The sequence below is a fragment of the Spirillospora sp. CA-128828 genome (assembly GCF_050945415.1).
Classification (GTDB): domain Bacteria; phylum Actinomycetota; class Actinomycetes; order Streptosporangiales; family Streptosporangiaceae; genus Spirillospora.
The window spans coordinates 5,933,947-5,990,653 of record NZ_CP191986.1 but is presented as its reverse complement, the minus strand read 5'-3'; the positions used below and the strand labels follow the sequence as shown (position 1 = coordinate 5,990,653).

48 protein-coding genes (2 of these 48 running past the window's edge) are annotated in these 56,707 nt (G+C 72.5%); 21 read left to right on the top strand and 27 right to left on the bottom strand.

The window, feature by feature from the left end; all coding sequences use genetic code 11:
• A protein-coding gene (locus ACQPXG_RS29115) for an LVIVD repeat-containing protein (protein ID WP_433462311.1) crosses the window boundary here: on the top strand, positions 1 to 1,404 show its 3' portion. The gene continues 39 nt to the left of window position 1, outside the view; the window shows 1,404 of its 1,443 coding nt (coding positions 40-1,443); its start codon lies beyond the left edge, outside the window; the stop codon is at positions 1,402 to 1,404.
• A gap of 55 nt (positions 1,405 to 1,459) precedes the next feature.
• Here the strand turns inward: ACQPXG_RS29115 and ACQPXG_RS29110 are convergent, their stop codons facing one another.
• Positions 1,460 to 2,785 (bottom strand): FUSC family protein, encoded by a 1,326-nt coding sequence (locus ACQPXG_RS29110; RefSeq protein ID WP_433462310.1) that lies wholly within the window; start codon positions 2,783 to 2,785, stop codon positions 1,460 to 1,462.
• 78 nt (positions 2,786 to 2,863) lie between these two features.
• Positions 2,864 to 3,397, bottom strand: a complete 534-nt coding sequence (locus ACQPXG_RS29105; RefSeq protein ID WP_433462309.1) for a CGNR zinc finger domain-containing protein — start codon at positions 3,395 to 3,397, stop codon at positions 2,864 to 2,866.
• A gap of 119 nt (positions 3,398 to 3,516) precedes the next feature.
• Here ACQPXG_RS29105 and ACQPXG_RS29100 point away from each other — a divergent pair, with 119 nt between their 5' ends.
• A complete protein-coding gene (locus tag ACQPXG_RS29100; RefSeq protein ID WP_433462308.1) occupies positions 3,517 to 3,675 on the top strand; it encodes a hypothetical protein in 159 nt (52 codons plus the stop codon).
• Here the strand turns inward: ACQPXG_RS29100 and ACQPXG_RS29095 are convergent.
• Positions 3,672 to 5,117 (bottom strand): hypothetical protein, encoded by a 1,446-nt coding sequence (locus tag ACQPXG_RS29095; protein ID WP_433462307.1) that lies wholly within the window; start codon positions 5,115 to 5,117, stop codon positions 3,672 to 3,674. The genes ACQPXG_RS29100 and ACQPXG_RS29095 overlap by 4 nt on opposite strands.
• A gap of 100 nt (positions 5,118 to 5,217) precedes the next feature.
• Between ACQPXG_RS29095 and ACQPXG_RS29090 the strand changes: the two genes are divergently transcribed.
• Genes ACQPXG_RS29090 through ACQPXG_RS29075 form a run of 4 tightly spaced genes read left to right on the top strand, consistent with a single transcriptional unit; the run spans position 5,218 to position 13,286 of the window.
• The gene (locus tag ACQPXG_RS29090; RefSeq protein ID WP_433462306.1) at positions 5,218 to 6,330 is read left to right on the top strand and encodes an amidohydrolase family protein; all 1,113 of its coding nucleotides are present in this window, start codon (positions 5,218 to 5,220) and stop codon (positions 6,328 to 6,330) included.
• A 25-nt stretch (positions 6,331 to 6,355) separates the two neighbouring features.
• Positions 6,356 to 7,744, top strand: a complete 1,389-nt coding sequence (locus ACQPXG_RS29085; RefSeq protein ID WP_433462305.1) for an FAD-dependent oxidoreductase — start codon at positions 6,356 to 6,358, stop codon at positions 7,742 to 7,744.
• 37 nt (positions 7,745 to 7,781) lie between these two features.
• Entirely contained in the window at positions 7,782 to 11,120 is a 3,339-nt protein-coding gene (locus tag ACQPXG_RS29080; RefSeq protein WP_433462304.1) for a DUF4132 domain-containing protein, read from the top strand.
• Positions 11,121 to 11,132: 12 nt separating this feature from the next.
• A complete protein-coding gene (locus ACQPXG_RS29075; RefSeq protein WP_433462303.1) occupies positions 11,133 to 13,286 on the top strand; it encodes a DUF4132 domain-containing protein in 2,154 nt (717 codons plus the stop codon).
• Here the strand turns inward: ACQPXG_RS29075 and ACQPXG_RS29070 are convergent.
• Positions 13,283 to 14,539 carry a tetratricopeptide repeat protein gene (locus ACQPXG_RS29070; protein ID WP_433462302.1) on the bottom strand — a complete coding sequence of 419 codons (1,257 nt, stop codon included), beginning with the start codon at positions 14,537 to 14,539 and terminating at the stop codon, positions 13,283 to 13,285. The two genes, ACQPXG_RS29075 and ACQPXG_RS29070, sit on opposite strands and share 4 nt — an antisense overlap.
• A 34-nt stretch (positions 14,540 to 14,573) precedes the next feature.
• Positions 14,574 to 15,293, bottom strand: a complete 720-nt coding sequence (locus tag ACQPXG_RS29065; RefSeq protein WP_433462301.1) for a PLP-dependent transferase — start codon at positions 15,291 to 15,293, stop codon at positions 14,574 to 14,576.
• Between the two features lie 63 nt (positions 15,294 to 15,356).
• On the opposite strand from ACQPXG_RS29065, the gene ACQPXG_RS29060 reads away from it, so the two are divergent.
• From ACQPXG_RS29060 to ACQPXG_RS29040, 5 genes are read left to right on the top strand one after another with little or no spacing between them, the layout of a single operon-like run.
• On the top strand, positions 15,357 to 18,659 hold the full coding sequence (locus ACQPXG_RS29060; protein ID WP_433462300.1) for a DUF4132 domain-containing protein: 3,303 nt from the start codon (positions 15,357 to 15,359) through the stop codon (positions 18,657 to 18,659).
• The gene (locus ACQPXG_RS29055; RefSeq protein WP_433462299.1) at positions 18,656 to 19,780 is read left to right on the top strand and encodes an ATP-binding protein; all 1,125 of its coding nucleotides are present in this window, start codon (positions 18,656 to 18,658) and stop codon (positions 19,778 to 19,780) included. The genes ACQPXG_RS29060 and ACQPXG_RS29055 overlap by 4 nt, the downstream gene beginning before the upstream one ends.
• A complete protein-coding gene (locus ACQPXG_RS29050; RefSeq protein ID WP_433462298.1) occupies positions 19,738 to 22,083 on the top strand; it encodes a DUF5682 family protein in 2,346 nt (781 codons plus the stop codon). The genes ACQPXG_RS29055 and ACQPXG_RS29050 overlap by 43 nt, the downstream gene beginning before the upstream one ends.
• On the top strand, positions 22,080 to 23,240 hold the full coding sequence (locus ACQPXG_RS29045; protein WP_433462297.1) for a VWA domain-containing protein: 1,161 nt from the start codon (positions 22,080 to 22,082) through the stop codon (positions 23,238 to 23,240). Before ACQPXG_RS29050 ends, ACQPXG_RS29045 begins: the two co-directional genes overlap by 4 nt.
• Positions 23,237 to 25,210: a hypothetical protein gene (locus ACQPXG_RS29040; protein ID WP_433462296.1), complete on the top strand. Its 1,974-nt coding sequence runs from the start codon at positions 23,237 to 23,239 to the stop codon at positions 25,208 to 25,210. The genes ACQPXG_RS29045 and ACQPXG_RS29040 overlap by 4 nt, the downstream gene beginning before the upstream one ends.
• Positions 25,211 to 25,229: 19 nt before the next feature.
• On the opposite strand, the gene ACQPXG_RS29035 is transcribed toward ACQPXG_RS29040, so the two are convergent.
• The 7 genes from ACQPXG_RS29035 to ACQPXG_RS29005 form a co-directional block, all read right to left on the bottom strand.
• Positions 25,230 to 26,168, bottom strand: coding sequence for an MBL fold metallo-hydrolase (locus ACQPXG_RS29035; protein ID WP_433462295.1), 939 nt, complete (start codon positions 26,166 to 26,168; stop codon positions 25,230 to 25,232).
• A 30-nt stretch (positions 26,169 to 26,198) separates the two neighbouring features.
• Positions 26,199 to 27,122, bottom strand: a complete 924-nt coding sequence (locus ACQPXG_RS29030) for a DUF5954 family protein (protein WP_433462294.1) — start codon at positions 27,120 to 27,122, stop codon at positions 26,199 to 26,201.
• 91 nt (positions 27,123 to 27,213) lie between these two features.
• A complete protein-coding gene (locus ACQPXG_RS29025) occupies positions 27,214 to 28,272 on the bottom strand; it encodes a rod shape-determining protein (RefSeq protein WP_433462293.1) in 1,059 nt (352 codons plus the stop codon).
• Between the two features lie 183 nt (positions 28,273 to 28,455).
• A complete protein-coding gene (locus tag ACQPXG_RS29020) occupies positions 28,456 to 29,349 on the bottom strand; it encodes a metal ABC transporter permease (protein ID WP_433462292.1) in 894 nt (297 codons plus the stop codon).
• The gene (locus ACQPXG_RS29015) at positions 29,346 to 29,999 is read right to left on the bottom strand and encodes a metal ABC transporter ATP-binding protein (protein ID WP_433462291.1); all 654 of its coding nucleotides are present in this window, start codon (positions 29,997 to 29,999) and stop codon (positions 29,346 to 29,348) included. The genes ACQPXG_RS29020 and ACQPXG_RS29015 overlap by 4 nt, the downstream gene beginning before the upstream one ends.
• Positions 29,996 to 30,913, bottom strand: a complete 918-nt coding sequence (locus ACQPXG_RS29010; RefSeq protein WP_433462290.1) for a metal ABC transporter solute-binding protein, Zn/Mn family — start codon at positions 30,911 to 30,913, stop codon at positions 29,996 to 29,998. Before ACQPXG_RS29010 ends, ACQPXG_RS29015 begins: the two co-directional genes overlap by 4 nt.
• Before the next feature lie 148 nt (positions 30,914 to 31,061).
• Positions 31,062 to 31,913, bottom strand: coding sequence for an SAM-dependent methyltransferase (locus ACQPXG_RS29005; RefSeq protein WP_433462289.1), 852 nt, complete (start codon positions 31,911 to 31,913; stop codon positions 31,062 to 31,064).
• A 477-nt stretch (positions 31,914 to 32,390) separates the two neighbouring features.
• Between ACQPXG_RS29005 and ACQPXG_RS29000 the strand changes: the two genes are divergently transcribed.
• On the top strand, positions 32,391 to 32,594 hold the full coding sequence (locus tag ACQPXG_RS29000) for a hypothetical protein (protein WP_433462288.1): 204 nt from the start codon (positions 32,391 to 32,393) through the stop codon (positions 32,592 to 32,594).
• A gap of 112 nt (positions 32,595 to 32,706) precedes the next feature.
• Here ACQPXG_RS29000 and ACQPXG_RS28995 read toward each other — a convergent pair whose 3' ends face one another.
• From ACQPXG_RS28995 to treS, 3 genes are all read right to left on the bottom strand, one after another.
• Positions 32,707 to 33,546, bottom strand: a complete 840-nt coding sequence (locus ACQPXG_RS28995) for a C40 family peptidase (protein ID WP_433462287.1) — start codon at positions 33,544 to 33,546, stop codon at positions 32,707 to 32,709.
• A gap of 297 nt (positions 33,547 to 33,843) precedes the next feature.
• Positions 33,844 to 35,265 carry a maltokinase N-terminal cap-like domain-containing protein gene (locus ACQPXG_RS28990; RefSeq protein ID WP_433462286.1) on the bottom strand — a complete coding sequence of 474 codons (1,422 nt, stop codon included), beginning with the start codon at positions 35,263 to 35,265 and terminating at the stop codon, positions 33,844 to 33,846.
• A gap of 2 nt (positions 35,266 to 35,267) precedes the next feature.
• Positions 35,268 to 37,157 carry a maltose alpha-D-glucosyltransferase gene (gene treS / locus ACQPXG_RS28985; RefSeq protein ID WP_433462285.1) on the bottom strand — a complete coding sequence of 630 codons (1,890 nt, stop codon included), beginning with the start codon at positions 37,155 to 37,157 and terminating at the stop codon, positions 35,268 to 35,270.
• Between the two features lie 337 nt (positions 37,158 to 37,494).
• Here treS and ACQPXG_RS28980 point away from each other — a divergent pair, with 337 nt between their 5' ends.
• The gene (locus tag ACQPXG_RS28980; RefSeq protein WP_433462284.1) at positions 37,495 to 37,812 is read left to right on the top strand and encodes a hypothetical protein; all 318 of its coding nucleotides are present in this window, start codon (positions 37,495 to 37,497) and stop codon (positions 37,810 to 37,812) included.
• Positions 37,813 to 37,815: 3 nt separating this feature from the next.
• The gene (locus ACQPXG_RS28975) at positions 37,816 to 38,655 is read left to right on the top strand and encodes an STAS domain-containing protein (protein WP_433462283.1); all 840 of its coding nucleotides are present in this window, start codon (positions 37,816 to 37,818) and stop codon (positions 38,653 to 38,655) included.
• Positions 38,656 to 38,667: 12 nt separating this feature from the next.
• Here ACQPXG_RS28975 and ACQPXG_RS28970 read toward each other — a convergent pair whose 3' ends face one another.
• The 7 genes from ACQPXG_RS28970 to ACQPXG_RS28940 all read right to left on the bottom strand — a co-directional run bounded on the left by ACQPXG_RS28970 (position 38,668) and on the right by ACQPXG_RS28940 (position 46,159).
• A complete protein-coding gene (locus tag ACQPXG_RS28970) occupies positions 38,668 to 40,785 on the bottom strand; it encodes an alpha-1,4-glucan--maltose-1-phosphate maltosyltransferase (RefSeq protein WP_433462282.1) in 2,118 nt (705 codons plus the stop codon).
• Positions 40,786 to 41,256: 471 nt separating this feature from the next.
• Positions 41,257 to 42,000, bottom strand: a complete 744-nt coding sequence (locus ACQPXG_RS28965) for a copper homeostasis protein CutC (RefSeq protein ID WP_433462281.1) — start codon at positions 41,998 to 42,000, stop codon at positions 41,257 to 41,259.
• Complete coding sequence (locus tag ACQPXG_RS28960) at positions 41,997 to 42,938, bottom strand: asparaginase (protein WP_433462280.1); 942 nt, start codon at positions 42,936 to 42,938, stop codon at positions 41,997 to 41,999. The genes ACQPXG_RS28965 and ACQPXG_RS28960 overlap by 4 nt, the downstream gene beginning before the upstream one ends.
• A gap of 8 nt (positions 42,939 to 42,946) precedes the next feature.
• Complete coding sequence (locus tag ACQPXG_RS28955) at positions 42,947 to 43,789, bottom strand: amino acid ABC transporter permease (RefSeq protein WP_433462279.1); 843 nt, start codon at positions 43,787 to 43,789, stop codon at positions 42,947 to 42,949.
• Positions 43,786 to 44,430: an amino acid ABC transporter permease gene (locus ACQPXG_RS28950; RefSeq protein WP_433462278.1), complete on the bottom strand. Its 645-nt coding sequence runs from the start codon at positions 44,428 to 44,430 to the stop codon at positions 43,786 to 43,788. Before ACQPXG_RS28950 ends, ACQPXG_RS28955 begins: the two co-directional genes overlap by 4 nt.
• A 10-nt stretch (positions 44,431 to 44,440) precedes the next feature.
• Entirely contained in the window at positions 44,441 to 45,382 is a 942-nt protein-coding gene (locus ACQPXG_RS28945; RefSeq protein WP_433462277.1) for a glutamate ABC transporter substrate-binding protein, read from the bottom strand.
• Positions 45,383 to 45,430: 48 nt separating this feature from the next.
• Positions 45,431 to 46,159: an amino acid ABC transporter ATP-binding protein gene (locus ACQPXG_RS28940; RefSeq protein ID WP_433462276.1), complete on the bottom strand. Its 729-nt coding sequence runs from the start codon at positions 46,157 to 46,159 to the stop codon at positions 45,431 to 45,433.
• A 116-nt stretch (positions 46,160 to 46,275) separates the two neighbouring features.
• Here ACQPXG_RS28940 and ACQPXG_RS28935 point away from each other — a divergent pair, with 116 nt between their 5' ends.
• A complete protein-coding gene (locus tag ACQPXG_RS28935) occupies positions 46,276 to 47,433 on the top strand; it encodes an ROK family protein (protein ID WP_433462275.1) in 1,158 nt (385 codons plus the stop codon).
• Positions 47,434 to 47,436: 3 nt separating this feature from the next.
• Here the strand turns inward: ACQPXG_RS28935 and ACQPXG_RS28930 are convergent, their stop codons facing one another.
• Positions 47,437 to 47,784 (bottom strand): STAS domain-containing protein, encoded by a 348-nt coding sequence (locus ACQPXG_RS28930; protein WP_433462274.1) that lies wholly within the window; start codon positions 47,782 to 47,784, stop codon positions 47,437 to 47,439.
• Between the two features lie 380 nt (positions 47,785 to 48,164).
• On the opposite strand from ACQPXG_RS28930, the gene ACQPXG_RS28925 reads away from it, so the two are divergent.
• Positions 48,165 to 48,443, top strand: coding sequence for a sulfurtransferase TusA family protein (locus ACQPXG_RS28925; protein ID WP_433462273.1), 279 nt, complete (start codon positions 48,165 to 48,167; stop codon positions 48,441 to 48,443).
• Positions 48,444 to 48,476: 33 nt separating this feature from the next.
• Here the strand turns inward: ACQPXG_RS28925 and ACQPXG_RS28920 are convergent, their stop codons facing one another.
• A complete protein-coding gene (locus ACQPXG_RS28920) occupies positions 48,477 to 49,091 on the bottom strand; it encodes an FMN-binding negative transcriptional regulator (protein ID WP_433462272.1) in 615 nt (204 codons plus the stop codon).
• A gap of 54 nt (positions 49,092 to 49,145) precedes the next feature.
• On the opposite strand from ACQPXG_RS28920, the gene ACQPXG_RS28915 reads away from it, so the two are divergent.
• Positions 49,146 to 50,099: a DNA polymerase domain-containing protein gene (locus ACQPXG_RS28915; protein WP_433462271.1), complete on the top strand. Its 954-nt coding sequence runs from the start codon at positions 49,146 to 49,148 to the stop codon at positions 50,097 to 50,099.
• A 90-nt stretch (positions 50,100 to 50,189) separates the two neighbouring features.
• On the opposite strand, the gene ACQPXG_RS28910 is transcribed toward ACQPXG_RS28915, so the two are convergent.
• The 3 genes from ACQPXG_RS28910 to ACQPXG_RS28900 all read right to left on the bottom strand — a co-directional run bounded on the left by ACQPXG_RS28910 (position 50,190) and on the right by ACQPXG_RS28900 (position 53,765).
• Positions 50,190 to 51,404, bottom strand: coding sequence for a cytochrome P450 family protein (locus ACQPXG_RS28910; RefSeq protein ID WP_433462270.1), 1,215 nt, complete (start codon positions 51,402 to 51,404; stop codon positions 50,190 to 50,192).
• Positions 51,405 to 51,544: 140 nt separating this feature from the next.
• Positions 51,545 to 52,807: a pyridoxal phosphate-dependent aminotransferase gene (locus ACQPXG_RS28905; protein ID WP_433462269.1), complete on the bottom strand. Its 1,263-nt coding sequence runs from the start codon at positions 52,805 to 52,807 to the stop codon at positions 51,545 to 51,547.
• Positions 52,808 to 52,916: 109 nt separating this feature from the next.
• A complete protein-coding gene (locus ACQPXG_RS28900; RefSeq protein WP_433462268.1) occupies positions 52,917 to 53,765 on the bottom strand; it encodes a PaaX family transcriptional regulator in 849 nt (282 codons plus the stop codon).
• A gap of 147 nt (positions 53,766 to 53,912) precedes the next feature.
• Between ACQPXG_RS28900 and ACQPXG_RS28895 the strand changes: the two genes are divergently transcribed.
• From ACQPXG_RS28895 to ACQPXG_RS28880, 4 genes are all read left to right on the top strand, one after another.
• Positions 53,913 to 54,818 (top strand): SDR family NAD(P)-dependent oxidoreductase, encoded by a 906-nt coding sequence (locus ACQPXG_RS28895; RefSeq protein WP_433462267.1) that lies wholly within the window; start codon positions 53,913 to 53,915, stop codon positions 54,816 to 54,818.
• Positions 54,815 to 55,708 carry an amidohydrolase family protein gene (locus ACQPXG_RS28890; RefSeq protein ID WP_433462266.1) on the top strand — a complete coding sequence of 298 codons (894 nt, stop codon included), beginning with the start codon at positions 54,815 to 54,817 and terminating at the stop codon, positions 55,706 to 55,708. Before ACQPXG_RS28895 ends, ACQPXG_RS28890 begins: the two co-directional genes overlap by 4 nt.
• Positions 55,705 to 56,157, top strand: coding sequence for a MaoC family dehydratase (locus tag ACQPXG_RS28885; protein WP_433462265.1), 453 nt, complete (start codon positions 55,705 to 55,707; stop codon positions 56,155 to 56,157). The genes ACQPXG_RS28890 and ACQPXG_RS28885 overlap by 4 nt, the downstream gene beginning before the upstream one ends.
• Positions 56,158 to 56,266: 109 nt before the next feature.
• Positions 56,267 to 56,707: the 5' portion of an IclR family transcriptional regulator domain-containing protein gene (locus tag ACQPXG_RS28880; protein WP_433462264.1), read on the top strand. The gene runs 369 nt beyond the window's last position; only the first 441 of its 810 coding nucleotides appear in the window; its start codon is at positions 56,267 to 56,269; the stop codon falls past the right edge of the window.

The following is a 56,707-nucleotide window of genomic DNA, read 5'->3' as shown; positions in this document are numbered from 1 at the left end:
CAGGGCGGCGTCGCGGTCGCGGCGTCCGTGGCGCTGATGGCCGGCTCCGCCTGGGCGTGCCCGCCCGGGCCGGCGAACGAGCAGACGACCAAGGCGGCGGCCGCCGGCGGCGAGGGCACGGGCGGCGGCCACGCCGGGCACTACCACCGGGCGGACGCCGCGAGCACGAAGAAGTCCGAGGCGGTGAAGGGCGTGCGGCGCGTCGGCGGCGTGCCCGACGCCAAGGGCGCCATCTCGCTGATGTTCATGGACTACGGCCAGGGCCCGCACAAGCGGACGATCATGTACGCGACGGGCGAGTTCGGGCTGAAGGCGTACGACATCAGCGCCGACCCCCGCGTCCCCAAGCTGGTCGGGCAGCTGAACATGCCCGGCATGTGGGAGACCGAGGACACCGACTTCGACCCCAAGCGCAAGATCATCTATCTCTCCCGGGACCCGCGCGCCTTCGGCGGCAACACCCAGACCGGTGAGTCGGGCATCTACGTCGTGGACGCCTCCAAGCCGGAGAGCCTGCGCCAGATCACCTACGTGAAGGTCCCCGCGGGGCACACCACGACCTGCGTGAACGACTGCAAGTACCTGTGGACGGGCGGCCCCGCCAAGGCCGACTGGATGCCGGCGGACTGGGGCGGACGGCCCGTCTGGGTCACCGACGTTCGCAACCCGGCGAAGCCGAAGGTGCACAAGGACCCGATCGACACGGGCCGCAACGACGGCAAGACCGACTACACGCACGACATCCAGGTCGACTCCGACGGGGTCGCCTGGGCGTCCGGACGCGGCGGCGTGCGCGGCTACTACACGACCGGCCGCCACTACGACCCGGTGGAGAAGAAGCGGCGCACGGCCACCGCGGTCGACCCCGTGCCGTACGCGGGCGGCGGCCTGGACGAGGCCACCACCAACTCCACGTTCATGCACAACAGCTACCGGGCGGTCGGCCGGACGAAGAACCAGGCCGCCGACCCGCGCAGGTGGGGCAACGGCAAGCTGCTCTACGTCACCGAGGAGACGTTCAACGACGGCTGCGCCAACGACGGCCTGCTCGTCATCGCGTCGCTGAAGGGCTCCTACGGCGGTGAGGGCTGGCGGTCCACGCCGGAGCACAAGTTCCGCCTGAACACCGTCGCCACGTGGGGAGTCGCGGGCAAGGAGGGCAGCGATCCCACGAGCACGGACTGCTCGGCCCACTACTTCGACGTCCGCGACGGGGTGGTCGTCCAGTCGTTCTACTCGCAGGGCACGCGGTTCCTGGACGTCACCGACCCGACGAACCCCCGGCAGCTCGCCTACTACCGGCCGGCGGACGCCGCCTCGTGGCAGCCCTACTGGCACGGCAAGTACGTCTACGTCGCCGACAACACGCGCGGCATCGACGTCCTGGAGCCGACCTTCCGCTGACCCCCACCCACGCAGAGGCCCGTCCCCCCTCCCCCCGGGGGCGGGCCTCTGCCCCTCAGTGCCGGTCGCGGGGCTCGCCGGGCTCGCGGGGGTTCCGCTCGGCGGCGGAGGCGGCCGCCGCGGCGGCCCGGCGCAGCTGGTGCCCGGCCTGCTGGACGACCCGGACCGGCCGCGCGGGCAGGTGCCGGGACGCGCCGCCGTGCCGCCGCCAGTGCTCGCGGGCGCGGGCCCGGTGCTCGACGCGCAGGTTCTCGATGAGCCGGTCGATGTCCATGGACACCTCGCCGTACAGCGGCCACAGGTCCCCGGCGGCGGCCCGCGCGTGCAGCCTGCGGGCGAGCCGGGCACGGCGCTCGCGGGCCACGTCCACCCGCACCTCCAGCTCGTGCTCGGCGAGGAACGGCCGGGCGTCGCGGGTCAGGTCGGAGCGGGCCAGCCGGCCGTAGGAGGCGATGCTCGCGGCGATCCCCGCGAGCGCCTCGCCGAGCTCGCGGCGCAGCTCCGGGTCGGTCAGCAGCCTGCCCCGCTCGCCGAGCCGTTCGTCGTCGGCGAGGGACCGGGTCAGGCCCCGCAGCGACAGCGTGAAGTGCTCCATCGTCTCCATGGCGTTGCGCAGCGCCACGCCCGCGTCGATCAGGCGCCGCGCCCGTGTGCGCGGGTTGAGCCGGACGCTCTCCTCGGCGGCGCCGAGGTCGCGGTCGGTGCGGCCGATCTCGCGCGCGAGCCGTTCGGCCTCGTCCTGCCAGCGGGCCGCCTCGCCGCCGGTGCGCTCGCCGCGCAGCCCGTCCGCGATGTCCTCGATCAGCTCCCGCAGTTTCTCCGCGACGTCCTGGACGGCCTCCTCCGCCGGCCGGACCCGCACCGAGGGCGCCAGCAGGGTGGCCGCCAGCCCGGTGGCGGCGCCGATCAGCGTCTCCAGGACGCGGTCGGCGGCGCCCGCCTCGCTCGCCGACCCCAGCGCGAAGATCAGCATCGCGGAGATCGGCGCCTCCAGCACGTGCTCGCCCAGTCGCAGTGTGTGCCCGATGGCGAGCGCGGCGAGGATCGTCAGGCCGAGCGTCCACCAGGAGAACCCGATCGTGCTCGCGGCCAGCACCGCGACCAGGACCCCCGAGGTGACGGCGATGACCCGCAGGATGCTCGCCTTGATCGTCTCGTACACGGAGAACTGGACGACGAGCAGCGCGGTCAGCGGTGCCAGCAGCGGCCGCGGCCCGCCGGCCGGCAGCACGGCGAGCGCCAGCACGAACGACAGCACCGCCGTGATCGTCAGGCGCGCGATCCGGTAGACCGTGGACTGCACCTCGGTCGCCACGCCCAGCGGCGAGCGGTCGGCGCGATCATCCCGGCCGGAACGGCGGCGGAAGGACACGAGCGGCATGCCCCTGTCGTTCCCGCACACCGGCAAAGGTCACGTGCGGCAAGGGTCACGTGCGGCAAGGGTCACATGCGGCAAGGGTCACGTGCGGCGGCGGGCGCGGAAGGCGGCGACGTTCGTCCGGTTCGCGCAGGCCTCGGAGCAGAAGCGGCGCCGTCCCGCCCGGGACGTGTCGGCGTACACGCGGTCGCAGCCCTCCGCCGCGCAGACGCCCGTCCGGCCGAGACCGTGCTCGACGACGAGCTCGGCGAGGTTCATGAGCGTGGTCGCGCGGAAGCGGTCCGGGAGGCGGGACGAGGGCGGCGCGTAGTGCATGTGCAGACCGTGCGGCTCATGGTCGGACAGGTGCGGGTGCATGGGGATCTCCAGCATCAGCCGGTTCAGCAGCTCCGTCGCGTCCTCCAGGCGGGTGGCCTCGAAGAAGGTCCGCAGTGTGCGCGCCCAATGGCGGAAGGCGGGGGCGTCCGCGTCCTCGAACTCGTGCCAGAAGAACTCGTGGTCCCGCAGGACGCGGCGCAGCGCGTCGGGGGAGTCGTCCTCGTCGGCGCTCGTCACGGCGTTGACCAGCGCGGCGGCGGCCGCCACCCCGTGACTCTTGTATCCAGTGATGCGCATTACCCGGGCCTCCGGTCCCGCTGCCGTGCAGTAAATGATATCTTAGTTATAACCCTTACAGACGACGTCCCTGGGGATGCGCCGTGGAATGCCCACGCTGTGGCTGGCCTGAGTCCGATGTGTACGAGGTGCTCTCGCGGCACCTGACCTCCGATGGAGTGGTGACCTACACCCGCTGCGCCTGCGGCCGGCTCCAGATGCGCGTGCGGCGCTTCGAGCCGGGCGCGGCCGTCGCGGCCGCCGGACACGACGGCGCGTCCGGGCCCGACCTCCCCTAGTGCCGCCATCGCGTCGCGGCGGCCACCTGCTGCGGCGTCGCCCCGTCCAGCAGCGCGATCTCCCCGCGCCGCACCGCCGACACCGTGTCGGTGACGGCCTCGCCGAGCGCCTCCCGTAGGACGCCGTCCGCCTCGAACGCCGCGACCGCCTCCGCCAGCGACGACGGCAGCGGGGCGATGCCCCGCGCGGCGCGCTCCTCCTCCGAAAGCCCCGCGGGGTCCACCTCGACCGGCTGCGGGAGCCTCCGGTCGTCGCTGAGCCCGTCCCGTCCGGCCGCGAGCAGCGCGGCCAGCAGCAGGTGCGGATTGGCGGCCGCGTCCAGGCATTTGACCTCCAGGTTCGCGGCGGTCGCGCGCTCGCCCTCCGCCCCCGTCACGAACCGCAGCGCGGCCTCCCGGTTCTCCAGCCCCCAGCACGCGAACGCGCCCGCCCAGTGCGACGGGATCAGCCGCAGGTAGCTCGCCACCGACGGCGCGCCGACCGCGAGCAGCGCCGGCAGCCGGTGCAGGATCCCGGCGGCGAACGACTCCCCGGCCCCGGTCATCCCGTACGGGCCGGGGCCGCCCGCCATCGCGTTCACCGCGCCGTCCTCGGCGTTCTCCCGCCACAGGCTGAGGTGGACATGGGCGCCGTTGCCGACCGAGTCCGCCTCGACCTTCGGCGAGAACGACGCGGCCATGCCGTGCGCCGTCGTCATCGCGCGGATCGTCTCCCGGACCAGGACGGCGGTGTCGGCCGCGCCGGCCGGGTCCTCGGCCGCCACCGACACCTCGTACTGCCCTGCCGCGTACTCGGGGTGAAGCTGGACGACCGTCACGCCCGTCGCCTTCAGGGCCTTGAGGAGGTCCCGCAGGTACCCGGCGAGTTCGGTGACTCGTGTCATCCCGTAGGCCGGGCCCTTGCACGCGGGGGAGAACTCGTCCCCTTCGCCGTCCGACACCGCCCACTCGATCTCGAACGCGGCCTTCACCGTCCAGCCGCGCTCGGCGAGCCGTCCCATCTCGCGGCGCAGCAGGGCCCGCGCGTCCAGCGGGTGGACGGTGCCGTCCTGCGCGTACCGGAGCGCGGGCGCGTGCGCCCAGCCCGGCAGCGCCGCCATCGGGACGAGCCGGTCCAGGTCGGGATGCAGCCGCAGGTCGCCGGCCGGGCCGCCGATGTGGCGCCCGGACACGATCGAGTCGTCCAGCAGGAACACGTCGAACACCGGGGACATCCCGACACCCCACGCCGCGGCGTGCTCCAGGCGGTCCACCGGGACGGTCTTGGTGCGCGTGATCCCGCTGACGTCCACCCAGGTCAGGGCGACGGCGACGATGCCGTCCCCGGCCAGCCTCCGCGCCATCTCGGCCGCCCGCGCGCCGAGACGGGCGCGTACGCGCCCGTCGAGCGCACGCGCGCCGAAGTCCTGTCCGCCGAGGGTGGTCTGAGAGGTCGGTTCCACAGTGCTTACTCCCGATCGGGGTGGCGGAGGACACGGGCACGGCCCGTATGGGCATCGTAGGGAGAACATCGGCCTGTTTCAGGGAAGGAGGCGGGGTGCCGTGCTCGAATACCTGGAGTCGTTGCCGCTGCTCGACCACCACTGCCATGGCGTCTTCGGCGAGGATCCGGACCGGACGTCGTTCGAGGAGGCGCTCACCGAGGCGGAGGCCCCGGCGCCGGGCGTGAGCCTGTTCGACTCCCAGATCGGGTTCGCGCTGCGGCGCTGGTGCCCGCCCGTCCTGGACCTCGACGCGCACGCCGGGCCCGGCGAGTACCTCGCGCGCCGGGCCGAACTGGGCGCGGCCGAGGTCAACCGGCGGTTCCTGGACGCCGCCGGGCTGGACGCGCTCTGCGTGGACACCGGCTACACACCGGCCACGCTGCTCGACCCGCCCGATCTGGGCCGGCTCGCGGGCGCCGCGGCGCACGAGATCGTCCGGCTGGAGTCGGTCGCGGAGCAGGTGGCGGCGGACGGCGTCGAGGCGGCGCGGTTCGCCGGCGAGGTCCGCGCCCGGATCGGCGGGCGGGACGCCGTCGGAGCCAAGTCGATCGCCGCCTACCGGGCCGGGCTGGAGCTTTCGGGCGTTCGGCCGTCGGAGGCGGAGGTCACCGGCGCGGCCGGGCAGCTCATGCTCGCGGCCGAGAGCAGCGGGGCGCCGCCGCGCGTCAGCGACGAGATCCTGCACCGGTTCCTCGTCTGGTGCGCGGTGGACGCCGGGCTGCCCGTCCAGTTCCATGTCGGGTACGGGGACGTGGACGCCGACCTGCGCCGCGGCGACCCGCTGCTGCTCATCGAACTGCTGCGCGCCATGGCTCCCGCCCCGGCGATGCTGCTGCACAACTACCCCTTCCACCGGCACGCCGGCTACCTGGCCCAGGTGCTCCCGAATGTGTACGTCGACGCCGGGCTCGCGACGCACAACCTCGGGCACCGGTCGCCCGCGCTCATCGCCGAGCTGCTGGAGCTCGCGCCGTTCGGGAAGGTGCTGTACTCGTCCGACGCGTTCGGGCTGGCCGAGCTGTACCACCTGGGCGCGCTGCTGTTCCGGCGCGGCCTGGCCGGGTTCCTGGCCGGGGGAGTGGAGGACGGGGCCTGGACGTCTCTGGACGCCGAACGCGTCGCGGGGCTGATCGCGTCCGGCAACGCCCGCCGGGTCTACGGTCTGGGGTGAGACGATCGACGTGGGGAGAACCGGCATGGCCGCACGCGAACGGCTGCTCGTCATCGGGGCCGACGCCGCGGGGATGAGCGCCGCGTCCCAGGCCCGCAGGCGGCGCGGCCCGGACGAGCTGGAGATCATCGCGGTCGAGCGCGGGCGCCACGCGTCCTACTCGGCGTGCGGCATCCCGTACTTCGTCGGCGGCGTGGTCGGCGACGCCGGCGCGCTCATCGCCCGCACGCCCGCCGAGTTCCGCGACCGCGGCATCGACCTGCGGCTGCGCACCGAGGCCGTGGAGATCGACCCCGGCGGCGGCCGGGTGCGCGTCCGTTCCGCCGGCGACGGCGGCGAGCGGTGGGAACCCTACGACCAGCTGGTGGTCGCGACCGGCGCCGTCCCCACCCGCCCACGGCTGCCCGGCGCGGACGCCGCGGGCGTGCACGGCGTGCAGATACTCGACGACGGGATCGCGATCCGCCGCGCCGTCGAAGAGGAGAAGCCGCGCCGCGCCGTCGTCGTGGGCGGCGGCTACATCGGCTTGGAGATGGCGGAGGCGATGGTGATGCGCGGCCTGGAGGTGTCCCTCGTGGACGCCGCCGAGCAGCCGATGCGGACCCTCGACCCGGACATGGGCGCCATCGTCGCCGACGCGATGCGCGGCATCGGCGTGAAGCTGTACCTCGGGGAGCCGGTCGAGGGCTTCGACACCTCCCCGGACGGGCATGTGACCGCCGTCCGCACCGCGAGCCGGACCCTGCCCGCGGACCTGGTCGTGCTCGGCCTCGGTGTGCGACCGGCCTCCGGTCTCGCCCGCGACGCCGGGATCGAGACCGGCCCGACCGGCGGCATCGTCACCGACCGCAGGATGCGCACCCGCACCGAGGGGGTGTGGGCGGCCGGCGACTGCGTCGAGACCCGCCACCTCGTCTCCGGCGCCCCGGTCGCGATCGCGCTCGGCACGCACGCCAACAAGCAGGGACGCGTCGCCGGCGTCAACCTCGGCGGCGGCTACGCCACCTTCCCCGGCGTCGTGGGCACCGCCGTCTCCAAGATCTGCCGGGTGGAGGTCGCGCGGACCGGGCTGAACGAGCGCGAGGCGGCCGCCGCCGGCTTCGCGACGCTGAGCGTGTCCGTCGAGTCCACCACGCGCGCCGGCTACCATCCCGGCGCCACCGTGATGACGACCAAGCTGATCGCCGAGCGCCGGTCCGGGCGGCTGCTCGGCGCCCAGATCGTCGGCGAGGAGAACGCCGCCAAACGCGTCGACGGCCTGGCGATCGCGCTGTGGAACGGCATGACGGTGGAGGAGATGACGGGACTCGACCTCGGCTACGCGCCGCCGTTCGCGCCCGTCTGGGACCCGGTCCTGATCGCCGCCCGCAAGGCCGCCGACGCCGTCGAGCGGGACATGCGTTCCGGGTCCTGACCCGGTATGTCGGTGATCTCCCCTACGGTGTGGCTCCATGGCGACTGGGGCTGATGAGGACATCTGGGAGATGCCGGACGCGTGGCGGCGGCTCGTCCATCCGCGCCGCGACCGTCCGGGGCCGTGGCCGGAAGTGCGGATCGACGAGTCCGCGGTGGGCAAGGCTCGGGCGTTGGTGGACGGCGCGCGGGCGGAGGTCGAGGAGGTCCTCGCGCTGCCCGGCTCGGCGCCCGAACTGGTCGAGCGCGGCCGGGCGCATCTGAACGGTGCGGCCGATCCGCTGGGCGCGGCGGTGGTCGCGTCCATCGCGGTGGCCAAGCGCGGCCTTCTCGAACTCGGCGGAAAGGACCCGTTCCGGGACGCATGGGCCGCCGAGCACGGCCTGCCGTTCGCCGCGTGCGCCTTCGCCGAACTGTGCGAGATCACGACCGACTACCGCCAGGTGGGGAGCAAGGCGACCTGGACCGGCGTGCGGCTCGCCCAGCCGTCGGACTATCGCGGAGGCTCTTGGGCGGAGGAGCGGTCGGCCCGGCATCTGCGCGCCCTGCTCGCCGCCGCCGATGACGGCGTGTACGCCGAGGCGGTCGAGGGCCTAGCGAGCCGGCGCCGAACGCCCGTGCAGCGCATGGTCGTCTCCTACCTGGCGCCGACCAGGCGGGACTGGGTCGACGAGGTCCGCGCGGATCCGGCGGTTCACGGCCTGCCGCCGCACGTGGGGTACCGGTGGATGCTGTTCTGCTCCCTCGGCGCGCCGGAGCAGGTCGATCCGGTCGCCCTGCCGCTCGGCTACTACGACCGGACGCCGAGCGTCGTGGCGACCCTCGCGGACGGTGCCGGGCCGTCCGCCGCGGTACCGCTGGTGACCGAAGCCCTGGACGGCGAGTACATCGACACCGACACCTTCCGGGACCTGCTCGACGTCCTCGCGGTGCTGCCCGGGGACGAGGCGTTCCAGGCGCTCGTGGACCGGCTCGGCGCCAAGTACGTCCCGCCCGCGGTGATCGTGGCCGCCCGGACGTTTCCGCGGCGGGCGGTGCGGCTTCTCGCCGGGGCGGCGAAACCGGAGGCGGAGGACCTGCTGCGGGCCCACATGCTCACCCATCCCGACCTGGTGGAGGAGATGCTTCCGGAGCTTCCGGACGAGTCGCGCACGGTCATCGAGGCGATCCGCGAAACGACGGTCCGGGCACCGGAGGCGCCCGCCGCCGCCCTGCCGCCCCTGCTCGCGGACCCGCCGTGGACCCGGCCCCGGCCGAAGGCCAAGCCCGTCGTCATCAAGGATCTGCCCTCGTCGGGCACGCGTTCGATCGGCTGGGAGCCGGGCGAGCGTGATGACTGGAGGGTCGACCTGCACCACCTGTGGCGCTGGGTCGAGCGGCTGGACTGGCAGATTCAGGTCGAGAAGTTCACGAAGGGCGACCTGCCGGGCCACATGCACCCGCTGTTCTTCGTGGAGGGCCCTGACGAACTCGTCCGTCCGCTGCTCGCGGGCTGGGAGCCGCCCACACCATGGGACGTGGCCGAGTGGATGCGGGTCGTCGTCTCCCGGTTCGAACTCAACGCCCTGGACGCCGCCGTGTTCGCGGCGCGCCGTGACCCGGCCAACGCGGCCGGGATTCTGCTGCCCTTCGTGAGCGACGAGGTCGCGCGGCTGATGGCGGACTGGCTCGTCCGGCTCAAGCAGGCCGGAGGAACGGCGCGGACCTGGTTCCGGCGGCACGGCCTCGCCGCCGTCCCCGCGCTGCTGCCTCCCGCGCTGGGCAAGGCGGGTGCCGAACGCCGTGCCGCCGAGGCCGCGCTGCGCCTCATCGCCGCACAGCACGGAGCCCGGCCGATCGTCGAGGCGGCCCGCGTCCACGGCGACAAGGCCGCGGACGCGATCGAGCGCCTCCTGACGGCCGATCCGCTGGACGTCCTGCCCACGAAGATGCCGGCCGTCGGCGACTGGGCCGATGTACGGCTGCTCCCGCAGATCCTGCTGCGCGACCGCGAGCACGCGCTGCCGGACGCCTCCGCGCGGCACGTGCTGACGATGCTGGCGATGTCCAAGCCCGGTGAGGTCTACGCCGGGGTGGACGCCGTCCGCGACCTGTGCGACCCCGGGGCGCTCGCCGAGTTCGGCTGGGCCCTGTTCCGGCGGTGGGAGGCGTTCGGTGCGCCGTCCAAGGAGGGGTGGGCGCTGACGCAGCTCGGCCTGACCGGCGACGACGAGACCGTCCGCCGGCTGACCCCGGTGATCCGGGCGTGGCCGGGCGAGGGCGGGCACGCCAAGGCGGTGACCGGCCTGGACGTCCTCGCCGCCATCGGCACCGACGTGGCGCTGATGCACCTGCACGGCATCTCGCAGCGGGTCAAGTTCAAGGGGGTCAAGAGCCGGGCGCAGGAGAAGATCGAGGAGGTCGCCGCCGAGCTGGAGCTGACGGCCGAGCAGCTCGCCGACCGGCTCGTCCCCGACTTCGGGCTGGACGCCGACGGAACCCTCACGCTCGACTACGGGCCGCGCCGTTTCGTCGTGCGCTTCGACGAGCAGCTCAAGCCGTACGTGACGGACGAGGACGGCAAGCCCCGCAAGTCGCTGCCCAAACCCGGCGCCAAGGACGACCCCGAGTCGGCGCCCGCCGCGTACAGGGCGTTCTCGACGCTGAAGAAGGACGTCCGGACCGTCGCCGCCGACCAGCTCCGCCGCCTCGAAAGGTGCATGGTCACGCGGCGCCGCTGGCCGGTGCGGGAGTTCGAGGAGCTGCTGGCCGGTCATCCGCTCGTCCGCCACATCGTCCGGCGCCTGGTCTGGCTGGCCCGTGACGGTGAGGGGGACGGTGGCAAGGTCACCGCGTTCCGCGTCGCCGAGGACGGCACGTTCGCCGACGCGGACGACGACGTCCTTACCCTCGCGGAATCGGCGGTCGTCGGCGTCGCGCATCCCGTCGACCTGGACGGCTCCGTGGCCGCCTGGGCGGAGGTGTTCGCCGACTACGAGATCCTGCAGCCGTTCCCGCAGCTGGGACGTCCCGTCCACCGGCTGTCCGACGACGAGCGCGCGGGCGGGCGGCTGGGCCGGTTCGAGGGCCTGACGGTCCCGGTCGGCAAGGTGCTCGGGCTGACCTCGCGCGGCTGGGACCGGGGCGCCCCGCAGGACGCGGGCATCGAGTGCTGGATCTCCCGGCACCTCCCCGGCGGCAGGTACATCGTCATCGACCTCGACCCGGGCATCGCCGTCGGCGTGGTGGACGCGCTGCCCGACCAGACGCTGCGGGCGGTCGGGCTGACCGGTCGTCCCGACCAGCTCTGGATGGGCGGCGGCCCCACGGCGTCCTTCGCCGACCTCGACCCGGTCACCGTGTCCGAGGTCCTCGCCGACCTCGCGACACTGAGCTGAGAAAGAGAACCAATGGATCTGCCGACGCCTCTGCTGGACCCGCCGTGGAAGCGCAAGCCCGCGGCCAGGCCCTCCGACGAAGAGCCGATCATCGTCCCCGGTCTGACGCCGCCCAAGGACCGCTTGATCGTCTGGAGGTTCGGCGAACGTGAACGATGGGCAGAGGTCCGTGCGTACGGGTTCTGGCGGAGTGACGAGTGGGAGAGAGCCGCCGAGGAGTTCCGGGACGGCCGGATGGGCTACGAGCCCACGCGGGCGGGCTTCCTCGCGCAGGCTCCCGATGATCTGGCGCGGCCGCTGCTGGCCGAGTGGAAGCCCCAGGTGACCTGGGACTTCCACCATTCGCTCGTGCCGATCGTCATGCGTTTCGAGATCCGCGCATTGGATGTGTCGTTCCGCCTGGCGAAGCAGAACCCGGCCGGCACGGGCCCGATCCTGATGCCGTTCCTGTCCGCCGACGTCGCCCGCCTGATGGCCGACTGGCTGTACCGGCTCAAGTCGGCACAGAAGGTCGCCCGCACGTGGTTCGGGCGGCACGGGCTCGCGGCCGTCCCGTACCTGGTGCCGGACGCGCTCGGCAAGCGCGTCGGCCCACGCCGGGGTGCGGTCAAGGCGTTGCGGATCATCGAGGGGGACGTCGTCGGCGCCGCCCGCGTCCACGGGGACGAGGCCGCCGAGGCGGTCGCGAGGCTCCTCGCCGACGCACCGGCCACGACGGCGCCCGTCGAACCGCCGATCCGGCCGCCGTCCCTTCCGAGCTGGCTGGACGTGGAGGCGCTGCCCAGGCCGGTCCTGCGCGACGGCGGGGAACTCCCGCCCGAAGCGGTCCGCAACCTGCTGCTCGCCCTCACGGGGAGCCCGGGAGGCAGGATCGACGTGACCCCGGTCGTGGACGGCGCCGCCGAGGTCTGCGAGCCCGGATCGCTCACCGCGTTCGCGTGGGCGCTGTTGGAGGCATGGCAGGCGGCGCGGCTGCCGAAGGGCAGCCGGTTCGTGATGTCCGCGCTCGGACGGTTCGGCGACGACGAGACCGTCCGCCGCCTCACTCCGCTGATCAAGGAGTGGCCGGGCCAGGGCGCCGGACACCCCCGGGCCGTCCAGGGGCTCGACGTCCTGGTCGAGATCGGCAGCGATGTCGCGCTGACGCAGCTGAACGGCATTGCGCTCAAGTCCCGGTACAAGGGACTGAAAGGCGAGGCGGAGCGCAGGCTCCTGCAGATCGCGAAGCGGCGCGGGCTGACGGCCGAGCAGCTCGCCGACCGGCTCGTCCCCGACTTCGGGCTGGACGCCGACGGGACGCTCACGCTCGACTACGGGCCGCGCCGGTTCGCCGTCGGCTTCGACGAGCAGCTCAAACCGTCCCTGACGGACGAGAAGGGCAAGCCCCGCAAGTCGCTCCCCAAGCCCGGTGCCAAGGACGCCCCCGAGCTGGCGCCCGCCGCGTACAGGCGGTTCGCGGAACTGAAGAAGGACGCGCGGTCGGTCGCGTCAGGCCAGGTCGCCCGCCTGGAGTCCGCCATGGTCATGGGCCGGACGTGGACGAAGGCCGAGTTCGGCCAGTTCATCGTCGGCCATCCGCTGATGTGGCACCTCGCCAGGCGGCTGGTCTGGCTGAGCGGCGACAGGGCGTTCCGGCTCGCCGAGGACCGCACGTTCGCCGGCCTCGACGACGACACGGTCGAGTTCCCGGACCAGGCCGACGTCCGGATCGCCCACCCGGTGGAACTGGGCGACGCCGTGGCGGCCTGGTCGGAGGTGTTCGCCGACTACGAGATCCTGCAGCCGTTCCCGCAGCTCGGACGGCCCGTCCACGCCCTCGCCGACGGGGAGGGCGAGAACGGCAGGCTCGAACGGTTCGAGGGGCTGACCGTCCCGACGGGACAGGTCCTCGGCCTGACCCGGACGGCCTGGCGGCGCGGCGCCCCGCAGGACAACGGCGTCGAGCACTGGATCTCCTGGCACCTCGCCCCCGGCGTGACCGTCGTGATCGACCTGAACCCCGGCATCGTGGTCGGCCTGGTCGACCTGAACCCCGTCCAGACGATCGAGCGCGTCCGGATCGGTACGGGCCCCTACTCGGAGGCGATCGAGAACGGACTCGCGGACGTGGACCCGATCTTCGTCTCCGAGCTGCTCACCGACCTGACGAGTCTCACCGCGTCCTAGCCGAAGCGGCTGCTGGACACCGGGCCGGGGGAGCGCACCGCGTCCCTCGGGCCGGTGAGCCAGTGCCCGCCGACCGCGCGGACCAACGCCGCGAGGGCCTCGTCAGGATCCGGCGGGACGCCCTCGTCGGCGCCGTCGTCCTCATGCGGATCGGCGCGGACGATCTCGTCGGCCAGGTCCTCCACGGGACGGTCGTCGGGCGGGACGGTCTCGGCCTCCCCGGCGGGCGAGATCCGCAGCCGCTCGCCCCAGGGCGACTTCACCACCTGGTGCAGGAGGCCGGTGACGTCGGCGCTGACGGGCGGCGGGTCGGTCCAGCAGGACGCGTGCTCGAACAGCACCTGCCCCTCGGCCCGCTCCCACAGCCCGTCCGCCTCGGTCTCGTTCAGGTCGTAGGCGATGACGAGCACGTCCGGGCGTCCCGGGGCGAACGGTTCGGCCGGCAGCCCGAACAGCCGCGCCGCCGCGAGCCCCAGGATCCGGCTCGACCGGTCGGGGAGCAGGCCCACCGACACCGGCCGCCGTCCCGCCGCGTCCAGGATCAGCCGCAGCCGGTCGAGGCCGCGCCGGCACGTCGCGAAGCCGTCGGAGGTGTAGGCGAACCGCCCCGTCATGCCGTCATGGAACCCGTACGGCGAGATCGTGACGAGGAGGCCGCCGGTGAGCGCGAAGTGCCACCCCCGCAGGTCCGTGGAGTCCAACGGGCGCATGGCCCGCGCCGCCCGTGCCCGCGCGATCATCCGCCCCAGCCGGTCGTGGGCGGGCCTCCAGTCCTGGTCGTCCGGCGCCGGCAGCAGCCCGGCCTCGTGCTCCGCGCGGGCGAGATCTCCGGCGAACAGCGCGTTGTGGGCCAGCAGATACCGGGCGGGCCACGGCTCAAGCGAGGCCACCCGCGGTTCCAGTACCGCGACGGCCTCGGCGTGCCGGTTCTCCCGCTCCAATGCCGACACGAGTTCCATGAGCAGCACGGGCTCGTCCGGAAGCATCTCCAGCGCCCGCCTCAGTGCCGGAACGGCCAGGAATGGAATGCCGCGCTCGACGCAGGCGTAACCGAAGTCGTAAAGCTGCTGAGGCGCCTGCTCGCGGGCCATCGCCGCGGCGGCCTCCCGCATGTCGTCGAACCCGGACATTGCCGCCGCGCCCTCCATGAGCCGCGCGAGCTCCGCCAGTTCCATGCCGTCCGCGTTGAACCGCAGATGCCGGATCAGCCCGGCGATGTCCCCGCTTTCCAGAAGTGCCCGCGCTTCGCTCATGGGCGGCAACGCTACAGCCGGCGCCCTTCAGCGATCATGTTGTTTTCTCCAGCGCCCGGAGGACGTCCGCGACGAGATCTCCGGTGTCCTCGATACCGGCGGAGAAACGGATGAATCCGGGTGCGACGGCGTCGCCGCCCCACCTCCCGCGCCGTTCCGCGGAACTGTGCACGCTGCCGAAACTGGTGGCCTGCATGACGAGCCGGAGCGACCCGAGGAACCGTTCGGCGGACGCCTCGTCCTTCAACGTGAACGACACGACGCAGCCGAATCGCCGCATCTGGCGGACCGCGATCTCATGCGCTGGGTCGCCGGGCAGCCCCGGGTATCTGAGCCCGGAGACCTTCGGATGGCCCCGCAGCGCCTCGGCGAGCGCCAGCGCGTTCGCCGCCTGCCGCTCCAGCCTCAGCTGGAGCGTGGCGAGCGACCGATGCGCCAGCCAGGCCTCCATCGGTCCCGGGACGGCGCCCACGGTCTTGCGCCAGAACCGGACCCCCTCGGCGAGTTCCGGATCGCGGGCGGCGACGTGCCCGAGAAGCAGATCCCCGTGCCCGGTCAAGGACTTCGTGTCGCTGGCGACGGAGAAATCGGCGCCCAGATCCAAAGGGCGCTGCCCGAGCGGCGTGGCAAGCGTGTTGTCCACCGCCACAAGTGCGCCCGCCGCGTGAGCCGCCTCCACGATCCGCCTGATATCGCACACGTCCAGACCGGGATTGGACGGCGTCTCCAGCCAGACCAGGCGAGCACCTGCCACTCTCACAGGGTTCCCGGTCGATTCCGAGCGGTTTGTCGGGGTGCTCCTCTACGGTTGGGCGACATGGAAGATCACCTCCCCGGCGAAGACGTCCTGACGATCCCGGAGTCGTGGCGGCGGTCGCTGCACGCGCGGCGCGGAGGTGCGCCCGGCCCGAAGATCAAGGTGGACGCGGCGGCCGCGGACGCCGTCCGGGGCTTCGTCGAGCGGACGGGCGGCGCGGTCGACGCGCTGCTGGAGGGCGGCACCGGCGACCCCGCGCTGGCCGAGGCCGCGCGGCGGCACATGGCCGGGGAGGCGGATCCGGCGGGGGCGGCGGCGATCGCGGCCGTCACCGTGATGGGCAACGGCGGCCCGTACCAGAGGGACAAGGTGCACCGCCCTTACGTCGACGCGTGGATCACCGAGCACGGGATCGCGTTCGCCGCGTGCGCGCTGGTCGAGCTCAGCCGGACGACGGCGGCCCGCGAGAGCGGCGGCACGTGGCGCGGCACCTGGGTCGGCGCCCGGCACGCGCCGGACGAGACCATGCTCGCGGTGTCGCAGGAGGACGCGCGCCGCGTCCGCGGGCTGCTGGCCGCCGCCTCCGAGTCCGACTACGCCGACGCGGCCGGCCGGCTCGCGGAGCACCGGTCCGGGTGGGCCGCGCGGTGGCTCGTGTCGTACCTGGTCCCGACGCGGGAGGACTGGGTGGACGAATGCTGCGCCGCGGCGGCCCCCCAGGCGCGGCGCCACGACCTCGAGCTGCTCGTGCTGTCGGCGCTCGGCAAGGCCGGGCAGCTGGCGACGCCGTTCCCGTCGCGCGGCATCTACTGGGGCCAGGCGACGCGGGCGCTGCTCGGCACGATGGCGGACGGGATCGGCCCGGACGTCCTGCCGTTCCTGCTGGCCGAGGCGGACGGCAGGTACCTGGAGTCCGACGACCGCAAGCGCATCTTCGAGGCGATCGCCTTCCTGCCGACCGACGAGGCGTTCCAGGCGCTGATCGACCGGCTGGACCGCAAGCATGTGCGGGCCGCGCTCGGCGAGGCCGCGCGGCGGTTCCCGGTACGGGCGCTGCGGCTGCTGGCCCGGGCGGGCGTGGACGATCTGCTCGCCCATCACGTCGAGGCCCACGCCGGCCTCGTCACCGCCGCGCTCCCCGGGCTGCCGGACGACGTCGCAGCGGCCGTCGAGCGCATCGCCGCGACGTCCACGCGCGTACCGGCGGCGGCGCCGGAGGAGCTTCCCGCCCTCCTCACCGGCCGTCCATGGCTGCATCCCCGCCGCCTCGTGATGACCGGCCTGACTCCGCCCGCGTCGCGGCTCGTGTGGCGTGACGGCGAAAGGCAGGAGTGGCTGGACGCCGACCCGCACGTCCGGCGACCCCATGGCGACGACTGGGAGACCTGCGTCGACAGCTACACGAGGGGCGGTGCCATGACCGGTTCCCTGGTGCTGATGGTGCACGGCCCCGAGGAACTGATCCGTCCCGTCCTGCCGGGCTTCCGGGGCGTCGCCAACCGGGACGCCCACCGGTGGATGCGGCCCCTCGCGGCCCGATACGAGCTGGACGCGCTGCCCGTCGCGATCCTGATGGCCAAGCCGCACCCGGAGACCTGCTGCGAACCGCTGATGCCGTACTTCGACGCGGACGCGGCCCTGCTGATGGGGGAGGTGCTCGCCAAACACGGGAGGCGTTATCGCCCCGCCGGCGCGTGGTTCGACAGGCACGGGCTCGGCGCCGTCGCGCTGCTCGTCCCGGCGGCGCTCGGGAAGAAGGCCAAGGACTGGCGGCACGCCGAGACCGCGCTCCGGTATCTGCTCGACGCGCACGGTCTCCGCGCCGTCGTGGACGCCGCCCGCGACGCGTACGGCGACGAGTCCGCGAAGGCGATCGAGGACCTGTTGTCCACGCCACCGGCGGAGACGGGCCTCGCCCAGCCCGCGAAGATCGCCGCATGGGTGGACCCGGCACCGCTTCCCCAGGTCCTGCTGCGCGGCGGTGACAAGGCGCTGTCCCTGGACGCGACACGGGCCCTCATCGAGCTGCTCACCCTGCCGGCGGCGTACGGGATGGACGACGTGGCGAAGGCGTGCACGCCGGATTCGGTGGCCGAGTTCGGCTGGGCCCTGTTCCGGCAGTGGCTCGACGCGGGCAAGCCGTCCAAGGACGCCTGGGCGCTGCGTCAGCTCGGCCATACCGGCGACGACGAGACCGTCCGGCGCCTGACGGCGGTCATCCGGGCCTGGCCGGGGGAGGGCGGGCACAAGAACGCGGTCAACGGCCTCGGGGTGCTCGCCGAGATCGGGTCGGACGTGGCGCTTATGCACCTCCACGGCATCGCGCAGAAGGTCAAGTTCAAGGGTCTCCAGGCGGAGGCGCAGCGGAGGATCCGGCAGGTTGCCGAGCGGCTCGGCCTCTCCACCGAGCAGCTCGCGGACCGGCTCGTCCCGGCCTTCGGCCTCGACGCCGAAGGAGGCATGGTCCTCGACTACGGGCCGCGCCGCTTCCTCGTCCGGTTCGACGAGCAGCTCAAGCCGTTCGTCGCGGACGAGGACGGAAAGCACCGCAAGGCCCTGCCCAAGCCCGGCGCCAAGGACGACCCCGAGCTGGCGCCCGCCGCCTACAAGACGTTCGCCGGCCTCAAGAAGGACGTGCGGACCGTCGCCTCGGATCAGATCCGCCGCCTGGAGCAGGCGATGGTGACGCAGCGCCGCTGGACGACCGCCGAGTTCGGCGAGTTCATCGTCCGGCATCCGCTCGTCTGGCACATCGCGCGCCGGCTGGTCTGGATCGCCGAGGAGGACGGGACGACGGCCGCGTTCCGCATCGCCGAGGACCGGACGTTCGCCGACGCCGGCGACGACCCGTTCCCCCTCTCCGAGTCGGCCCGGGTCGGCATCGCCCACCCGCTGCACCTCGGCGACACCATCGAAGCCTGGTCGGAGGTGTTCGCCGACTACGAGATCACGCAGCCGTTCCCGCAGCTCACCCGTACCGTCCACGTGCTGACCGACGCCGAGCGCGACAGCGGCCGGCTGGAGCGGTTCGAGAAGCTGAAGGTGCCGTTCGGAAAGGTCCTCGGCCTCGTCAAGCTTGGGTGGCAGCGGGGGACCCCGCTGGACGCGGGCGGCGAACGGTGGATCTCCCGCCGCATAGCCGACGGCCGCCACGTCGTCATCGACCTCGATCCCGGCATCTCGGTCGGCGCGGTCGACGCCACCGGCGACCATCAGGTCCTCGACTACGTGTGGTTCGCGACGGAACCGGACGACTTCTGGCCCAGCAAGGGCACCCCGCTGAAATTCGGCGAACTGAACGACGTCATCGCGTCCGAGATCCTCGCCGACCTGACCACCCTCGCGGAGGCGGCCGAGAAATGAGCGACACCACCACCGACACCACCGGTACGGGCACCACCGGCACCGACTACCAGCGGCCGCCCGCCGAGGTCCGGTTCGCCGCCGAGCTGGACCGGCTCCGGGAGAACGACTCCGGGCCGCGGCCGCCCGGGTGGGCGCTGAGCCTGACGGCCGCGCGCCGGTTCATCGTCGGGGACGACGCGCTCGGCGTCCGCCGCAAGTTCGTCGGTGACACCGCCCTCATCGACCGGGCCCTGGTCACCCTCGCCACCAGCCGCGGGCTGATGCTCGTCGGGGAGCCCGGGACGGCGAAGTCGCTGCTGTCGGAGCTGATCGCGGCGGCGGTCAGCGGCACCTCCACGCTGACGATCCAGGGCGGCGCGGCCACCACCGAGGACCAGATCAAGTACTCGTGGAACTACGCGCTGCTGGTGTCGGAGGGGCCGTCCACGCGGTCGCTCGTGCCGGCGCCGCTGCTGACCGGGATGGCCGAGGGGAGGGTCGTCCGGTTCGAGGAGATCACCCGCTGCCCGCTGGAGGTGCAGGACTCGCTGCTGTCGCCGCTGTCCGACCGCGTCCTCGCCATCCCGGAGCTGTCCGGGCACGAGTCGATGGTGTTCGCGCGCGACGGGTTCAACGTCATCGCGACCGCGAACACCCGCGACCGGGGCGTCAACGAGATGAGCGCCGCGCTCAAGCGGCGGTTCAACTTCGAGACGGTGTTCCCGATCGCCGACTTCGCGACCGAGCTGGACCTGGTCGAGCAGGAGGCCGGGCGGCTGCTGGAGCACAGCGGCGTCGAGGTCGCGCCGCGCCGGGACGTCCTCGAAGTGCTGGTCACCACGTTCCGGGAGCTGCGGAACGCCACCACCGAGGACGGCCGGTCGATGGACCGGCTGTCGGCCGTGATGAGCACCGCCGAGGCAGTGTCCGTCGCCCACCAGGTCGGGGTGCGCGGGTGGTTCCTGCGCGGTGAGGAGGGCAGCGCCGCCGACATCGTCGAGTGCCTCGCCGGAACCGCCGCCAAGGACAGCCCCGAGGACCTCGCCCGGCTGCGCCGGTACCTGGAACAGCAGGCGCCCCGACGCCCCGGGGAGCAGTGGAAGGCGCTGCACGCCGCCCGGCACCTGCTGCCCGGCTGATGGCCGTCACCTTCGTCGGCGTCCGGCACCACAGCCCGGCGTGCGCCCGGCTCGTCCGGGACGTGATCCGGCGGCTGCGCCCCGCGTACGTGCTGGTGGAGGGGCCCGCGGACTTCGGCGGACGGATGGACGAGCTGCTCCTCGGCCACGAACCGCCCGTCGCGGTCTTCAGCTACTACCGGGACGCCGACCGCGTGCACGCCTCATGGTCGCCGTTCTGCGGGTACTCGCCGGAATGGGTCGCGCTCCACGAGGGGCGGGCCGCCGGTGCGGAGCTGCGGTTCATCGACCTGCCCGCGTGGCATCCCGCGTTCGCCGGCCGCAGCAACCGGTACGCCGACGCGGAACGCCGCTATGCCGAGGTGACCGAGCGGCTGTGCCGGGAGTTCGCCGTCGACAACACCGACATCCTCTGGGACCACCTCTTCGAGATCGACCCCGACGGGGCGGGAGAGCGGCTCGGCGCCTACTTCGGCCTGCTGCGGGGCGAGGCGGAGGCCGGGGAGGACGACACGGCCCGCGAGTCCTACATGGCGGAGTGGATCCGGGCGGCCGAGGCCGACGCCGGTGACCGGCCCGTCGTCGTGGTGACCGGGGGCTTCCACAAGCCCGCCCTCGAAGCGCTCGTCACCTCCGGCGGCACGGACTGGCCGCGGGTCCCCGAACCGCCCGAGGACGCGACCGGCGGCAGCTTCCTCGTCCCGTACTCGTTCCGGCGCCTCGACGCGTTCACCGGCTACCAGTCGGGCATGCCGTCGCCCGAGTACTACCAGCGGCTCTGGGAGAGCGGCCCGGCCGCGGCCGCCGGGGCGCTCGTCGAGACGGTCGTGGCGCGGCTGCGCGAGCGCGGGCAGGTCGTCTCGACCGCCGACCTGATCGCCGCCCGCACCCTCACCGAAGGCCTCACCCGGCTGCGCGGCCACCCGGCGCCCGCCCGCGCCGACCTGCTGGACGGGCTGGTGTCCGCCCTGGTGAACGACGACCTCGACCAGCGGCTCCCGTGGACGTCCCGGGGAACGCTCGCCCCGGGGGCGCACCCGGCGGTCGCCGAGATGGTCGCCGCGCTGAGCGGTGACCGGACCGGACGCCTGCACCGCGACACCCCCGCGCCGCCGCTCGTGGACAACGCGACGTCCGAGCTGGCGCGGCTGGGCCTCGACCGCGACGGCCCGGTCGTCCTCACCCTGACGACCCCGCGCGGGCTGGAGCGGAGCAGGGCGCTGCACCGGCTGCGCGTCCTCGGGATACCCGGCGCCGACCGCGAGTCGGGGCCCGCGACGGGCGCCGACCCGGTGCTGGAGGAACGCTGGTTCCTGGACGTGTCCGACGGGGGCGGACTGCGGCACTCCGCGCTCATCGAGGCGGGCGCGTACGGGCCGACCCTCGACGACGCGGCCGCGGCCGTCCTGGACGAGCGCATGAACGTCGCGGGCACCGACATGGAGCGGCTCGCGGGCGTGTTGTTCGACGCGGCGCTGTGCGGGTGCGCGGGCCAGTCCGAGCGGATCGCCGAGTCGATCGCCGCCGCGATCGCGGGCGCCTCCGACATCGCCGCGCTCGGCGCGGCGCTCGACACCGTGCTCGGGCTGTGGCGGCACGACCGCGTCTTCGGGACGGCGCGCAGCCCGCTGTTCGGGACGGTCATCGAGGAGTGCGCCGACCGCGTCCTGTGGCTGGTCGAGGGCGTCCGCGGCGGGCCCGCGCCCGCCGATCCGCGCCGGCTCCGCGCCGTCGCCGCGACCCGCGACGCGCTGCTGCACGCCGGCGGGACCCTGAGCCTGGACCGGGACGCGGCGCTCGGCGTCGCCCGGCGCGTCGCCGCCGAGCCCGACGCCCCGCCCGACCTGCGCGGCGCCGCGTTCGGGCTGGGCCGCGTCCTCGGCGACGCCTCCGATCCGGTGCGGGCGGTGCGCGGCGCGGCCGGGCCGAAGACGTTCGGGGACTGGCTCGCCGGCCTGTTCGCGCTGGCCAGGCAGGAGGTGCTCGACCCGGACACCTCCGTCCTCGGCGTCCTCGACGAGCTGGTCGGCGGGATGGGCGAGGAGGACTTCCTCGTGGCGCTGCCCGCGCTGCGGCAGGCGTTCGAGTACTTCCCGCCGCGCGAGCGGGAGGCGATCGCCCAGGGGCTGCTGGACCGCCGCGGCCTGCGCGGCTCCGCCCGCGCGCTGCTGCGCACCCCGGACGCGCCGCTGCTCACCGCCGAGGCGCTCGCACTGGAGGCCCGCGTGGACCGCGCCCTCTCGGCCGCGGGGCTGATGGGAACGGGCGCCTCCCCGCAGGGAACACAGGAGGGAGAGTCGTGACCCCGCCCGACTTGGAACGCTGGCGGCTCGTCCTCGGCGCGCCCGCCGAATCGTGCATGGGCGCGCTGGGCGGCGGGGCCGCCGAACGGGACGCGGCGCTCGACTGGCTGTACGGGCGCGACCCCGACCTCGGCAGGCGCGGGGTGCGGCGCGGAGGCGGCGCGGGCGGCGGCGAGCCCGATCCGTCCGGGGACCGGACCGGCGGGGACGGGCCGTCCCAGCTCACCACCGTCGACTGGCTCGACGCCGTGCACCGGCTCTTCCCGAAGGAGACGATCGAGCGGCTCGAACGCGACGCCGTCGAACGGTACGAGATCCACGAGGTCGTCACGGACCCGGCCGTCCTGCAGCGGATCGAGCCGGACGAGACGCTGCTGCGCGCCGTCCTGCGCACCAAGCACCTGATGAACCCGGAGGTCCTCGCGCTCGCCCGGCGCATCGTGGAGGCGGTGGTCCGGCAGCTGATGGACCGGCTCGCCACCGAGGTCCGGCAGGCGTTCCACGGCACCCGGTCGCGGCGGCCGAGCCGGATCAAGAACTCCCGCAACTTCGACTTCCACGGCACGATCCGCGCCAACCTCGGCCACTACCGGCCGGACGAGCGCCGCCTCTACATCGAGCACCCGAGGTTCGTGTCCCGGACGAGACGGCACGTCGAGCAGTGGCAGATGATCCTGCTGGTCGACCAGTCCGGCTCCATGGTCGGGTCGGTCGTCCACGCGGCCGTCACCGCCGCGTGCCTGTGGGGCCTGCCCGGCCTCAAGACGCACCTCGTCGCGTTCGACACCTCCGTGGTCGACCTGACCTCCGACGTCACCGATCCCGCCGAGCTGCTGATGAAGGTCCAGCTCGGCGGCGGCACCGACATCGCGCGGGCCGTCGCGTACGGGGCGGGGCTGGTGGAGAACCCGCGCCGGTCGATCGTCGCGGTCATCACCGACTTCTACGAGGGCGGGGACGAGCACCGGCTCGTCCGGGAGGTCCGGCAGCTCGTCCGGCAGGGCACGCAGGTGCTCGGGCTGGCCGCGCTCGACCAGGACGCCAACCCGTCCTACGACCGGGGAATGGCGCAGCGGCTGGCCGACGAGGGCGCCCACGTCGGCGCCATGACACCGGGGCAGCTCGCCGAGTTCGTCGCCGAACGGATCGGCCGATGACCCGCGCCGACCTGCTCTCCCTGACACCGGACGCGCTCGCCGCCCTCGCCAACCGCGGCCTGGTCAAGCGCGCCGCCAAGGACCTGGACGCCGGCAACGGCCCCGAGATCACCGTGTCGCCGGACGGGGACATCGACGGCGCCTTCCCGGACGGCACCAAGACCTCGCTTCCCGCCGGAGCCGGGCTGGAGGCCGCGACCTGCTCGTGCGCCGCGACGGGGACCTGCCGCCACCGGATCTGCCTCGTCCTCGCCTACCAGCGGACCGCCTCTGAGGCTGAACCGGGGGCCGAACCGGCGGCACCCGACGCCGAACCGGCGGCACCCGAGCCCGCCTGGTCGCCGGGCACGTTCGACGACGAGGCCCTCGCCCGCCTGCTCGGCCAGCGCGCCCTCACCGCCGCCCGCCGGACGCATCGCACCGGCTACTCGGCCAGGATCCGCCGCCCCACCCCGCAGGACCCGGTGGCGCAGGTCGAGCTGCCGACCTGCACCGTGCGGTTCCTCGTGCCGGACGAACTCGGCTACGTCCACACCGACGCCGTCGCCGCGGTGCGGGGCGAGGTCACCGTCCTCGCCGTATGGGCGTTCCGCGTCGCCGACGAACGCGGCCTGACCGGCGACGAGATCCGCCTGGACGTCGGCGGCTCCGCCGTGACGACCGGTGACGGGCTCGACGCCGCGGTGGACCTCGCCGATCAGGTCCTCCTGGAAGGCGCCATGCACGCGGGCCCCGTCCTGGCCGCCGCGCTGGGCCGCGCCGCCGCCGACCTGGCGGCGGGCGGCCTGCACTGGCCCGCGGCCGCGCTCGATGACCTGGCCGCCCAGCTCGCCGCCTACCACGACCGGCGCGCCGACCACGACCCCGGACGGATCGCCGGACTGCTCGCCGAGGTCCATGCCCGGCACCGCGCCGCCCGGGCCGGCGGCCACCGCTCGCAGGTGCTCGGCACGAACGAGTCCGCGGAGACGCCGCTGCGCCGCGTCCGCCTCGCCGCCCTCGGCTGCCGCGTCGCCGGCACGGACGGGACCCGCACCGCCGGCATCTACCTCGCGCACACCGGCACCGGCATCGTGCTCGTCCTGAAACGCCACTGGGACGTCCCGGACGGAACGAGCCTGACCGGCGCCGACCTGGCCGGCCGCCGGATCCTCGGCGCGCCGCTGCGCTCGCTCGCCGCCGCGAACGTCGTCTCCGAGAGCGCCACCCGCAGCGCCGGCCGGGTCGTGCGCGTCGCCGCCGGCCGGATCGCCAAGACCACGGTCACTCCGCTGGGCGACGCATGGGAGAGCCTGCCCGCCGGCCTCCTCGTCCGCGACCTCTCCGCCGAGAGACGCGCGCTGGACGCGCTCCCGCCCCGCCTGGTCCGGCCCCGCGTCGAGGCGGAACTCGTCCGCGTCATCGAGATCGCCGAGGTCCGCGACATCGGCTACCACCCCGGCTCGCAGCGGCTGGAGGCCGTCGTCGCCGACGCGGAGGGCACGACGGCCGTCGTCTCCGCCGACTACAGCCCGCACCGCCCCGCCGCCCTCGACGCGCTCGCCGAGGCCTTCGCGCAGACCCCCCGATTCGTCACCGGCTCCGTCCGCCGCGACCGCGGCGGGCTCGTCATCGACCCGTTCGCCGTGCGGACCGGGGACGGCATCGTCGTCCCCGACCTGGTCGCCGGCGACGGAGCCGCCGCCCTGGACGCCCCGGCCGCCGAACCGCGCGACCCGCTGGGCGAGGCCGTCGACGCGGCCCTCGCCGTCACGGCCGAGACCGCGCACCGCGGCCTCCTCGGGGTGTCGCACGGCCTGCGCAACCGGATCGCCCGGACCGCCGGAACCCTGGAGAAGGTGGGACTCCGCACGACGGCAGAGACCCTGACCGCCCTGGCCGCGGCGCTGGCATCCGACGACCAGGCCCGCACCGTCCAGGCCTGGGCGGACGCGCGCATCCGCCTCCAGACGGCCGCCGAACTCCGCTAGCCCCGCACGGCCCGGCCGGTCAGGCGCGGCAGGTGAGGGGGCGGCCGCCGTTGAAGGCGATCATGTCGTTCAGCGCGGCCACCAGGTCGATCTGGGCGCCGGGCTCGTGCCCGTCCAGCTCGGCGTAGGCGCGGTGGAGGTTGCCGACGAGGCGTTCGGGGTCGGTCAGCCCGTCGAAGGGGCCGAGGTCGGTCTCGCGGGCGGCCTCCAGCGGCGACAGGCCGGCCGGCTTGGCCTCGGCGGCCGCCGCCTGGACGAAACGCGCGTAGGCGATGACGCGGTCGATGAGTTCCGGGCCGGCGACGGGGCCGTGGCCCGGGACGATCGTCAGCGCGTCCAAGGGTGCGACGACATCCTCCAGCACCTTGATCGCGCCGGCGATCGAACCCTGCATGAGGAAGGGCGTGCCGCCGTTGAACAGCAGGTCGCCGCAGAACAGCACCCGCCGGTCCGGGATCCAGACGATGGAGTCGTTGGTGGTGTGCGCGGGCGTCCCGACGTGCCGGACCTCGCAGCGCAGGTCGTCCACCCACAGCGTCACGCCGTCGGTGTAGGTGAGGAAGGGCGGTTCGAGCTCGACGTCGCCCCAGTCGACCTTCGTCCAGAAGGGCTCGTCGAACGGCTTGCCCCAGCCGAGCGCGCCCTCCCGCGTCCCCTCGTGGCCGACGACGGTGGCGCCGGGGAACAGGTAGTTGCCGAACGTGTGGTCGCCGTGATGGTGGGTGTTGACCAGCGTCCGGACGGGACGGTCCGTGACCGACCGGATCGACTCGGCGTAGGCGCGGGTGCGCCGCTCGGTCGAACAGGAGTCGACGCTCGTCACGCCGCGGGCCCCGACGAGGAAGCCGGTGTTGTTGATCCACCAGGTGCCGTCGGGCTGGAGGTAGGCGAAGATCCCGTCGGAGACCTCCTGCAGCCGCGGGCTTCCCGGGCCGCCGCGGTCGGGTGCGTCGCTCATGGGCCGGGAGTGTAGCCCGGCGCCCGGCCGTCAGGGGTTCTCGTCGGACGGCCGGGCGGGCTCCGGGCCGTCCGGGCCGACGCGGATCATCCGGGTGACGCGGGCGATCCGGAACCGCCTGCCGCACGCCACGAACTCGACCCCGTTCCCCGACTCGACCCGGTCGGCGGCACGGGCGTACTCGGCCAGCTCGCCGGGGCTCGGCGGCGCGCAGTCCTCCGGCACGGTCTTCGGCAGCAGCACCCGGAAGTAGTAGGCGAGGGCGGTGCGGGCGTCCTGCGGGCCGTTCCCGCGGGCGACCGGACGCCAGCGCCCGTCGGCGTCCTCCAGGACGTCGAACTGCGGCGGCAGCAGCACCACCCCCGGGTGGGCCTCGACCGCTGCGGCGGCCTCGCGATGCAGGGCGTCCGGGACGCCGCGCGCGGCGTGCCCCCGGCCGAGCAGTTCCAGCCGCAGCGCCGCGTCCGCCGGGCCGACGGGTGCGGCGGGGTCGATGCGGAACGAGCGCAGCGGACCGGCCTCGGCGTCGGTGACCCGGGCGGGCTCGGGCCCGTCGTCCCCGAACCGGGCGAAGCCGAGGACGCGGACGATCCGGTACCGCAGCGGCCCGGCGTGGCACTCGTTGAGGACGGCGGGCTCGTCCTCCCGCGGGCAGAGCAGGCCCGCGAGCCGCAGCATCTCGTCCCGCACCGCCGTCTCGTGGCCCGCGCCGGCCTCGCGGAGATGGACGCCGAGGTCGGCACGGGCCTCGCACGGTTCCAGCGCGCCGAGCCGGAGGATCCGCCACACGCCGCCCGCCTGCTCGGCGCCGCCGAACTCCGGCGGCCCCATGCCCACGAGCCGCGGGTAGGCGCGCCGCCGTTCGGCGGCCTCCTGGTCGCGGACGGCCGCCACGGGCTCCAGCTCCCCGACGACGTTGATCACGTCGTGTCCGGGCATCCCTTCGAAGGCCATGCACCCATCGTGACGCTGCCGTGCACCTCGCGTGACGGAAACGGCCCAGGGTCCGGCGAACCGTTCTCACCGGGGCGCACCGGAGCCGGTGTCAGTACTCCGGCACCGTCGTCAGCAGATAGGGGCGCGGGGAACCGGCGCGGGCGGACGGCTCCTGGGAGCCGGCGGAGCGCAGCACCTCGCCGGCGCCGAGCACGGCCGCGTCGCCGGTGTCGTCGCCGACCCGCGCGCCCAGCCCCGTCCGGTCGCGGATCAGCCGTTCCAGGCCGGGCAGCCGGGCGCAGCCGCCGGTGAGGGTGACGCCGACGCTCAGCAGGTCGCCGGAGATCTCCGGCGAGCAGCCGGCGAGGCCGGCGCGGATCGCGTCCACGATCTCCGCCACCGGCCGGGCGATCGCCCGGCCGACGTCCACGGTGGTGAGGACGATGCCGCGCGGCATCCCGGTCGCGACGTCGCGCCCGTGGACGACGGTCTGCCGCACCGGATGCCGGCCGAGCGGGGGCACCGCGCCGACCTCCAGCTTCGCGGCCTCCGCGGCGGACAGCGAGACCGCGACGCCGTGCTCGCGCCGGACGAGCGCGACGATGGCACGATCCAATGCGGACCCGCCGATGGGCGCGGTGTGCGAGGTGACGAGGCCACCGAACGCGATGACCCCGACGTCGGTGATGTCGGCGCCGATGTCGGCGATCACCGTGACCTCGGACCGCCCGGACGAGGTCATGCCCATGCCGATGGCGGCGGCGATCGGCGTCGGCACGAGCGTGAGGCGCCGTGCGCCCGCCTGGAAGGCGGAGAACTGCAGAGCCCGGTAGTGGACGGACGACATCCCGCTCGGGACCGTGACCACCAGCCGCGGACGGGCGGTGTAGTGGCGCCGGTGGTGCCGGCGGACCAGGTGCCGCATCAGGTACTCGGCCTCGTCGGTCTCGGCCGGCGCGCCCTCGCGGATCGGCCGGACGAGCGTGATGTCGGGGTTGCGTCCGGCCATCTCCTGCGCGGGGGCGCCGAGTGCCAGGATGCGTCCGTTGTGCCGGGATCGGGCGAGCAGTGACGGCTCGCGGCACACGACGCCGCGGTCCCTCACATGCATTCGCACGGTCGCGCTGCCCAGGTCGATAGCGGTGTCGCGGCCCGCGAAATCCCACATCGCGTCCCTCCCAATCGCCCCGAAAGTCGCAAGAGCCCAGATGATTCCCTTGCTGCCTGCGGCGATGCCCACCCTCGGGTAAGCGAATGGCAACGTCATGGCGAACACGGGTCCGGAATATCCGGAACGCCGATCGCGACCGCGGCCCCGCCGGGCCCGCTGTGCCGGGCGGGCACCAAGAGATCATGTTGGGACGGTGTCGAACCGCGCCGCCGCGCGCCGCGCCGTCCAGCCGCGCCGCGCGCGGACCGCTCCGGCCGCGCGGCACACCCCGTACAGGGCGAACGAGATCGTCGTGACGTACGGGCTGATCGGGATGCTGGAGCCGATCGACAGCAGGATCCCGCCGACCACCGACACCGTCGCGAGGACCGTGCTCAGCACCGGCACGAGCACCGGCGACGCGGTGACCCGCACCGCGGCGGCGGCCGGGGTGCAGATCAGCGCGAGCACCAGCAGAGCCCCCACGACCTGCACGGACACGGCGACCGCGAGGCCGAGCGCCAGCATGAAGACGAGCGACAGCGCCCGCACCGGGACGCCCCGCGCCGCCGCCACGTCCGGGTCCAGGCTGGCGAACGCCAGCGGACGCCACATGACCGCGAGGCACACGAGCACCACCGCCGACGTCGCGAGCAGCCACGACAGCCGCGGAGCGTCGATCGCGACGATCTGGCCGGTGAGGATGCCGAACTTGTTGGCCGACCGTCCCTTGTACAGCGACAGGAACAGCACGCCGAGCCCGAGCCCGAAGGGCATCAGCACGCCGATGACCGAGCTCCGGTCCCGCGCCTTCGCGCCGAGCATCCCGATCAGCGCGGCGGCGGCCAGCGCCCCCGCGATGGAGCCGCCCGCCACGCTCGTGCCGAGCAGCAGCGCGGCCGCCGCCCCCGCGAACGACAGCTCGCTGATGCCGTGCACGGCGAACGCGAGGTCGCGCATGACCACGAACGTCCCGGCGAGCCCGCCGACGAGCCCGAGCACGGCCCCCGCGATCAGCGAGTTCCGGACCAGTCCGAGCAGCGCCCCGTAGTCCTCGAAGTTGAAGATCTCGCGCCAGACCTCGTGCCAGCTCATGCCGCCCCCGATCCCGGAACACCGGCCATGTCCAGGACCCGGTCGGCGAACGGCAGGACCGGATCGATTTCGTGGGTGACGAACACGACCGTCGTGCCGTGCTCGCGGCGCCGCCGGTCGATCAGGTCGCTGACGATCCGCTGGTGGTCGGCGTCCAGGGAGGCCAGCGGCTCGTCGCAGAGCAGGACGCGCGGGTCGGTCGCGAGTGCCTGGGCGATCCGCACGCGCTGGAGTTCACCCCCCGACAGCAGGTCGAGCGGAACGTCCGCGAAGGACGCGGCGCCCACGTCGCGCAGGCTGCTCTCGACGCGGCGGCGCGCCTCGCGGCGCGGCGGCCGCGGCCCCCAGCGGTGCCCGTCGATGCCGAGCCGCACCAGGTCGCGGGCCCGCAGCGGAGTGTGCGCCGGGACGGCCTTGTGCTGCGGGACGTAGCCGATGAGGTCGCTGCCCCGACGCGGCGGGCGGCCGTTCACCGCGACCGTCCCGGCCGACGGCCGCAGAAGCCCGAGCAGCACCCTGAGCAGGCTCGTCTTGCCCGACCCGTTCGACCCGACGACGACGAGGAACTCGCCGGCCGCCACGTCGAGGTCGAGCCCCCGCCACAGCGTCCGCTCCCCGTAGGAGAGGGCCACGTCGCGCAAGGCGATCACGACAGCGCCTTCTGCAGCGCGGCGATGTTGCCGTCCATCCAGCTGATGTAGTCCTGGCCCGCGGGCAGGGTCTCGGTGACCGGCACGACGGGGACACCGGCGTCCTTCGCGGCCTTCTCGACCTGCTCGGTCTGCGCCCCGCTCGTCTGCGCGTTGTAGACGAGCGCCTTCACCTTCTTGCCCGTGAGCAGCGCGAGTGTGTCCCGCAGCGTCCTCGGCGGGACGTCGTCTCCCTCCTCGATCGCCTCGCTGAACTCCTCCGGCGTCTCGTTCTTCAGGCCGGCCGCCTCCAGCAGGTAGACGGGCACCGGCTCGGTGATGGCGACACCGTCGCCCGCGTGCGCGGCCTTGATCGCCGCCACCCTCCCCTCCAGCGTCTTCAGCTTCGCCTTGAAAGCGGCGGCGTTCGACCTGAACGTCCCCGCGTTCTCCGGGTCGGCCTTGCCTAGCGCGGCCGAGATCCGGTCGGCGAGAAGCGCGACGGAAGGAAGGTCGTACCAGACGTGCTCGTTGAGTTCTTCGCCCGCCGGCGCGGTCTTCCCGGAGACCTGGACGGCGTTGAGCACCTCTGCCTTGGACCCCGCGCCCTTGAGCAGCGTGTCCACGAAGTCGTCGTAGCCGCCGCCGTTCTCGATGACCACTCCGGCCCTCGACAGCGCGAGCCGGTTGCGCGTGCCCGCCTCGAAGGAGTGCGGGTCCTGCGCGGGATCGCTGATGAACGACGTCACCTTCACCTCGCGGCCGCCGATCTGCCGCGCGATGTCGCCGTACACGTTGGTCGAGGCCACCACGGAGGCGGATGCGCCGCCCGGCTCCGCGGCGTCGGAAGACGATCCGCAGCCGCTGAGGGCGAGCGCCGAGGCGGCGAGGACGGCGCCCGCCCCGGACACGCGGGCACGCTGGGCAGAGAACATGGAGGCTCCCGAAAATGAAAACGATTTTCACTGCAACCTAGCATGGCTCGTCCCGGTTCGTGCCGGTCGAGTTGCTGATTTCGGGAATCTGGGCATACGTCACAGGCCGCCGTCCCGGCATCGGGACGGCGGCCTGTGACGCCGTGCTCTAGCGCTTGCGGACGACGCCGCCGTACTCGTAGATGGTCCGGTCCCGCTTGGAGGCGCCCTCGTACATCGCCAGCTCGGGCGGGACCGGGGCGAGCGGCGGCTGCACGTCGAGCGGACGCCAGTCGACCAGGTTGCACAGGCCCGGCTCGACGGGGTCGAACCCGGACAGCAGCGCGTCGACCTCGGCGGGCGTGCGCGTCTGCCACGGTATGCCGGCGCTGGTGACCTGCTCGGTCATCTCCGCGCTCTTCACCGGGTCGTCGCACGCGACCTGGGAGAACGTGAGGTGGCTGCCGGGCGCGGCACGGTCCATGATCGTGTTCAGGACGCGGCGGGGGTCGTCGGCGTCCGGCAGATGGTGGCCGACCGACAGGAACAGCGTCGCGACCGGCTCGGAGAAGTCGATCAGACGCTTCACGTCGTCGTCCTCTAGCACGGCGTCCTGGTCGCGCATGTCCGCCTGGATGACCGTGGTCGAGGAGTCGCCGGCCAGCAGCGCCCGCCCGTGCGCGAGGACGATCGGGTCGATGTCGACGTAGACGACCCGTGCGTCCGGCGCGAACCGCTGGGCGACCTGATGGACGTTGGCGTCGGTCGGCAGGCCGCAGCCCATGTCGATGAACTGGCGGATCCCGGCCTCGGCGGCCAGGTACCGGACGGCGCGGTACAGGAAAAGGCGGTTCTGCCGGGTGATGTCCAGCCCGGCCGGGTGGTGCTCCAGCTGTCCCCGGATGAACCGCCGGTCGACCTCGTAGTTGTCCTTGCCGCCGAGCAGCCACCCGTAGGCTCGGGCGGACGTCGGCACATCGTGCGGGATGTCCGCGATCGAGGGCCTGTCGTCTTTGTCCACATCCGAACGGTATCCCGGCGGGCGCCGCCCCGAAGTCCCTTCGGCGATCTTGACCGAGCCGCAAGGAAGCCAAGTAGCCAATGGTTCAGTCGCTCCGTCGAGGACTGGCTGCGCCGAAACGGCAAGCCGTACGAAGTGTCGCTCGGTGACGCCGCGAAACTCACCTGGCCGGACGTCGAACCGGACGATCCCGGGGTCGCCGGCATGCTGGCGGACCTCGCCGCCGAACCCGGCCGCGGTCCGGCGCGGCCCTCGGCCCCTACCTCACCCTGTACCGGCCGGACCCGGGGCGGCTCGACGCCCGGTTCCTCGCGGGCGTCCTGACGTTCGCGCACGCCCGCACTGGCAGCACGTCCGGCCGGATGGACCTGCGCCGGACCCGCGTCCCCCTGCTCTCCCCGGAACGCCAGCGCGCGTACGGCCGGGCCCTCCACGAGCTGATCGGCCTCACCGAGAGCTCCCCCTGGACGCGGCGGGATGGGCGCCGTCCACGCCGCCGCCGACACCCGGCTCGGCCGCCGCGTCGCGGTGAAGTTCCTCGATCTCCCCGGCGGCGGTTCGTCCGCGAGGCGCGCATCCTTGCGCGGCTGGAGCACACCGGGCTTTCTGGAAGACGCGTCCGAGCCCAGCCCTGCACGCATGTACGCGCAGGTCGTCCGCCAGTTCCTCGCCTCCCGTTGACGGGGGCCACCAGGTCCGCGGCACGGGCGTCCGGCGTGCGCTCCAGGTCGAGCGGCACGTGCCGGCGTGGCGATGCCGGGCACCCGGCATCGCCGCGCCGGTGAGAGGGACCTCAGGGACCGGTGTACTCGGCCCATGGCTGGGAACCGGGGAGGTCCCAGAAGGGCTTCGGGTGCCGGTGGGGCCGCGGTCTGGTCCGCGGCCGGGGGGCGGGCTTCGCGGCAGGGCCGCCGGGTGGCGCGGCATCTTCCGCCGGGGTGTGTCCGGGAGCGGTCATCGGGGGATTGTCGGCTTTCTCAGGAAATGTAGTGTCAGGTGGCGGAATCTGGGGGGTCCGCTTCTTATCAGGCGGTTTAAGGTCCGCTCTCTTCTCCACGCTCATTCTGTCGATCTTCTCGACGAGCTCCCGCACCGACGGCGACCACTCCCGATAGGCGGGCGCGCCGGGCCGTACGGCGCCGGCGAACTGCTTTCTTCGCCGTGCGCCGAGTTCGTCAATTCGGACCCTGGCGCCGGCGTGGGGCGCGTGCAGGAATCGTCCGTGCCCCACATACATGCCGACATGGCTGCGGCCGTGGAAGAAGATGAGGTCCCCGGGCTTGAGGTCGTTGAGCGTCACCTTCCGGTCCACCTTGCGGTACTGCGCGTAGGTGACGCGCGGTAGCTTGACGCCCGCCTTGCGCCATGCGGCCATCGCGAGACCGGAGCAGTCGTAGCCGCTCGGCCCGTCCGCGCCCCACCGGTACGGCTTGCCGATCTGCGCGCGGGCGAACCGCAGCGCCTTCTTCGCGCGCTTCCGCTGGTTCTTCTCACGGGTCCGGTACTTGTCGTACGCCTGGACCTTCTCCAGCGTGGCCGCGTCGAGATGCAGGCTCTTCAGCACGACGGGATTGAGCGCCGCGAGCGCCTGCGAGCCCATCGGGACCGCGAGCGCGAGCCCGGTCGCCGTCATGGTGACGGCCGTCCGGAGCAGTCTCTGTTTTCGGGTGGCCGCCGGGGTGCGGCCGGCATGCCCGGCCGACGACCGGCTTCCGGCCGTTTCTCTTCCGGCCGCTGCTGCGCTTCCGGCCGGGTCCTTGTGCGTGTGGCCTGCGATGGACATTCCAGGGCTCTCCGTTCCGGATCGACTTTCTGCAGGTGATCTTCCTGTCGAGAGTTCGGATACCCGTTGATCGGCACGGAATTGGGAGAGCCCGCCGATTTTGCATGATCATAGCCCGGAATTGGCTACCGGCTTCGGTGTCTTTTATCAGACGGCCAGATGGGCCAGCGATTTCAGCGGGACGGGCAGCCAGGCCGGCCGGTTCCGCGCCTCGTACCGCACCTCGTAGACGGCCTTCTCGAATTCGAATGCGCGGATGAGCACCGAATGGGCGGCCGGATCGGGCCCGCCGGCCGCCGCGTAGCCGCGGCAGAACGCGGCCCTGTTCCGGGCCGCCCAGGCATGCGCCCGGGTCTCCAGCCGCGGCCCCGACTCGGTCGGCACCGTGCCCGCCTTGGTGATGAGGAACCGCGCCGCGTACTCGAACGAGCGGAGCATCCCGGCGACGTCGCGCAGCGGATGCGCGAGGGCCCGCCGCTCGGTCTGCGTCCGCGCCGGCTCGCCCTCGAAGTCCAGCAGCGTCCAGCCCGACTCGGTGCGCAGCACCTGGCCGAGGTGGTAGTCGCCGTGGACGCGCTGGACGGGCAGCGGCGACGCGTGCGCCGCCAGGTCGAGGAACGCCGCCGTGAGCGCCTTCGCGTGCGGCGCCAGGCCGGGCACCGCGCGGCAGGTGCCGGTCAGCTCGGCGTTCATCCGCGCCGCCATCGCGCGGACCTCGCCGGCGGGGAGGGTCGTCACCCCGAACGCGTCGGCGAGGGCGCGGTGCACCTCGGCGGTGGCCGCCCCGAGCCTTTCGGCCTCGGCCGCGAAGTCGCCGCCGGCGGCGCTCGCGTCCAGCTCGGCCCACTCGTCGTCGCCGGGCGGCAGCGTGTGCGCGTACCAGTCGCGGACGCTGGCGATCGCCAGGCTCCAGCCGTCGGCGCCGGTGTGCAGGTAGTCCGACAGGAGGCCGAGCGTGACCGGCTCACCGGCGTCGCCCGCGCCGTGTCCCGGCTCCAGCTCGATCCAGCCGAGGACGGCCGGGACGTGGGTGCAGCCGCCGCGGGTCAGCGCGAGGTTGACCTCAAGGTCGAGGTTGACGCCCTGGCTGAGCCGCCGGAACAGCTTGCAGATGTAGGAGTCGCCGAACAGCAGCGACGTGTTGCTCTGCTCGGCGGTGATGGGCAGGCTCGCCAGGTCCGTCCGGATGCGGGCGCCGTCGGCGTGGTGGAACCGCAGCGGACCGGCCGACGCCTCGCCCGCCAGGGCGTCCAGCAGGACCCGGGTCAGGTCCGGGTCGTGTGCGGCGTCGTACAGCCGGAGCCCGGTGTCGCGCACGCCGCCGATCTCGACGTGCCGGAGCCGGTCGGGCAGGTCGCGGCGGGTGCCGAGGAGGAGCTGGTAGTGGTCGGTGGTGCGGTTCTGGCGGATGTCGAGGACGAGGTGGTGCAGGCCGGGGTCGCCGGGGAGCAGCGTGGTGGCGGTGGCGATGGACAGGTCGTCGATGGGGCCGTCCTTGCCGCCGAACCAGCGCTGCCGGGGCAGCCACTCGGCGAGGTCCCGGACCAGGTCCGGTTCTGGTGGCAGCACGGTCAGACGGTCCTTCCCGCGCGCGTGCCCGGACCCGCGTCCGCGCTCACCTCCGCGTCGCCGTTCTCCGGAGGACTCAGCTGGAACCAGTAGAAGCCGTGCCCGGGCAGGGTCAGCAGATACGGCAGCTCGCCGATGGCCGGGAACTGGACGCCGCCCATGCACTCGACAGGGGGGTAGCCCTCGAAGCGCCGCATGTCGAGTTCGACCGGCTGCGGGAAGCGCGACAGGTTGCTGACGCACAGGATCGTGTCCATCTGGCCCCACGGGCTCTCGTCCTCGGTGATCTCGCGGGTGAAGGCCAGGACGGAGGGGTTGGAGGCGGACAGTTCGACGTAGGAGCCGACGCCGAAGACGGGGTGGCGTTGCCGGATCTCGATCATTTTGCGGGTCCAGTGGAGCAGGGATCCGGGGTTGTTGGCCTGTGCTTCGACGTTGACGGCTTGGTAGCCGTAGATGGGGTCCATGATGACGGGCAGGTAGAGGCGGGCGGGGTCGCAGTGGGAGAAGCCGGCGTTGCGGTCGGGGGTCCATTGCATGGGGGTGCGCACAGCGTCGCGGTCGCCGAGCCAGATGTTGTCGCCCATGCCGATTTCGTCGCCGTAGTACAGGACGGGTGAGCCGGGGAGGGAGAGCAGGAGGGCGGTGAAGAGTTCGAGTTGGTTGCGGTCGTTGTCCAGGAGGGGGGCCAGGCGGCGGCGGATGCCGATGTTGGCTTTCATGCGGGGGTCTTTGGCGTATTCGGTGTACATGTAGTCGCGTTCTTCGTCGGTGACCATCTCCAGGGTGAGTTCGTCGTGGTTTCGCAGGAAGATGCCCCATTGGCAGGATTCGGGGATTTTGGGGGTTTGGGCCATGATTTCGGAGATGGGGTAGCGCTGTTCGCGGCGGACGGCCATGAAGATGCGGGGCATGACGGGGAAGTGGAAGGCCATGTGGCATTCGTCGCCGCCGGCGGCGGGGTCGCCGAAGTATTCGACGACGTCGGCGGGCCATTGGTTGGCTTCGGCGAGCAGGACGCGGTCGGGGTAGAGGCGGTCGACTTCGGCGCGGACGCGTTTGAGGTAGGTGTGGGTTTGGGGGAGGTTTTCGCAGTTGGTGCCTTCGCGGGCGTACAGGTAGGGGACGGCGTCCAGGCGGAATCCGTCGATGCCCAGGTCGAGCCAGAAGCGGAGGTTTTCCAGCATGGCGTCTTGGACGGCGGGGTTGTCGTAGTTGAGGTCGGGTTGGTGGGTGAAGAAGCGGTGCCAGTAGTACTGGCCGCGGATGGGGTCGTAGGTCCAGTTGGAGGATTCGGTGTCGATGAAGATGATGCGGGCGTCGGGGTAGCCGGTGTCGTCGTCGGCCCACATGTAGAAGTCGCCGAAGGGGCCGTCGGGGTCGGTGCGGGAGGCTTGGAACCAGGGGTGTTGGTCGGAGGTGTGGTTCATGACCAGGTCGGCGATGACGCGGATGCCGCGGGCGTGGGCTTGTTCGATGAGTTCGACGAAGTCGCCGAGTTCGCCGAAGTCGGGCAGGATTTTGGTGTATTCGGCGATGTCGTAGCCGCCGTCGCGCAGGGGTGATTGGTAGATGGGCAGTAGCCATAGGCAGTCGATGCCGAGCCATTGCAGGTGGTCCAGGCGGGAGATCAGGCCGCGTAGGTCGCCGTAGCCGTCGTTGTTGGAGTCGGCGAACCCGCGCACCGACACCTCGTAGAACACCGCCGTCTTGAACCAGTGCGGGGTGCGGGGGGTCTGCTCGTCGAACGGGTCCGGGACCGGACCGGCGGCCGGCCCCGGAAGCGGTCCGGGGTGCGTTCCGGGCGCGTCCGCGGGCGGGCCGGAGTCCGTCTCCGGCGTACTGACCTCGTCGGACGTGCTTCGGGTGAAGTTCTTCGGCTGGCCGTGCATGGGTCCACCCCGGGTGTGTTGGCGACATCTAGATCAGCGATTCCCTCCGCCCCGGAGAGGTGTCTGCGCCCCTGGTAACCATCCGTAAAAGTTTCAGTACGGAGCGTGATCGCGGGGAAAGGCAGCGCAAAAACACGGCGATTCACGGCCCGTTCAGTGGCGCCGCGGGCCGCGAATACTTGCCGCGCACCGGTTGTGTCATGTCCGGGTTTTTAGGTTCGTCGCTTTTTCTGTCGCAACCCCCGGGTAGGTCATTTCCAAGCTCAGAACCCGCCGCCGTGGCGGGTTCTGCTCGGTTCGGACGGAAAGCGTCCGTCCAGAAGCGATCGGAGGGACAGTGGAGCGCTGGGAGATGTCGCCATCGGTCGTACCGACGCGCGATGACCTCGTGGCGCGGCTGCGCGTGCGTTTCGCCGACATTCCGGTGGAGCGGGTGCGCCGCTGCGTGGACGACCTGTGGTGCTGCTGCACCCATCTCGGGGTGCGGCCCGAGACGCGGACCATCGAGCGCCTCGCGGCGTCCCGGCTGACGGGCGTCGTGCGGGGCGGCCGCCCGCCCTATCCGGACGAGCGGCCCGCGTCCAGACCGCCCGGCCGTCTGACCGCTCCGCCCCGGCGCGCCCGCGCGGCCGCTCGAACCCCGATCGGGATGTGACAGATGAAGGACACGACCGTGCCGGGCCTCGGCATCGAGACCCGGCGAGGGTTCATCGTGCTCAGCCTGCCCGCGCAGATCAGCTGGCAGAACTACGCGGGGATCCGGGAGGGGGTGAGCAAGGCGCTGTCCCTCGCCTGCGCCGGCCCGCGCGGGATGCGGCGCGGCGGAGTCGTCGTCGACTTCGGGGACGCGGTCCTGCTGGACGCCGCCGGGCTCGTCCTGCTGGCACGCGCCGAGACGCGGGCGCAGTTGCTCGGCTGCCCGCTACGGGCCGTGGTGCCCGCCCTGTCCGCGCATGTGCGGCGGGCGCTGCACCTCACCGGGCTGGCGCAACTCGTCCCGGTGTTCGCGGACGTCGCGTCGGCGACGGCCGCGCCCATTCCGGACGGGACGGCGGGGGAGGTCGACACCACGCACGTGCTCGACGCCATCCGCGCCCTGCATCCCGGGGACGCCGGGCTCACCCCGACGCCGCCCGCTCCGTCCGAACTGACGATCACCACGACGGCGGCCGGCGACGGCGACCACACCGTCGTCCACCTGTCCGGCGTGCTGGACGAGGTCACCGTGCCGCGGCTCGGGGAGACGCTGACCACCCTGGTCGAGGGGAACCTGCGGCACCTGATGGTGCGGATGCACGACCGGCTCGGCGTCCGCTGCGACCCGCTGCCCATCCTGCTCGGCATCCGCTGGCGCGTCGCCGCCGAGGGCGGCTGCCTCGCGCTCCCGGCGCTGCCGGCCAAGCTCCGGGAGATCATCGACCGCGAGGGGCTCGGCTCGGTGTTCACCGGCTGCCGGTCCATCGAGGACCGCCTGCTCAGCGGCGCGGAGCCGGTCTGATCCCGGAGCCGGTCAGCTCCCGTTCGCCCAGGGCCGGTTCCTGACGGCCCGCGAACTCCGGCTGGTCCCCGCCGTCGTCGCGTCCGTCCCGGCACCTGCTCCTCCGGCGGCCTGGCCGCCACCAGCCCGCGCATGTTTCCCGTTCCGCTGGAACGTGAAAACGTGCGCGGGCTTGGTGTGCGGATCGAGATAGACGTAGTTGGATTTGGTCCAGGTGTAGGTGGTGGCGTCGAGTTCGTCGGTGAGGGTGAATTGGTGGGTGGGGTCGTCGGGGAGGCCGAGGGTGGGCAGGTCGAGGTGGATGGTGGCTTCGCGGGGTTGGTGGGGGTTGAGGTTCACCACGGTCAGGACGACGTCGTCGAGGTGGCGTTTGGAGAAGGCCAGGAGTTCGGGCTGGTCGATGTGGTGGAAGTGCAGGTTGCGGAGTTGCTGTAGGGCGGGGTGGGTGTTGCGGAGTGTGTTGAGTTGGGTGATGAGGGGGGCGATGGTGGTGCCGGTGCGGTCGGCGGCTTCCCAGTCGCGGGGCCGGTACTGGTATTTCTCGGAGTCGCGGTATTCCTCGCTGCCGGGGCGGACGGGGGTGTTCTCACACAGTTCGTAGCCGGCGTAGACGCCCCAGGTCGGGGACAGCAGCGCGGCCAGCACGGCGCGGATCTCAAAGGCGGGGCGGCCGCCGTGCTGGAGGTATTCGTTGAGGATGTCGGGGGTGTTGGTGAACAGGTTGGGGCGCATGTAGGCGGCGGCGGGGCCGGTGAGTTCGGTGAGGTATTCGCGGAGTTCGTCGGCGGCATTGCGCCAGGTGAAGTAGGTGTAGGACTGGTGGAACCCGATTTTGGCCAGGGTGTGCATCATGGCGGGTCGGGTGAAGGCTTCGGCGAGGAAGATCACGTCGGGGTCGGTGGTGTGGATGTCGGCCAGGAGCCGTTCCCAGAACGCGACGGGTTTGGTGTGGGGGTTGTCGACGCGGAAGATCCGTACGCCGTGGTCCATCCAGTGGCGGATGACGCGGTGGATTTCGGTGGCCAGGCCGTCGGGGTCGTGGTCGAAGTTGAGGGGGTAGATGTCCTGGTATTTCTTGGGCGGGTTCTCGGCGTAGGCGATGGTGCCGTCGGCGCGGGTGGTGAACCATTGGGGATGCTCGGCCACCCACGGGTGGTCCGGCGAACACTGCAGCGCCAAGTCCAGGGCGACTTCGAGGCCGTGGTCGTTGGCGTAGGACACGAACGCGTCGAAGTCGGCCAGGGTGCCCAGGTCGGGGTGGATCGCGTCATGGCCGCCGTCTTCTGAGCCGATGGCCCAGGGGGAGCCGGGGTCGTAGGGGCCGGCGTCCAGGGTGTTGTTGGGGCCTTTTCGGTGGGTGGTGCCGATGGGATGGATGGGCGGCAGGTAGACCACGTCGAAGCCCATGTCGGCGATGGCCGGGAGGCGTTTCATCGCGGTGCGGAAGGTGCCCGAGGTCGGGCCGCGGCGGCCGATGGGGTCGAAGGCGGCGCCTTCGGAGCGGGGGAAGAACTCGTACCAGGCCCCGTACAGGGCGCGTTGCCGGTGCACCACCAGCGGGTACCAGTCGCTCACGGTCAGCAGATCCCGCAACGGATGACGCTCCAGCACCTCCTCCACGGTCGGGTCCCCGGCGGCGGCGAGGCGTTCCTGAGCGTCCTCGTCCTCGTCCGACAGGAAGCGGGCCAGCCGGGCCAGGACACGGCGGTCCTCCGACGGAACCCCGCGCGCCGCCCGCATGAACAGCGCCACGCCCTCGGCGAACATGAGTTCGACGTCCTGGCCGCGCGGGACCTTGATCTGGGCGTCGTGCCACCAGTGCGCGATCGGATCGCCCCACGCCTCCACCCGGAACGACCACGACCCCATCTCCGTCGGCGTCACCCGGGCCGACCACCGGTCCAGCCCCACACCCACCTCGGCCATCCGTCGCGGCGGCAGCTCCTCCCCGTCCGGCGTCCGCAGCACCACCGCCGCACCCAGCATCTCGTGACCCTCACGGAACACCGTCGCCGACACCTCGACGGTCTCGCCCACCACCGCCTTCGCCGGCCACCGGCCACACCCCACCACCGGCGCCACGTCCACGATCGGAATGCGCCCGAGCTCGGCCTCCAGCTTCACCTGCATTTGTTCCGCTCCCGCTCGTCGGCGCCGTCCCTCGGCCTCGGTCCCAGTCATCCATGCCCCGTCCGCAACTCTCCGCGGTCCTCACCACCACAAGATCACGCAAAGAACTGCCCGTCCCGGAGGCCATGTCCATTAGGTGGGCCTTCAGCGGTTTTATGCCGGATTTGACCTTTGAACTCCCCGCACCCGGCCTGTGTAATCCGAGGAGTCGTAGAGAAAGGACAGTGATCGTGAGCGGCGGCGCGGGGCGGCGGAGAGAAACCCGCGATGCAGATCAGCGCGACGTGCCAGGCGGTCAACGCACGTGCCGCGCAGGGCGACCAGGCGCTGGACTTCGGGCTGGCGTTCAACTGCCGCCAACGTGAGCGTTTCGCCAACACCACCAACGCGGTCAGCGGCCTCGGCCCGGCGAACAAGATCTCCGGAGGCCGCCGCCGGTACGGTCGCGACCGGTGCGGCGAAGGGCTCCGGTCAGCCGCCCGCGCGGATCACCGAGGAGACGCCCGCCGATGTCGTGACCAGGCGGCGGTACTCGGGTTGCCGCAGTTCGCCGCCCATGAACGGGTGGGGGTTGCGGTGGACGGCCGGGCTCGGCTCCTCGCTGAGCGCGGCGAAGTGGATCTCCCGGGCCCCGGTGGCCTCGACGACGCGGGCCACGTTGCGGTCGGTGACGCCGCCGCCCGGCATGACGATGATGCGGTCCCCGGCGTGCTTCACCAGCTCGGCGATCAGCGGCGCACCTTCCAGCACGGTCACGTCCTGCCCGGAGGTCAGGACGCGGGCCACGCCGAGCCCGGCCAGGGCGTCCAGGGTGCCGAACGGGTCGGCGGCCATGTCGAAGGCCCGGTGGAAGGTGACGGGCAGCCCGTCCGCAGCCGCGATGAGCCGTTCCACGACGGGACGGTCGATCGTCCCCTCGGGCGTCAGCGCGCCGATCACGACGCCGTTCACGCCGGCCTCGCGGACGAGCGCCACGTCGTGCTCCATCGCCGCGACCTCGTGCTCGTCGAAGATGAAGTCACCGCCGCGCGGGCGGATGATGACGTTCACCTTGATGGACGACACGGCGGCGAGCGCGGCGCGGACCGTGCCCAGGGTCGGGGTGAGCCCTCCCTCGAACAGCGCCGCGCACAGTTCGACGCGGTGGGCGCCCGCCTTCTCGGCGGCGATGGCGCCCGCGACGCTGTCGATGCAGATCTCGTAGGTGAGGCTCACGTACGTCCTTCCTGGGTGGTGCGGATCTCGCCGACCGGGCGTCCGCCGCCGAGGACGGGGACGGCGCCGAGCGGCGCGGCGGGGGCGGTGTCCGCGCCGAGCGCGGCGAGCGCGCGCAGCGCGATGGCGGTGGTGGCTCGGGGGCTGCCGTCGATGACCTTCACCGCGACGGCGTGGCCCTCGGCGGTGGCGGCGACGAACACGCCCTCCGCGCCGCCCTTGGCGACCGAGCCGGGCAGGGCCCGCATGAACTCGGTGTTGGCGTGTCCCGTCCCGCCCACGTACTCGGGGTGGGCGCGCATGGCGTCCGCGACGGGGCGGGCCTCCTCGGACAGGACGAGGGAGCGCGCGGCCCTGGCGAGGCCCGCCAAGGTGAGGCCGAACAGCGGCGCGCCGCAGCCGTCCACCGCGACGGGTGACGGTTCCTCTCCGGCGCAGTCGGCCATCACCTGCTCGACGGCCAGTTGCAACGGGTGCTCAGGCGAGAGGTAGGTGCCGAACGGCCAGCCGTTGGCGGCGCACGCGGCGAGCATGCCGGCGTGCTTGCCGGAGCAGTTCATCCGCACCCGCGACTCGCCTTCGCCCGCCCGGATGAGCGCCGCCTTGGTGGGCTCGTCCTCGGGCCAGGACGCTGGGCATTGCAGTGCGTCCACGCTCAGACCGGCGTCGGAGAGGATGCCCTCGACCGTCTTGACGTGGAAGTCCTCGCCGGTGTGGCTGCCCGCCGCGATCGCGAGGCGTTCCCCGGCCAGCGGCGCGCGCGCCCGCAGGCAGGCGAGCGCCTGGAACGGCTTGGTCGTGGACCGCGGCAGGACGGTCTCCTCGACGTTCCCGCGCGCATGGGCGAGCGTCCCGTCCGGGGCCAGCCCGGCGACGCTGCCGTAGTGGCGGCTCTCGACGAAGCCGTTCCGGACGACCTCGGCCAGCACTTCGTACATCTCGGTCCTCACGGTGTCGCGGCGGGGACGGCCTCGCGTACGGCGCGGGACGGGCGGGTCCGCTGCCGTGCCTCCAGCGTCCGCGCGAGCTTGGCCAGCGACGCGTTGATCACCAGGTAGATCAGCGCGATCACCAGGTAGGTCTGGATGAGCAGGTGGTTGTAGTTCGCCAGCACCTTCCCGCTGTAGAGCAGCTCGGCATAGCTGACGACGTAGCCGAGCGAGGTGTCCTTCAGCAGCCCCGCGGACTGGCTGACCAGCGACGGCAGCACGCGCCGCGCCGCCTGCGGCAGGACGATCAGCCGCATCGCCCGGCCGCGGGTCAGGCCGAGCGCGAGGCCCGCCTCCAGCTGGCCGCGCTCCACCGACCGGATCCCGGCCCGGAAGATCTCGGCGAAGGCGGCGGCGTTGGACACCGACAGCGGCACCACGAGCTTCCAGAACAGCGGCAGGTCGAGCCCGTACTTCGGCAGCGCGAACAGCACGACGTAGACGAGGAGCAGCGCCGGAATCGTCCGGACGATCTCGACATAGGCCGCCGACGGGAGGCGCAGCCACCGCGCCGGCGACAGCCGTCCGAGCGCGAGGACGACGCCCGCCGCCATGGCCAGCGCGATCGACACGACCGCGGCGTACAGCGTGGAGCGGAGGCCCTCCAGCAGGTACCGCCACATCGGCCAGGTCCCGTACGGGCGCCACCGGTCGGCGGCGAGCTGCCCGTTCTCGCCGAACTGGCGCAGCGCGAGCGCGACGAGGACGGCACCGGCCAGCAGGCTCAGCGCGGTGCCGATCCGGATGCGGCGCTGGGCGCGCGGCCCCGGTTCGTCGAACAGCAGGCGGGACGAGGTCATCGCAGGATCGCCAGCTTCCGTTCGAGGCCGCCGGTCACCAGCCCGAAGACCGCCGACAGCGCCATGTACGCCAGGCCCGCCGTCACGAAGATCCAGATCGGCCGCGCCTCGGCGAGGTTGACCCGGTTCGCCGCGGCGGTCAGCTCGACCACGCCGACCGCCGCGGCCAGCGCCGTGTTCATCAGCGTCATGATCGCGATGTTGCCGAGCGGCTGGACGACCGTCCGCAACGCCTGCGGGAGGACGACCAGCCGCAGCGACTGGACGAACGTCAGCCCGAGCGCCCGGGCCGCCTCACCCTGCCCGGCCGGCACCGCGTTGATCCCGGAGCGGATCGCCTCGGCCATGTACGCCCCCTGGTAGAGGGCGATGACGACGACCGAGGTGGTGAACAGCCCGGCGATCACCCCGATCTCGGGCAGCCCGAACACGGCGATGACGAGCCACACCAGCAGCGGGATGTTCTGCAGTACCTCGACGTAGGCCATCCCGGCGGCGCGCAGCACGCGCACCGGGCCGACCCGCATCGCGGCGACGGCGATCCCGGCCGCGAGCGCGCCGGCGAGCGAGAGCAGTGTCAGTTCGACGGTGAGCAGCAGGCCGTCGCCGAACTCGCCGAGGTGGTCGGTGATGACGTTCATGGGGCGACGGTTACTCCGAGCCCTTCGCGGAGCCGATCGCGGGCGGCTGCGGGGCCTCGCCCTGCACGACCGTCCCGATCGAGTTCTTCCAGACCTTCGCCCACAGCCCGGACGCCTCGATGTTCTTGAGCCAGTCGTTGACGAACTGCTTCATCTGGGCGTCGCCGTGCTTGAGGCCGATCCCGTACGGGTCGCTGGTGAACGGCTCGCCCTGGATCTGGATGGTCGGGTCCTGCTTGGCGGTCGCCAGCAGGATGGCCTGGTCCTGGACGTAGGCGACGCCCCGGCCCTGCTTGAGCGCCTGGACGCACTCGGGGTCGCTGCCGAACGTGACGATCTTCGCGTCCGGGGCGGCCTTCTTGATCGCGGGGATCGCCGGGGTGTTGGCGCCCGCGATGACCGTCTTGCCCTTCAGGTCGGCCGGCGTCTTGATGCCCGTCTCGTCCTTCTTGGTGGCGATGACCAGGCCGGAGCTGTAGTACGGCCCGGCGAACGCGACCTGCTTGGCGCGTTCCGGCGTGATGCTGTACGTCTGGAACACCACGTCGACGGTGCCGTTGGACAGCAGCGCCTCCCGCGTCTCCGACGCCGAGTTGACGATCTTCACGTTGGGCTTGCCGATGATGTACTTGGCGAGCAGCCGGCCGAAGTCGGCGTCCAGCCCCTCGACCTTCTTCGTCGCCGGGTTCTGCTGGGACAGCAGCGGCGCGTCCAGCGAACCGCCCACGACCAGCTCGCCGCGCTGCTTGATCTTCTCCATGGTGGAGCCGGCCGGGATGTTCGACGCGACCGGCGCCGAGGCCGCCAGGTCCGCCGTCTTCCCGCCGCCGGAACCGGGCACGGCCGGGTCGGAGTCGCCGCCGGAGCAGGCCGCGAGGCCCGTCAGCGACAGTGCGGCGACCGCGGCCACCGCCGCGCGCCGCATCCCCGCGAGGGTACGCACCATGATCATCAACCTTTCTCGGGTGGCGTGCCATGGGCGGCGCGCCGGGGGGTCGTGCTAGTGGCTGAGGACCTTGGCCAGGAAGTCCCGGGCCCGGTCGCTGGCGGGGGAGTCGAAGAAGGCGGACGGCGTGCCGGTCTCGACGACCTCGCCGTCCGCCATGAACACGACGCGGTCGGCGACCTGGCGGGCGAACCCCATCTCGTGGGTGACGACCACCATCGTCATGCCGTCGCGGGCGAGGCCCGTCATCACGTCCAGCACCTCGCCGACCATCTCGGGGTCGAGTGCGGACGTCGGCTCGTCGAACAGCATCGCCTTCGGCCGCATCGCGAGCGCGCGGGCGATCGCGGCGCGCTGCTGCTGGCCGCCGGACAGCTGCGCCGGGAGCTTGCCGGCCTGCTCGCCGATGCCGACCCGGTCGAGCAGTTCACGCGCCCGCCGCTCCGCCTCGGCACGCGACAGCCCCCGCACCCGGGTGGGCGCCATCGTCATGTTCTGCAGGACGGTCTTGTGCTGGAACAGGTTGAACGACTGGAACACCATGCCGACGTCCGCACGCAGGCGGGCGAGGGCGCGTCCCTCGGCGGGCAGTTCCTCGCCGTCGACCCGGATCACGCCCGTGTCCGGCGTCTCCAGCCGGTTCAGGCACCGGCACAGCGTCGACTTGCCCGAACCGGACGGCCCGATGACCACGACGACCTCGCCGCGGGCCACGTCCAGGTCCACATCGCGCAGGGCGGTGTGCTCGCCGAAGCGCTTGTGCAGGCCACGAACCTCGATCATTCGGTCACCTACGTCCCAACTTCCTTCGAAATCGAAGTCAACGAGGACGATAGAACGTCAAATCGACGTAAGTCAACGCGTTGCTGGACCAAGTTCGCGCATGCTATCTATCTGGGGTGCGTAACAGCAGGGATGACGGATCGGCGGCACTCGTGCGGCTGGTGGCGACCGGGCAGGCGGAGTCGCGGGCCGAGCTCGCCCGGCTGTCCGGCCTCGCCGCCTCCAGCGTCTCGCTGCGGGTCGAGCAGCTCATCGAGGCCGGCCTGTTCGCTGAGGAAGGCGCCGGGGCCTCGCGCGGGGGCCGACGGCCCCGCCGCCTACGCCTCGCCCGCGCGGCGGGCGTGTTCCTGGTCGCCGACCTCGGCGCGCACCACGCCCGCCTCGCCGTCGTCGACCTCGCCGGCACGCCTCTCGCGCTGGCCGACCTCGCGTGCGACATCGCGGTGGGGCCTCGGGAGACGCTGACCACGGTCATCGGCAGTCTGCGCGCGCTCGCGCGCGACCACGGGCTGCACGACGTCCCCGTCCGCGGCATCGGGATCGGCCTGCCCGGGCCGGTCGACCCGGCGACGGGCCAGGTCGTCTCGCCCTCGCGGATGCCCGGCTGGAACGACTTTCCCGTCCGCGACTTCGTGACCGAGCACGCGGGCGTCCCGGCCCTGGTCGAGAACGACGCCAACCTCATGGCCGTCGGGGAGCACCGCGGGTCATGGCCGTCCCTGGACAACGTCATGGTCATCAAGGTCGGCAGCGGCATCGGCTGCGGCGTCATCGTGGACGGCCGGCTGCACCGCGGCCGCGGCGCGGCGGGCGACATCAGCCATGTCCGGATCCTGTCCGACGCCACCGTCGACTGCTCGTGCGGTCACCCCGACTGCCTGGAGGCCCACGCCAGCGGTGCCGCGCTCGCTGCGGCCCTCGCCGCGCAGGGCATCGAGGCCGGCAGCCCGTCGGAGATCGTCGACCTCGTCACCGACGGCGTCCCGCAGGCGACCAGCGCGGTGCGCACCGCCGGGCGCCTCATCGGGGACGTGCTGACCGCCCTGGTGAACTTCTTCAACCCCGACGCCCTGGTCATCGGCGGCAGCCTGTCCAACGCCGAACCGCTCGTCGCGACGATCCGGGGCGTCATCTACGAGCGCTGCCTGCCGCTCGCCACCCGCAACCTGGAGATCGCCACGTCCCGCTCGGGCCGCGACGCCAGCATCCTCGGCGCGGGCCACCTGCTCCTCGGCGAGTCGGATCGGTGGATCGACCGCGTGCTGGAGCGCTGAGCGCTACGGCGCGGCCGCCGCCAGCGCCTCCCGGGCGGTCGCCACGTCGGGCGCGATCGCCACCCGGCGCTGCAGCCCGGCCACCTCCGACACGCGGCGGACGATCCCGCGCGGCGGCAGCACCACCCACATCGGCACGCCCAGTTCGGTCGCCCGCATCTGGGAGTGCGTGATCACGTTCAGCCCGTTGGAGTCGCAGAAGGTGCAGCCGGTCAGGTCGAGGATCAGGGCCGGGATCCCGGAGTCGAGAAGGCCGACGGCCTGAGCGAGGATCGCGTCGCCGTTGCTCAGATCGACCTCGGCCGGGAACGTCAGCGTCCCGCAGGTCTCCGTGCACTCCACTCGTCCCATTCCGAGATCCATGACTCGCCCCAAAGCCGTTTTCCTCATCTGGATGACAACGGGGGTTACTTCACTGCGACTGTAAGCTCCAAAGCTGGACGAAACCTGAAAGAAAGAGTCAAGTCTAGGACCTCCCTCCCCCATATCCCCGACGATCCCGTTCACTTGCGATTGATCCTGTTTTGTCACGTTTTGACGGCCCGCTCGTCCGGCTCCCGGACCCGCGTCTGACACAGCCGGGTCAAGGCTTGCGTGCGAGTAAAGCCATCACCAGGACGGCCCGCCCCCGGCGACATCGCGCGCCGTCTTGGACTGACTACAGCCGTTGTCACACCAAACGCTTATATTTCCCCAAGCAGGCTGCAAGCGTTACGGAACCGGGGGTGGCAATGAGCACGGACCCAGTGATCATCGACGGGGGTGACCGCTCCTGCGTGCGCCTGCTGCTGGAACTGCGCGGCCACATTGCCGATCTGACCGCCGGCACCGTCATCCACCTGATCGCCAGCGATCCGGCGGCCCCGATCGATCTGCCCGCGTGGTGCCACCTGACCGGCCACATCTATCTGGGCCCGGTGGAAGCCGCCACCCCCACCTACGCGCTCCAGGTCGCGGCCGATCCCCGCCCGACCGCCCCAGAGTCCCCCTGGCGACCCCGCTCGGCCTGACCGGCGCCGCCCACCGTCCAGCGGGGGTTACGCCTACGCGTCGCGGACGGCCTCGGCCATCGCAGTGTCGCCCTCTGCCAGGTAGCCCTCGACCACGCCTTCGCGGTCGGCCTCCGGACGGTTCTGGCTCATCTTCGCCTTCGCCTCGATCCTGGTGATGACCAGTTCGAGGCCCACGATCGCCCGCAGCTGGCCGTCGATGAAGGCCGGCGGGGCGTCGTCCACCGACCAGGAGGGGGCCCGCCGCTTCTCGTGATGATCGGTCAGGCGGCGGACCATCGACCCGACCCAGGCCGGGTCGTCGTGAACGACGAGGCGGCCGTAGACGTGCGCGGTCAGGTAGTTCCACGTCGGCACGACCCGTCCGTGCTCGCGCTTGGACGCGTACCAGGACGGCGTCACGTACGCGTCCGGCCCATGGACGATGAACAGCGACTCCCCGGCGGCGGGTTCGCTCCACTGATCGTTGTTGCGCGCCACATGCGCCAGCAGCGCGCCGTGCTCGCCCACCGACGGGTCGAACAGGACGGGCAGGAACGTCGCGACGAGCCCGCGCGGCGTGCTGGTGACGAGGTCGGCCGCGCCGCAGCCGGCCAGCAGCTCCCTGACCTCGGCATCGTCCGCGGAGAAATGCGCTGGAACGAACATGGACGCGACGTTACCCGAGGGGCGTTTGTCCTTGCCGCGTGCGATGGTGGTGAGGTGAGCGCCGATGAGGAGCGTGACGGGGTTCGGCTGACGAACCTCGACCAGCCCCTGTTCGAGGGGGCGGACGCGACGAAACGCGATCTGGTCGACTACCTGGACGCCGTCGCCGGACGCATCGTCCCGCGGCTCGCGGGCCGTCCGCTGTCGGTCAAACGCGTCCTGCGCGGCCAGAAGCCGTTCATGCAGAAGAACATCCCCAAGTACACGCCGTCGTGGGTGCGGACGGTGACGATGTGGGCGGAGTCGTCACAGCGCGAGGTGTCCTACGCGCTGTGCGACGACCGGCGCACGCTGCTGTGGTTCGCGAACCAGCGCGCCGTCGAGTACCACCCGCCCCTGGTTCGCGCCGAGGCGTGGGACAGGCCCACCCACATGGTCATGGACATCGACCCGCCGGAACCGGACGCGTTCGGTGTCGCGGTCGACGCCGCCCGCCTCGTCCGCCGGGCGATGGAGGACTCGGGGCTGCGGGGCGCCGTCAAGACCAGCGGCGCCAAGGGCGTGCACGTATTCGTGCCCCTGGACGGCGGGACGTCCATCGAGGACGTCGCCGCCGCCACGCGTGCCCTGGCCGTGCGCGCCGAACGTCTCGACCCCGGCCTGGTCACGACGGCGTTCATCCGCGAGGACCGGGGCGGCAAGGTGTTCCTCGACTCGACCCGCGCCGGCGGCGCCACCGTCGTCGCCGCCTACAGCCCGCGGATCCGTCCCGGTACGCCGGTCTCCTTCCCCGTGCCGTGGGACGATCTCGACCGCGTCACGCCGTCCGACTTCACGATCCGCACGGCCACCGCCCTCCTGGCCGACCGCGATCCCTGGGCGGATCTGCTGCCGGAGCCGCAGCCGGTTCCCGCCGATCTGATCGAGCAGGGCCACACGATCCCCATCGCCCGGGTCCAGGCGATGCACGAGGGTAAACGCCGGGCGAGGGCCCGCCGGAACACGTGAATCCGCCCGTCCGGGACGAATGAATGTTGCGTCGGGCCGTCCGTTTCCCCGGCTTTTCGCGGCCGGGGCGGGGAAACGGACGGCGCCGGCTCAGGAATTGAGGTTGACCGGCAGTGCCCGGTGACCGTTGGAGATGAACGACTCGACCGGGCGCAGCTCCATCGGATCGACGGCGAGTGACATCTCCGGGAAGCGCTCGAAGAGCGCGGGCAGTGACACCTCGGCCTCCATCCGCGCGAGATGCGACCCCACGCAGAAGTGCACGCCGTGCCCGAAGGAGATGTGCTCCTTGTTCGCGCGCGTGATGTCGAACAGGTCGGCGTCCTCGCCGTGCAGGGAAAGGTCGCGTCCCGCCGCGGCGTAGGCCGCGAGAATCGCCTCGCCCTTGCCGATCGTGACGCCGTCGACGTCGATGTCCTCCACGGCGTAGCGGAGCGGCAGGTTCGCGACGGGCGCCTGCCAGCGCAGGGCCTCCTCGATCACCTCGCTCCACGGCACCTCGCCCGACCGGACGAGCGCGCGCTGCTCCGGGTGCGTCAGCAGCGCCGTGATGGCCTGGTCGAGCAGGTTCACCGTCGTCTCGTGCCCGGCGGAGATCATCAGGATCAGCGTGTCGACCAGCTCGTCCTCGCTCAGCCGCGACCCGTCCTCGTCCCGGGAGGAGATGAGGACGCCGGCCAGGTCGTCGGCGGGCTCCCGGCGCCGGAACGCGACGAACTCCTGCAGGATGCCGTACATCTCGGTCTGGTTGGCGACGGACTCCTCGGGCGTCAGCGCCGTGTTGAAGATGCCGTCGACGCAGCGCCGCAGGGCCGGCCGGCTCTCCTGCGGGACGCCGAACAGGCGGCAGATCACCTCGATCGGCAGCGGGTAGGCGAACGCCTCGCGCAGGTCGGCGGACCCGCCGGGGGACGCCGCCAGCCCGTCCAGGAGGGAGCGGGTGATCTCCTCGACGTCCGGCCTGAGGGCCTCGGTGCGGCGCGGGGTGAAGGCCCGCGAGATGATGTTGCGGAGCCGCCGGTGGTCGTCGCCGTAGGCGGTGAACATGTTCCGCACAGAGACCCACAGGCGCAGCGGCCAGTCCTCCGCGATCTCACCGTTGATGTACGAGGTCCAGTGCAGATTCGGATTCTTCGACACCCGGGGGTCGGCCAGCAGCCGTTTGAGCTGCTCCTGGCCGGTCACCGCCCACGCGACGACTCCGCCGGGCAGTTCCACGGGAGTCACCGGCCCCCTTTCCCGCAGTTTCGCGGCCTCTCCCTGGACGTCGTTGCCGGCCGGGTCGATGACGAGCGGGTTCTCCATTGAGGACCTTTCCAGGATCGCGGGTCGGAGCGCCGTCGGAGGCGGCTCCGGATGAGCAACCCTGCCAACGTACGGCGCGCCGTGTCCGCGCCGCCAGATCACCCCGGCGACTTACCCGGCTACCCCTTTTCGGCCTTTCCTTAAATGGCCGCGCGGAAATCCTCGGGACGTGTCTCGGCATGCAGTGTGTCGGGGAAGTGGCTCAGGTCCGGCTCGCTTCCGGTGACCGCGCTCTCGCCCCATCTGTGACCTGGGGACACCACGTTGTCGGGCGCGGGCTCGGCGGGGGCCCCGTACAGGTAGGAGCCGAGCCCGATCAGCAGCCGCTGGACGTCCGTCTGCGGCCGGACGACGAGCCGCAGGAACTGGCTCGTCGAGCCCAGCTTGTTGCCGCACTCGCGGACGAACACCCCGTGGTGGGCGATCAGATGGTCGCGCAGCCCGACGCCGTCCTTGCCGTCCGGCAGCTTGACCATCACGAAGTTGCCCTGGGACGGGAAGACCTTGAGCCCCGGCAGCGCCGCGAGCTGCTGGGACATCAGCAGCCGGTCGCGGGCCAGCAGCCGCAGGCTCTCCCGGTACTCGGCGCCGTGCTCGCGCAGCAGGAACACGACGACCTCGGCGAAGGAGTTGAGGTTCCACTTCGGCAGCGCCGCCCGGACGGTCTGCGCCAGCGCCGGGTTGGCGACCATGTAGCCGAACCGGATGCCGTGCAGGCCGAAGTTCTTCCCGAGGCTCTTCAGCACGATGACGTTCGGCCGGATGCGGGCCTCGTCGGCGACGCTGGTGTGCGCCTCGGCGTCCACGAAGTCCAGGAACGACTCGTCCACCACGACCAGGTCCAGGTCGATGAGGCAGTCGAGCAGCCGGACGATCTCGCGCCGCGGGACGTACCCGCCGTCGGGGTTGTTGGGATTGCAGACCACCGCGACCCGCGATCCGCGCGCCCGGACGAACTGCACGAACGCGTCCACGTCGAATTCGAAGCCGCGCAGCTCGTGAAGCTGGAACATGTCGACCCGCTTGCCGGTCTCCATCGGCTGGTCCGTCCACCGGCCGAACGTCGGGATCGGCGTGGCGAGGCTCTCCCGGACCAGCAGGCGGTCGATCCAGGTGATCAGCTCGGTCGACCCGTTGCCCATCACGACCGTCTGCGGGTTGTGCCCGAGCGTGGCGCACAGCTCGGCGGTGATCGTGTCGGCGTCGCTCGGGTAGTACTTCAGGATGTGCTCCAGGGAGCCCGCCAGCTGGGTGAACATCCCCGGCGTCGGGAAGTACGGGTTGCACGGGATGCAGAAGTCGACCAGGTCCTGACGCCCGGCCGAGGCCCGCTGGAGGGCGAAGAAGGACGGACTGTGCGCGTTCTTGCGCAGCAGGCCCGGATCGATCGAGTCCGTTGACACGGATGTGCTCCTCGCGCAGGGGACGCCCGCCGCGCCGGAGGGCGGACGACGTCTTCCGGTGGGGGTGTGGCCCGTCGCCCCAGGGGTACGCGCCGGATCCGACCCGGGTTCAGCGGCGCCCGGTGTCGTCGCGGAGGAGCCTGCGGAGGTGTTCGGTCGCGTCGGGTTCGAGCGTGCCGAACCGTTCCCGGTACAGGGCGGTGGACCCGGCCGCCGGCCAGTCGTCCGGCAGGTGCTCGGCGGGCAGGCCGGGGTCGGTGCGCAGCAGCTGCAGCCAGTCGGCGCCGAGCAGGGTCAGCCGGGTCAGCGGACGTCCGTGCCGCTCCCGGTCCGGTGTCCAGGTGGCGAGGAACGATTCGTGCTCGGCGCGGATCGCCGCCACGTCCCACGCGCGGTGCAGCAGCCGCGGCACGTCGGTGCCCTCCACCGGGACGGAGTAGAACGCGTCGGCCAGGTCCGCGAACCCGGCGAACTCCGGCCCGGCGAAGATCGCGTCGATGTCGACCCGGCCGGGCGCGATCCACAGCCCGTCCCGCAGCCCGCCGAAGCCCGCCCAGATCAGCCGGGCGCGGATCTGGTGGCGCAGGTCGCGGCGGCTCTCCGGCATGGAGTAGCTGAGCAGCGTCCACTCGCCGCCCGGGTGGGTGAACGGCGCCGGCGAGTCGACCCGGGGGGTGGCCTCGCGGAGCAGGTCCTCGGCCCACGGGGTGAGCGAGAACCGCGCCGTGCGTCCCTCCCGGGTGCGGGCGAGGAGCCCCTTGCGGGTCATCCGCGCGAGCGTGGCGCGGGCCGCCGCCTCCGCCACCCCGAGGTCGTCCAGCAGGTTCAGGAAGACCCGCGAGCTGATCGGCGGGTATCCGCGGTCGAGGACGAGCGATCCGAGAAAGCTGAACAGCAGCTGCTGCGGCGCCCGCCGGCGCTGCCGTGTGCCGGGGGACGCGTCCTGCTCGGCGGTCATGCCCGTCCTTCCCGTGGTCGTCACCGGTGGCCATCACACCATGCCGCGGCGCCGCCCGGCCGGGACCCAGCTTATTCGATTAAATCTTGACGCGCGACAGATCAGAATCTAACTTCGGAGGGGAAGGACCGGATCGGGAAGGTGCCAATGGAGCTGAACGGGAAGGTGGCGGTGGTCACCGGAGCAGGGCGCGGCCTCGGCCTCGCCTACGCCGGGGAACTCGCCCGCGCCGGCGCGGCCGTCGTGGTCAACGACGTGGACGCCGCCACCGCCGAGGCCGCCGCGAAGCGGATCGGCGACGCGGGCGGGCGGGCCGTCGCGCACGCCGCCGCGATCGGCACGTCCGAGGCGGCGGACGGCCTGGTCGCCCGGGCCGTGGCGGAGTTCGGCCGGCTCGACGTGATGGTGACCAACGCCGGCGTCCTGCGCGACCGGGTGCTGTGGAAGATGACCGACGACGACTTCGACACCGTCGTCGGAGTCCATCTGAAGGGCACCTTCACCTGCGCCCGCGCGGCGGCGGTGCGGTTCCGCGAGCAGGGCGAGGGCGGCCGGCTCATCCTGGTCGGCTCCCCGGCCGGGCAGCGCGGCAACTTCGGCCAGACGAACTACTCGGCGGCCAAGGCCGGGATCATCGGCTTCGTCCGCACCTGGGCGATGGAACTGGCGCGCGCGAACGTGACGGTGAACGCGATCGTCCCGGTCGCCGCGACCGCGATGACCGAGACGATCCCCGCGCTCGCCCCGTACGTGGAGGCGATGCGGGAGGGACGGGAGATGCCGCCGTTCGCCCGCCGCGCCCTCGCCTTCGGCACGCCCGAGGACGCCGCCGGGCTCGTGGCGTTCCTCGCCTCGGACGCCGCGGCCGGCATCACCGGGCAGGCCGTCGGCGTCGGCGGCGACCGGCTCTCGCTGTGGACGCATCCGACCCAGGCCGTCGCCGCCTACCGGGACGGCGGCTGGGGCTCCGCCGACATCGCCGACGCCTGGCCGACGGTCTTCGCCGAGCACGAGCAGAGCGTGGGGGAGAACCTGCCGGAGGCGTCCCGATGAGCGGCCTCGACCTGGACGCCGTGGAGGCCGTCGACGTCCACGTCCACGTGGAGTCGGACCTGCACGGGCATCTCTCACTGCCGGACGAGTTCATGGAGGCGTCCGCGAAGTACTTCGGCTCGGACGCCGACCGCACTCCCACGATCGACGAGATCGCGGCCTACTACCGCGAGCGCCACCTGGCGGCGGTGGTGTTCACCGTCGACATCGAGAACGCCACCGGGCATCCGGCGATCTCGAACGAGGAGATCGCCGACCGGGCCGCCGAGCACTCCGACGTGCTCATCCCCTTCGCGAGCATCGACCCCGCGAAGGGGCGCGCGGGCGCCCGGACGCTCCGCCGCCTGATCGAGGAGCGCGGCGTGCGCGGCGTCAAGTTCCACCCGTCACTGCAGGGCTTCGCGCCCAACGACCGCAGCGCCTACCCGCTGCTGGAGGTCGCGGCCGAGCACGGCGTTCCGGCCCTGTTCCACACCGGGCAGACGGGGATCGGCGCCGGCATGCCGGGCGGCGGAGGGATCCGGCTCGGCCTGTCGAACCCGATGCTGCTGGACGACGTCGCCGTGGACCTCCCCGACCTGACGATCATCATGGCGCACCCGTCGTTCCCCTGGCAGGACGAGGCCCTCGCCGTCGCCACGCACAAGCCGAACGTCTACATCGACCTGTCCGGCTGGTCGCCCAAGTACTTCCCGCCGCAGCTCGTCCGGTACGCCAACAGCCTGCTCCAGGACAAGGTGCTGTTCGGCTCCGACTACCCGGTCATCACCCCGGACCGGTGGCGGGAGGACTTCGCCAAACTGGAGATCAAGCCGGCCGTCCGGCCCAAGATCCTCAAGGACAACGCCGTGCGGGCCCTTCGCCTGCGCGGTGACAAGGAGAAGGCATGAGCACGACCGTCGCGTTCGCGGACCTGAAGAGCCTGGCGGGCGGCTCGCTCGGCACCAGCCGCTGGCTGGAGGTGGACCAGGCCCGCATCGGCACCTTCGCCGACGCCACCGGCGACCACCAGTGGATCCACGTCGACCCCGAGCGGGCCAAGGCCGGCCCCTTCGGCGGCCCGATCGCGCACGGCTACCTGACGCTGTCGCTGGTCATCCCGCTGTGGACGGAGCTGCTCGACGTCACGGGCGTCACGACCAAGGTCAACTACGGCCTGAACAAGGTGCGGTTCCCGGCCCCCGTCCCGGCCGGCTCCCGCATCCGCCTCTCCGGGACGCTCACCGACGTGTCGGACGTCCCCGGCGGCCTCCAGGTCACCGCCGATCTCGTCGTGGAGATCGAGAACGGCGACAAGCCCGCCTGCGTCCTCCAGCCGGTCTTCCGCTTCTACCCCTAGACCCGCAGCGCCGTCCCACAGGGGCCGGGTGCCGCAGAGCGGGCCACGGTCGTCCGGTCAGTTGTCCGTATGATGGACACCCTGATGGACGGCGGCGAGGGGATGATCGATGCCACGGGAAGGCACCGGACCTGATTTCATCGAGGCGCTGGCCCGGGGCCTCGACGTCATCACCGCCTTCGAGGCGCGGCGTCCGGTGATGTCGCTAGCGCAGGTGGCGGAGGCGACCGGCCTGGCCCGGCCGACCGCCCGCCGCATCCTGCTCACACTGCGGGAGCTCGGCTACGTGCGGGTGGACGACGGCGGCTACGCGCTCACCCCGCGGGTCCTGGACCTCGGCGTCGCCTACGTCCGCTCGATGGGCCTGTGGGAGGTCGCGCGCCCGCACATGGAACGGCTCGTGGCCAGGACGAACGAGTCGTGCTCGATCGCGCAGCTCGACGGGTCCGACATCGTCTACGTCGCCCGCGTCGCCGTCCCGAAGATCGTCGCGCTGGCGGTGCAGATCGGCACGCGGTTCCCGGCCCTGCAGACCTCGCTCGGCAAGGTC

Excerpts from the sequence above, each read along its gene's own strand:
- ACQPXG_RS29110 (WP_433462310.1), bottom strand. The coding sequence starts at position 2,785 with ATGCCGCTCGTGTCCTTCCGCCGCCGTTCCGGCCGGGATGATCGCGCC.
- ACQPXG_RS29105 (WP_433462309.1), bottom strand. The coding sequence starts at position 3,397 with ATGCGCATCACTGGATACAAGAGTCACGGGGTGGCGGCCGCCGCCGCG.
- ACQPXG_RS29085 (WP_433462305.1), top strand. The coding sequence starts at position 6,356 with ATGGCCGCACGCGAACGGCTGCTCGTCATCGGGGCCGACGCCGCGGGG.
- ACQPXG_RS29080 (WP_433462304.1), top strand. The coding sequence starts at position 7,782 with ATGGCGACTGGGGCTGATGAGGACATCTGGGAGATGCCGGACGCGTGG.
- ACQPXG_RS29075 (WP_433462303.1), top strand. The coding sequence starts at position 11,133 with ATGGATCTGCCGACGCCTCTGCTGGACCCGCCGTGGAAGCGCAAGCCC.
- ACQPXG_RS29070 (WP_433462302.1), bottom strand. The coding sequence starts at position 14,539 with ATGAGCGAAGCGCGGGCACTTCTGGAAAGCGGGGACATCGCCGGGCTG.
- ACQPXG_RS29060 (WP_433462300.1), top strand. The coding sequence starts at position 15,357 with ATGGAAGATCACCTCCCCGGCGAAGACGTCCTGACGATCCCGGAGTCG.
- ACQPXG_RS29055 (WP_433462299.1), top strand. The coding sequence starts at position 18,656 with ATGAGCGACACCACCACCGACACCACCGGTACGGGCACCACCGGCACC.
- ACQPXG_RS29040 (WP_433462296.1), top strand. The coding sequence starts at position 23,237 with ATGACCCGCGCCGACCTGCTCTCCCTGACACCGGACGCGCTCGCCGCC.
- ACQPXG_RS29035 (WP_433462295.1), bottom strand. The coding sequence starts at position 26,168 with ATGAGCGACGCACCCGACCGCGGCGGCCCGGGAAGCCCGCGGCTGCAG.
- ACQPXG_RS29030 (WP_433462294.1), bottom strand. The coding sequence starts at position 27,122 with ATGGCCTTCGAAGGGATGCCCGGACACGACGTGATCAACGTCGTCGGG.
- ACQPXG_RS29025 (WP_433462293.1), bottom strand. The coding sequence starts at position 28,272 with ATGTGGGATTTCGCGGGCCGCGACACCGCTATCGACCTGGGCAGCGCG.
- ACQPXG_RS29020 (WP_433462292.1), bottom strand. The coding sequence starts at position 29,349 with ATGAGCTGGCACGAGGTCTGGCGCGAGATCTTCAACTTCGAGGACTAC.
- ACQPXG_RS29010 (WP_433462290.1), bottom strand. The coding sequence starts at position 30,913 with ATGTTCTCTGCCCAGCGTGCCCGCGTGTCCGGGGCGGGCGCCGTCCTC.
- ACQPXG_RS29000 (WP_433462288.1), top strand. The coding sequence starts at position 32,391 with ATGGGCGCCGTCCACGCCGCCGCCGACACCCGGCTCGGCCGCCGCGTC.
- ACQPXG_RS28995 (WP_433462287.1), bottom strand. The coding sequence starts at position 33,546 with ATGACGGCGACCGGGCTCGCGCTCGCGGTCCCGATGGGCTCGCAGGCG.
- treS (WP_433462285.1), bottom strand. The coding sequence starts at position 37,157 with ATGCACGGCCAGCCGAAGAACTTCACCCGAAGCACGTCCGACGAGGTC.
- ACQPXG_RS28975 (WP_433462283.1), top strand. The coding sequence starts at position 37,816 with ATGAAGGACACGACCGTGCCGGGCCTCGGCATCGAGACCCGGCGAGGG.
- ACQPXG_RS28970 (WP_433462282.1), bottom strand. The coding sequence starts at position 40,785 with ATGCAGGTGAAGCTGGAGGCCGAGCTCGGGCGCATTCCGATCGTGGAC.
- ACQPXG_RS28960 (WP_433462280.1), bottom strand. The coding sequence starts at position 42,938 with ATGTACGAAGTGCTGGCCGAGGTCGTCCGGAACGGCTTCGTCGAGAGC.
- ACQPXG_RS28955 (WP_433462279.1), bottom strand. The coding sequence starts at position 43,789 with ATGACCTCGTCCCGCCTGCTGTTCGACGAACCGGGGCCGCGCGCCCAG.
- ACQPXG_RS28950 (WP_433462278.1), bottom strand. The coding sequence starts at position 44,430 with ATGAACGTCATCACCGACCACCTCGGCGAGTTCGGCGACGGCCTGCTG.
- ACQPXG_RS28945 (WP_433462277.1), bottom strand. The coding sequence starts at position 45,382 with ATGATCATGGTGCGTACCCTCGCGGGGATGCGGCGCGCGGCGGTGGCC.
- ACQPXG_RS28940 (WP_433462276.1), bottom strand. The coding sequence starts at position 46,159 with ATGATCGAGGTTCGTGGCCTGCACAAGCGCTTCGGCGAGCACACCGCC.
- ACQPXG_RS28930 (WP_433462274.1), bottom strand. The coding sequence starts at position 47,784 with ATGGGACGAGTGGAGTGCACGGAGACCTGCGGGACGCTGACGTTCCCG.
- ACQPXG_RS28925 (WP_433462273.1), top strand. The coding sequence starts at position 48,165 with ATGAGCACGGACCCAGTGATCATCGACGGGGGTGACCGCTCCTGCGTG.
- ACQPXG_RS28920 (WP_433462272.1), bottom strand. The coding sequence starts at position 49,091 with ATGTTCGTTCCAGCGCATTTCTCCGCGGACGATGCCGAGGTCAGGGAG.
- ACQPXG_RS28910 (WP_433462270.1), bottom strand. The coding sequence starts at position 51,404 with ATGGAGAACCCGCTCGTCATCGACCCGGCCGGCAACGACGTCCAGGGA.
- ACQPXG_RS28900 (WP_433462268.1), bottom strand. The coding sequence starts at position 53,765 with ATGACCGCCGAGCAGGACGCGTCCCCCGGCACACGGCAGCGCCGGCGG.
- ACQPXG_RS28895 (WP_433462267.1), top strand. The coding sequence starts at position 53,913 with ATGGAGCTGAACGGGAAGGTGGCGGTGGTCACCGGAGCAGGGCGCGGC.
- ACQPXG_RS28890 (WP_433462266.1), top strand. The coding sequence starts at position 54,815 with ATGAGCGGCCTCGACCTGGACGCCGTGGAGGCCGTCGACGTCCACGTC.
- ACQPXG_RS28885 (WP_433462265.1), top strand. The coding sequence starts at position 55,705 with ATGAGCACGACCGTCGCGTTCGCGGACCTGAAGAGCCTGGCGGGCGGC.